The 57,671-nt window shown below is 40.9% G+C and carries 44 protein-coding genes and 1 tRNA gene (2 of these 45 running past the window's edge); 29 read left to right on the top strand and 16 right to left on the bottom strand.

Annotated features, from left to right (window positions below):
• From WAA15_RS06470 to WAA15_RS06450, 5 genes are all read left to right on the top strand, one after another.
• A protein-coding gene (locus WAA15_RS06470; protein WP_337041842.1) for a hypothetical protein crosses the window boundary here: on the top strand, window positions 1-1,046 show its 3' portion. The gene continues 472 nt to the left of window position 1, outside the view; only the last 1,046 of its 1,518 coding nucleotides appear in the window; its start codon lies off the left edge, out of view; its stop codon occupies window positions 1,044-1,046.
• Entirely contained in the window at window positions 1,021-1,995 is a 975-nt protein-coding gene (locus WAA15_RS06465; RefSeq protein WP_337041840.1) for a hypothetical protein, read from the top strand. The genes WAA15_RS06470 and WAA15_RS06465 overlap by 26 nt, the downstream gene beginning before the upstream one ends.
• Before the next feature lie 5 nt (window positions 1,996-2,000).
• Window positions 2,001-6,056 (top strand): hypothetical protein, encoded by a 4,056-nt coding sequence (locus WAA15_RS06460; protein WP_337041839.1) that lies wholly within the window; start codon window positions 2,001-2,003, stop codon window positions 6,054-6,056.
• 139 nt (window positions 6,057-6,195) lie between these two features.
• Window positions 6,196-7,398 carry a ComEC/Rec2 family competence protein gene (locus WAA15_RS06455; protein ID WP_337041838.1) on the top strand — a complete coding sequence of 401 codons (1,203 nt, stop codon included), beginning with the start codon at window positions 6,196-6,198 and terminating at the stop codon, window positions 7,396-7,398.
• Window positions 7,399-7,438: 40 nt separating this feature from the next.
• Window positions 7,439-12,088, top strand: coding sequence for a DUF6603 domain-containing protein (locus tag WAA15_RS06450; RefSeq protein WP_337041837.1), 4,650 nt, complete (start codon window positions 7,439-7,441; stop codon window positions 12,086-12,088).
• A 78-nt stretch (window positions 12,089-12,166) separates the two neighbouring features.
• On the opposite strand, the gene WAA15_RS06445 is transcribed toward WAA15_RS06450, so the two are convergent.
• Both WAA15_RS06445 and WAA15_RS06440 read right to left on the bottom strand, forming a co-directional pair.
• Window positions 12,167-13,831 (bottom strand): hypothetical protein, encoded by a 1,665-nt coding sequence (locus WAA15_RS06445; protein WP_337041835.1) that lies wholly within the window; start codon window positions 13,829-13,831, stop codon window positions 12,167-12,169.
• A 775-nt stretch (window positions 13,832-14,606) separates the two neighbouring features.
• Window positions 14,607-14,681: transfer RNA gene (locus WAA15_RS06440), tRNA-Val, on the bottom strand.
• 256 nt (window positions 14,682-14,937) lie between these two features.
• Between WAA15_RS06440 and uxuA the strand changes: the two genes are divergently transcribed.
• The 6 genes from uxuA (at window position 14,938) to WAA15_RS06410 (ending at window position 22,091) form a co-directional block, all read left to right on the top strand.
• A complete protein-coding gene (gene uxuA, locus WAA15_RS06435) occupies window positions 14,938-16,134 on the top strand; it encodes a mannonate dehydratase (protein ID WP_337041833.1) in 1,197 nt (398 codons plus the stop codon).
• 46 nt (window positions 16,135-16,180) lie between these two features.
• On the top strand, window positions 16,181-17,188 hold the full coding sequence (locus WAA15_RS06430) for a sugar kinase (protein ID WP_337041832.1): 1,008 nt from the start codon (window positions 16,181-16,183) through the stop codon (window positions 17,186-17,188).
• Between the two features lie 30 nt (window positions 17,189-17,218).
• Window positions 17,219-17,890 carry a bifunctional 4-hydroxy-2-oxoglutarate aldolase/2-dehydro-3-deoxy-phosphogluconate aldolase gene (locus WAA15_RS06425; RefSeq protein ID WP_337041830.1) on the top strand — a complete coding sequence of 224 codons (672 nt, stop codon included), beginning with the start codon at window positions 17,219-17,221 and terminating at the stop codon, window positions 17,888-17,890.
• A gap of 335 nt (window positions 17,891-18,225) precedes the next feature.
• Window positions 18,226-19,602, top strand: a complete 1,377-nt coding sequence (locus tag WAA15_RS06420) for an MATE family efflux transporter (protein WP_337041828.1) — start codon at window positions 18,226-18,228, stop codon at window positions 19,600-19,602.
• 199 nt (window positions 19,603-19,801) lie between these two features.
• Entirely contained in the window at window positions 19,802-21,625 is a 1,824-nt protein-coding gene (locus WAA15_RS06415; RefSeq protein WP_337041826.1) for an ABC transporter ATP-binding protein, read from the top strand.
• 4 nt (window positions 21,626-21,629) lie between these two features.
• Entirely contained in the window at window positions 21,630-22,091 is a 462-nt protein-coding gene (locus WAA15_RS06410) for a regulatory protein RecX (protein ID WP_337041825.1), read from the top strand.
• 59 nt (window positions 22,092-22,150) lie between these two features.
• Here the strand turns inward: WAA15_RS06410 and WAA15_RS06405 are convergent, their stop codons facing one another.
• Window positions 22,151-22,630 carry a lipocalin family protein gene (locus tag WAA15_RS06405; protein WP_337041823.1) on the bottom strand — a complete coding sequence of 160 codons (480 nt, stop codon included), beginning with the start codon at window positions 22,628-22,630 and terminating at the stop codon, window positions 22,151-22,153.
• 280 nt (window positions 22,631-22,910) lie between these two features.
• Here WAA15_RS06405 and WAA15_RS06400 point away from each other — a divergent pair, with 280 nt between their 5' ends.
• The 5 genes from WAA15_RS06400 to WAA15_RS06380 all read left to right on the top strand — a co-directional run bounded on the left by WAA15_RS06400 (window position 22,911) and on the right by WAA15_RS06380 (window position 27,922).
• Complete coding sequence (locus WAA15_RS06400; protein WP_337041822.1) at window positions 22,911-24,011, top strand: efflux RND transporter periplasmic adaptor subunit; 1,101 nt, start codon at window positions 22,911-22,913, stop codon at window positions 24,009-24,011.
• A gap of 28 nt (window positions 24,012-24,039) precedes the next feature.
• Complete coding sequence (locus WAA15_RS06395) at window positions 24,040-25,290, top strand: ABC transporter permease (RefSeq protein ID WP_337041820.1); 1,251 nt, start codon at window positions 24,040-24,042, stop codon at window positions 25,288-25,290.
• Between the two features lie 145 nt (window positions 25,291-25,435).
• Window positions 25,436-26,110: an ABC transporter ATP-binding protein gene (locus WAA15_RS06390; RefSeq protein ID WP_337041818.1), complete on the top strand. Its 675-nt coding sequence runs from the start codon at window positions 25,436-25,438 to the stop codon at window positions 26,108-26,110.
• On the top strand, window positions 26,110-27,135 hold the full coding sequence (locus WAA15_RS06385) for a sensor histidine kinase (RefSeq protein WP_337041816.1): 1,026 nt from the start codon (window positions 26,110-26,112) through the stop codon (window positions 27,133-27,135). Before WAA15_RS06390 ends, WAA15_RS06385 begins: the two co-directional genes overlap by 1 nt.
• Before the next feature lies 1 nt (window position 27,136).
• Window positions 27,137-27,922 (top strand): LytR/AlgR family response regulator transcription factor, encoded by a 786-nt coding sequence (locus tag WAA15_RS06380; protein WP_337041815.1) that lies wholly within the window; start codon window positions 27,137-27,139, stop codon window positions 27,920-27,922.
• A 77-nt stretch (window positions 27,923-27,999) separates the two neighbouring features.
• Here WAA15_RS06380 and nuoH read toward each other — a convergent pair whose 3' ends face one another.
• The 4 genes from nuoH to WAA15_RS06360 form a co-directional block, all read right to left on the bottom strand.
• A complete protein-coding gene (nuoH, locus tag WAA15_RS06375) occupies window positions 28,000-29,085 on the bottom strand; it encodes an NADH-quinone oxidoreductase subunit NuoH (RefSeq protein WP_337041813.1) in 1,086 nt (361 codons plus the stop codon).
• 12 nt (window positions 29,086-29,097) lie between these two features.
• Window positions 29,098-30,525 carry an asparagine--tRNA ligase gene (asnS, locus tag WAA15_RS06370; RefSeq protein ID WP_337041812.1) on the bottom strand — a complete coding sequence of 476 codons (1,428 nt, stop codon included), beginning with the start codon at window positions 30,523-30,525 and terminating at the stop codon, window positions 29,098-29,100.
• A 242-nt stretch (window positions 30,526-30,767) separates the two neighbouring features.
• On the bottom strand, window positions 30,768-30,932 hold the full coding sequence (locus tag WAA15_RS06365; RefSeq protein WP_337041810.1) for an Arc family DNA-binding protein: 165 nt from the start codon (window positions 30,930-30,932) through the stop codon (window positions 30,768-30,770).
• Window positions 30,932-31,783 carry an SPFH domain-containing protein gene (locus tag WAA15_RS06360; protein WP_337041808.1) on the bottom strand — a complete coding sequence of 284 codons (852 nt, stop codon included), beginning with the start codon at window positions 31,781-31,783 and terminating at the stop codon, window positions 30,932-30,934. Before WAA15_RS06360 ends, WAA15_RS06365 begins: the two co-directional genes overlap by 1 nt.
• A gap of 175 nt (window positions 31,784-31,958) precedes the next feature.
• Here WAA15_RS06360 and lysS point away from each other — a divergent pair, with 175 nt between their 5' ends.
• From lysS to WAA15_RS06345, 3 genes are all read left to right on the top strand, one after another.
• Window positions 31,959-33,671 (top strand): lysine--tRNA ligase, encoded by a 1,713-nt coding sequence (lysS, locus tag WAA15_RS06355; protein ID WP_337041807.1) that lies wholly within the window; start codon window positions 31,959-31,961, stop codon window positions 33,669-33,671.
• A 129-nt stretch (window positions 33,672-33,800) separates the two neighbouring features.
• A complete protein-coding gene (locus WAA15_RS06350) occupies window positions 33,801-35,435 on the top strand; it encodes a hypothetical protein (protein WP_337041805.1) in 1,635 nt (544 codons plus the stop codon).
• A 17-nt stretch (window positions 35,436-35,452) separates the two neighbouring features.
• Complete coding sequence (locus tag WAA15_RS06345; RefSeq protein WP_337041804.1) at window positions 35,453-36,976, top strand: zinc-binding dehydrogenase; 1,524 nt, start codon at window positions 35,453-35,455, stop codon at window positions 36,974-36,976.
• Between the two features lie 41 nt (window positions 36,977-37,017).
• Here WAA15_RS06345 and WAA15_RS06340 read toward each other — a convergent pair whose 3' ends face one another.
• Both WAA15_RS06340 and prmC read right to left on the bottom strand, forming a co-directional pair.
• A complete protein-coding gene (locus WAA15_RS06340; protein ID WP_337041802.1) occupies window positions 37,018-37,989 on the bottom strand; it encodes an AAA family ATPase in 972 nt (323 codons plus the stop codon).
• 157 nt (window positions 37,990-38,146) lie between these two features.
• Window positions 38,147-39,040 (bottom strand): peptide chain release factor N(5)-glutamine methyltransferase, encoded by an 894-nt coding sequence (gene prmC / locus WAA15_RS06335; RefSeq protein ID WP_337041801.1) that lies wholly within the window; start codon window positions 39,038-39,040, stop codon window positions 38,147-38,149.
• 59 nt (window positions 39,041-39,099) lie between these two features.
• Here prmC and ribD point away from each other — a divergent pair, with 59 nt between their 5' ends.
• From ribD to WAA15_RS06320, 3 genes are all read left to right on the top strand, one after another.
• Complete coding sequence (ribD, locus tag WAA15_RS06330; RefSeq protein WP_337041800.1) at window positions 39,100-40,149, top strand: bifunctional diaminohydroxyphosphoribosylaminopyrimidine deaminase/5-amino-6-(5-phosphoribosylamino)uracil reductase RibD; 1,050 nt, start codon at window positions 39,100-39,102, stop codon at window positions 40,147-40,149.
• 75 nt (window positions 40,150-40,224) lie between these two features.
• The gene (proC, locus tag WAA15_RS06325) at window positions 40,225-41,025 is read left to right on the top strand and encodes a pyrroline-5-carboxylate reductase (protein ID WP_337041798.1); all 801 of its coding nucleotides are present in this window, start codon (window positions 40,225-40,227) and stop codon (window positions 41,023-41,025) included.
• A 171-nt stretch (window positions 41,026-41,196) separates the two neighbouring features.
• Window positions 41,197-42,867 (top strand): S41 family peptidase, encoded by a 1,671-nt coding sequence (locus tag WAA15_RS06320; protein WP_337041797.1) that lies wholly within the window; start codon window positions 41,197-41,199, stop codon window positions 42,865-42,867.
• 43 nt (window positions 42,868-42,910) lie between these two features.
• Here the strand turns inward: WAA15_RS06320 and WAA15_RS06315 are convergent, their stop codons facing one another.
• Window positions 42,911-43,948 (bottom strand): M28 family peptidase, encoded by a 1,038-nt coding sequence (locus tag WAA15_RS06315; RefSeq protein WP_337041796.1) that lies wholly within the window; start codon window positions 43,946-43,948, stop codon window positions 42,911-42,913.
• 298 nt (window positions 43,949-44,246) lie between these two features.
• Between WAA15_RS06315 and WAA15_RS06310 the strand changes: the two genes are divergently transcribed.
• The 4 genes from WAA15_RS06310 to gltX all read left to right on the top strand — a co-directional run bounded on the left by WAA15_RS06310 (window position 44,247) and on the right by gltX (window position 47,758).
• Window positions 44,247-44,579, top strand: coding sequence for a nucleotide pyrophosphohydrolase (locus tag WAA15_RS06310; protein ID WP_337041794.1), 333 nt, complete (start codon window positions 44,247-44,249; stop codon window positions 44,577-44,579).
• A 1-nt stretch (window position 44,580) separates the two neighbouring features.
• Window positions 44,581-45,510 (top strand): hypothetical protein, encoded by a 930-nt coding sequence (locus tag WAA15_RS06305; protein ID WP_337041792.1) that lies wholly within the window; start codon window positions 44,581-44,583, stop codon window positions 45,508-45,510.
• An 82-nt stretch (window positions 45,511-45,592) separates the two neighbouring features.
• A complete protein-coding gene (locus WAA15_RS06300; RefSeq protein WP_337041791.1) occupies window positions 45,593-46,123 on the top strand; it encodes a DUF2480 family protein in 531 nt (176 codons plus the stop codon).
• Between the two features lie 129 nt (window positions 46,124-46,252).
• Window positions 46,253-47,758 (top strand): glutamate--tRNA ligase, encoded by a 1,506-nt coding sequence (gene gltX / locus WAA15_RS06295; RefSeq protein WP_337041789.1) that lies wholly within the window; start codon window positions 46,253-46,255, stop codon window positions 47,756-47,758.
• Here gltX and WAA15_RS06290 read toward each other — a convergent pair.
• Window positions 47,750-48,448, bottom strand: a complete 699-nt coding sequence (locus WAA15_RS06290; protein WP_337041788.1) for a hypothetical protein — start codon at window positions 48,446-48,448, stop codon at window positions 47,750-47,752. The genes gltX and WAA15_RS06290 overlap by 9 nt on opposite strands.
• A gap of 83 nt (window positions 48,449-48,531) precedes the next feature.
• Between WAA15_RS06290 and WAA15_RS06285 the strand changes: the two genes are divergently transcribed.
• Window positions 48,532-48,729 (top strand): hypothetical protein, encoded by a 198-nt coding sequence (locus WAA15_RS06285; protein ID WP_337041787.1) that lies wholly within the window; start codon window positions 48,532-48,534, stop codon window positions 48,727-48,729.
• 8 nt (window positions 48,730-48,737) lie between these two features.
• Here WAA15_RS06285 and WAA15_RS06280 read toward each other — a convergent pair whose 3' ends face one another.
• Both WAA15_RS06280 and WAA15_RS06275 read right to left on the bottom strand, forming a co-directional pair.
• A complete protein-coding gene (locus tag WAA15_RS06280) occupies window positions 48,738-49,451 on the bottom strand; it encodes a hypothetical protein (RefSeq protein ID WP_337041785.1) in 714 nt (237 codons plus the stop codon).
• A gap of 245 nt (window positions 49,452-49,696) precedes the next feature.
• On the bottom strand, window positions 49,697-49,927 hold the full coding sequence (locus WAA15_RS06275; protein WP_337041783.1) for a cysteine-rich CWC family protein: 231 nt from the start codon (window positions 49,925-49,927) through the stop codon (window positions 49,697-49,699).
• A gap of 244 nt (window positions 49,928-50,171) precedes the next feature.
• On the opposite strand from WAA15_RS06275, the gene WAA15_RS06270 reads away from it, so the two are divergent.
• Window positions 50,172-52,595: an endonuclease MutS2 gene (locus WAA15_RS06270; RefSeq protein ID WP_337041782.1), complete on the top strand. Its 2,424-nt coding sequence runs from the start codon at window positions 50,172-50,174 to the stop codon at window positions 52,593-52,595.
• Window positions 52,596-52,652: 57 nt separating this feature from the next.
• Here the strand turns inward: WAA15_RS06270 and WAA15_RS06265 are convergent, their stop codons facing one another.
• Together WAA15_RS06265 and WAA15_RS06260 are read right to left on the bottom strand one after the other, a co-directional pair.
• Entirely contained in the window at window positions 52,653-53,342 is a 690-nt protein-coding gene (locus WAA15_RS06265) for a 3-keto-disaccharide hydrolase (RefSeq protein WP_337041781.1), read from the bottom strand.
• Between the two features lie 77 nt (window positions 53,343-53,419).
• Window positions 53,420-55,564: a DPP IV N-terminal domain-containing protein gene (locus WAA15_RS06260; RefSeq protein WP_337041779.1), complete on the bottom strand. Its 2,145-nt coding sequence runs from the start codon at window positions 55,562-55,564 to the stop codon at window positions 53,420-53,422.
• 326 nt (window positions 55,565-55,890) lie between these two features.
• Between WAA15_RS06260 and WAA15_RS06255 the strand changes: the two genes are divergently transcribed.
• A complete protein-coding gene (locus WAA15_RS06255; protein WP_337041778.1) occupies window positions 55,891-57,402 on the top strand; it encodes a choice-of-anchor I family protein in 1,512 nt (503 codons plus the stop codon).
• A gap of 194 nt (window positions 57,403-57,596) precedes the next feature.
• On the opposite strand, the gene WAA15_RS06250 is transcribed toward WAA15_RS06255, so the two are convergent.
• On the bottom strand, window positions 57,597-57,671 hold the 3' portion of the coding sequence (locus WAA15_RS06250; RefSeq protein ID WP_337041776.1) for an acyltransferase family protein. It continues 1,092 nt past the right edge of the window; the window shows 75 of its 1,167 coding nt (coding positions 1,093-1,167); the start codon falls outside the window, past its right edge; it ends in the stop codon at window positions 57,597-57,599.

The raw sequence follows: 57,671 nt of genomic DNA, 5'->3' as shown, positions 1-57,671 counted from the left end.
CTAATGTAAATAAAAGCGGTACACTCCCGGCTGGTACATTCTTCCCTCCATTCGAACTCGAAGATGGCGAGCAGTACACCGATAGCTGCATGGTAATAGATATTCCTGTGGCTTTGTTTAATCAGGTAGCCCCTACATTAGCCGACCTGCCATGGCTAGCCCATGTGCGTGAAATTCAGCCTACTAATAAACAATCAGCCAAATACCTCGACAAACTAAAAACGCTTTCAAGCGAAACAGATAGCCCTAAGTTATCTACGGTAATTACCAATCGGCTGCCCATAACCGGAGCGCAAAATGTGGCCTGTCTGGTATCATTTGAAAACTATGCTAAATACCTGCCCGGCAACGACGGGAGCCAAAGCGCCGATATTCCGGCAGGTACCGAAACCGTCCGTATGATTCTGCTGAAGCAGTGGCAGTTTTTTGCAACAAAGCAAGACCAGACCTTCTCTGGTTACCTACTGAACCTTAATAAAAAAGACGGTCAGCCAACGGGAACAATGCTACAACTAAACCCTGATAATGGCACAAGTGAAGCCGATAAGGCTATCAACAACGCATTTAATATGGGTTATGTGCCACTTAACCACCATACCCGTCAGGGCGATAATACCGTATCGTGGTATAAGGGTCCATTCCTGCCGTTTGTTTCAGCCGGAACAATAGATATTCCGGTAAACGGGCCAGATACCTGCACTGCTTATAACCCCGACACAGGTATGTTCGATGTTTCGTTTGCTGCTGCGTGGCAACTAGGCCGTTTGCTGGCTTTACAGAACGGCAATTTTGCCACTGCTTTATACAACTGGAAACGTGCTAACACACAAGAGGCGATATCGGCTTTTGAAGAAGAAATGATTAAAAAGACTTTGAAAGAAATAGTTGACGAAGAAGCTGAACAAACTCAAACAGACGAAGCCAGAATTATTGGCCGTGATGCAGCACAGCTTGAACTGGCTCAACTAATGGCCCACAGCCTGAATAAGATACTTTCACAATTTATTAATAATAAGGACGGTGAAAACACAATTGAAATTAGATAGCAACAACCTGCTTAATACGCTAAGCAACCCCGCGGAATTGCGCCGGCTAAGGAATTTGAAACGGGCCGAAAATTTGTCAGGAGAGCCTTTATCTTCCGAAGAAAAAAATCTGGCCGATTGGTTAGGACGACTTAAACTATTGCATGGTGTACCATTTAATTACATTGTGCCTGATGTTTCGATGCTGCCTATGGAATCGATACGCTTTTTTTATGTCGATTCCTTGTGGCTAGACTACCTCACCGAGGGGGCATTAAGTATTGGCCGCTCAACGGCAGGCGATAGTGTCCACGATAAAGCCTTTCTTGGAGACCTACACGTGTTTTCAAGGTTTGGCGTAAAAGCACAGCGTAACAAAGTATTAGGCCATTTAAGTTTTCATTTGAATGCTGCCGAAAGAGACAGACTGGCTAATAGTGCCAGCCCCATAACCCCTACCGAAAAAATCACTGGATTTTTGTTACGTTCGGGTGTGGTGAGCGGCTGGGAGGGGTTGCAGGTAGAGGCATTTCTGGATGATGCCGCTACAAAACCCTGCCAGTTACTGCGTATGGACCACCTAAGCCCCAACGTATTGCTATGTATGTTTGAAGGTATGGTTAAAAAGGTAATCATCCATGAATATCCTGAAGTACTACATTTTGGTGTAGATGCCGATGCCGTGGGCGGAGAAACTGTATTTACAAAATCATTCCGGTATATCGTTGACCACGACGGGCATTCGGCAGGCGAGCAAGTACCTGTTACTGTGGCCCCGCCTGTGCAGATAGCCGATTTTGCACGTGCTGGCAGCACAGGTGTTGTGCGTATAAACGACCTCGCTAACGCCATGAAAAAAGAATTGGAAAATACAATTGCTTACAATGGAGCATTTACAGCCGCTGAGTTTGCTCTTGAAATGGTAGAAGGCGTGGAAGCGGTGAATTTTAAAATTGACATAAACCAATAGTTGAAATGAAAACTACTTTAGCAGCAGATGGTTTGGGCCTGATTGTTCCGATAAACGTTGAGGCGTTGTGCGTTCATAGCGATGCGGGCGCTATATTTACACCTTCTCCATATAATTTTAGTAAGCTCCCCGACTCGAAACAGACAGATGTGCCTAACCTGAGTGAAAAAATAATGACGGGTAGTGGTTTGGTATCAATAGGGGTGGGTGTGCACCTGCATTGGGCCCTGCCCGACGGCCTCACTAAAGGTACTAGCCCGCAAGACAACACAGGAGCAGTTGCTTTTCCTGAAACGCCCGACAGGTGGCTCATAACGCGGGTATATTCAGATATTTCTGACCCATCGAAGCCTGTAAACCGTGTAAAGTCTTGGGTAGTCGAAAGTAACTATGTTTCTGAAACACAACCAGACTATACGCGTCAGAGCATTGCCGTTCCTTTTAAAACCGATAAAAATCAGGGGCAACAATACCGGTTTATGGGGCGTGTGCAGGAATTTGAAACATGGGTAGCGCAGCAAGTACTTAAAAAAAATAATCCTGAAATAGCAGCACTCGAAGCGCAAAACTTTGTCGAAGGCTTAAGTGCTGTGGGTTATGGTACGCCTGAATTCTCGGCATCATATCAAAATTGTAAAAGTATATTCGGGTTTTATGATACCGAAGCCGAACTGGATAAACTCGGCGATAATATTCGGCTTTCGTATCATGTAGTAGGTTGGTATCATGAATTGATATCTGACCCGCTATCTCAGTTGCCGTTACAATTTGACCCCGATACTTTTAACGATATATTGGCTAAAGTTTCGGAATCCGACAAGGCAATTCTTGAAAGTGCTTATACCATCCGTCAGCAAGACGGCCCGTATGTGTTGGCTGCTAACCTGACCGCCGCTCAGAAGGTACAGCTAAACGGTATATTAACCAATGCTGGTTTTAGTTTCCTCAATTACGTACTGAACCAATGTGAATGGTCGCTTCCATCGGGTACTGCCGAAACCAACCCGAACGTAACGCATACCATTGTTACGGGCATGGTTGGTAATATTACTTGGGGTAAAAACCTGAACAGCTTCAAAGCAGTAAACGATAAGATAAACATAGCTATTGGTAATACTTCGTCGCAAGCACTGGCAGCATTAATTGCACAGGTTGGCGGTTTGCCTAATCCGCAAGATATTGAGTTGCTGCTCGATGCCTTGCAACTTGGTAAATTGAAAGGCGTAACAACCATTGATGAACTGAACCGCCTCGAAGACCTAGAAATAGCTCTACATACGAGTGCTTACACTTCTACGGAGGGTGGCAAAATATGGGAGATAACCAAAATTGACGATGATGGCACCAATATAGGTCTGCACGCATTGGCTGATAATTTGGGTGATGACCTGAACAAACTGAACGAATGGCAGTTGGCGTATGACCATAATTTGCAGGAAATAGAATCGATGCGCACACAGATTTTTATGGACTGGTATCGGTTTATGCTAGTGCTACGCCGTGGCAATAATGACCCCAGCCATGGCATGGATGCAAACAACATGGCCAAGATGATTACTAAGGAAATAGAGACACTAAATCAGAAAGTTATCGATACTAGAATCCAGCCTATTGAACAACTGGCACAGGAAATCAGAGCTAAACTACCTTCCGATTGTAAACTGTCTGATATTTCGGCCCCACGTTACTGGCAACCTGCCGAACCTGTAATTCTGTTTCAGGGGCAGGATATTAACCCGCCCCAGCGCTACGGTGGCGACGGGCGTTTTATGCCAGACAATACCCTGCTATGTCGTTTATCGTCACAGGTAGTTACCAGTGCAACTTTGCCTGCTAACCTTGTTGGCAATACTGCACAACTAACTTTCGACGCGCAAAATACCCCACAATTATCACAGGCTATCCCACTTGATTACAGCGACCAGATTCATGCCCTATTTACAGAAAGTTGCCTGCTGAACCAGACCGCCATGGCTGTGCTTTGTCAGGCTGCCGGAGCAACGATGAGCTTTGCTGATATTACCCGAATTATTAAAAACAACCGTGTTGGCTTTACTACTCCAACAGTCTTGCCGAATTTGCCAGTAACTACCGTAGAGCATATCAAGAGTATCATCAGTGCCGAAGATTTTACATTCTTTCTGACGCTCTATGTACTTCAGGGTGATAAATATGTGCTGCAAAAACCTGTGGTCGACATAAAAGCAACCGACCTGAAACGGCTGAATTATATTTTCGTTTCGTCGGCAGCAGACTGGTCGTCAAGAATTACATATTCGGGTCTGGCACCGTCGCTGGTATACTTTGTAGATTGGGACGGCAACCCGTGGCTGCCTTTTTCGCTTACTTGGAAAGTTACGTATTATCCGTTTGCCGATATTATGCCAGATGGCAATAGCAATGCCTCTTATTCAGAAGACTTTATGAGTAAGAATTTCAAATTGGGCGATGTGAGCTACGAATATAAAGGCCCGATAACTGTGCCGACACAATATCAGGCTTATAGCAACTCAATTTTTATGTCGCCTCATGCCGAAGAAAACTTTCAGGTACAGATACAGAAATTTCTTGATGCACAGCCACTAGACCCTCTCAACAAAGACCTGAAACAAATATTAGAGACGCTAAAGAATTTTCCGCCGGTGCTTTCGCAATCTATCAGTGGTATAAACGATGCAATGATTATGCGCAATAAGGTGCTTCAACTGGAAGTTAAAGACCCTGTTCCTAAACCAGATACTATTAATAAGTTCACTAACGTTACAGTAAAAGATGCCGTAGGGCCAATGACCGAAAGCGCGCCTAGCCCCGGTAATTTTTATAATCCGGTAAGAGCAGGTGTCATGTCTATTGCCTCATTAACTATCGTAGATGTTTTTGGCCGCAATATAAAAATAGATTCGCCTAGTAAACTTATAGTTGCCAATAATCTAAGTGCCGAGGGTTTAGGGGCTAATTATGTTTATTTATCGCCTACAATTGTACAACCATCCCGATTAATGTTCCGTTGGCTGGCAGCGGCTAATACTAATAAGGAAACAAATTCGCATCCGATAACTACACCTATCTGTGGTTGGATACTGGCCAATCATCTGGATTCAAGCCTTTGGTTTTATAATCATGAAGGAAACCCGCTAGGGTCGCTCATCTTAAGCGAAGATGCTAAACGTGTAGTATGGCAAGGTGTGCCGGGTAGTAATACCTTTGGTATGAATATAGAGCAATTTTTTAATTCAGAAATAGGGCTGCACGTAAACGAACAGCTAAAAAAGCTGGCTATTGCCTTATATAATGGTGGTAACGGAGCTTATCTGGATAGCTTTATGCGTGCCAATGACACTACTTACAGCCTTATTCAACCCCAAAGCTACAAACAGATGGGTAGTAATGCTGTGCTAATTGGTTCGCCCATTGCCGTAACGCAGGCCAGCCTGAGTCTGGAACTTGCAGGCCAACCAGCCACTAGCCTCGGCTGGTACGATATGGAGAAAGAAGTAAATAAAGGCGCACCAAAAAACGACGCCGGTTTTACGGAAATTAAGTTTCCTGTAAGATTAGGCAAAATGAAACAGGTAGATGACGGATTACTAGGCTACTTCAAAGATAATGACTATGGGCATTATTACGTCATGAAAACCAACAATCCGACCGATAAAGTCTCGGAGCCAACAGAAACCAACATTACTTTAACTACTAGCAATAAGTCTAACAAAATGACTGTTACCCTTTTGTTAGACCCCCGCGGCGGCGTGCATGCTACCACAGGCTTACTACCAGTTAAAATGATTGATATACCACCAAGCCATTTTGCCGATGCTCTTGAAAATCTTCAGGTAGCCTTTCTGACTACACCAGTACTCTATAATGCCAATACGCCTGCTTTTCCGGTTCCGGCCGAAGGGGGTGGAGAATGGGCGTGGCTCGAAAATGAGTTGTCGAAATGGTCATTGTCACAAAGTATCCAGCCGATTGATGATAGGGCAAATCTGGCCGATGACCCACAGGAAATAAAAGAGGGATGGCTAATTCGGAAAAAAACTGACAAAGAGTTGCAAAACTAATGTGTGCTTTTAATCCGAGAAAGCCGTAAAAACCCAACCAAACCTGAACGAGTGTATGCCTATTGCTTAAATACAATAAGCATCCGAGGTTATAAGTAACGTTTGAAATTTAAAATACAAGAAATTAAATATAGGACACATGAGCATCTTTAGAACTTACAGCGCCGACTCTCCAACACCCAAGATTACAAACGGAGAGGCAAATATAGGTGAGATGAATTTTGCTATTGTAGACATGGGGCAGGGAGACTGTACCATCATAAGTGACCCTAATAATAAAGTATATGTAATTGACTGCGGGAGTATTGACAGAATGCCTAAAAAATCAATGACTACCGCACAAGCCGTCCTGCGTAAGTGGGCTGCCGGAAACACCATTGAATTAATCATAACGCATCCCGACCGTGACCATTACAATAAATTCTGGGATTTACTGGTCGAAGCAGATCCTACTGTAAATGTTAAAAATATTTACTTTAGTCGGGCAAAATCCGATACTTCGCCTCTGGGTAACTATAGTGTGGGATTCTTTAGCTCAAATCTAAATCATTTTGGTAACCCCGATTTGATAGAGGTTACTTTAAATGAAACTAAAAACGAGCTTAAAATCTGGAGAGAAAGTACAGCATATACAGTACCCAAAACAGAGACTATTTTTTCGACTTTTGAATTGGCCAGAGGTGAAGTTAATGAAAAAGCTTGGAGTATCTCAATAATTGCAGGAAATGTAAAATCGAAATTAAGGTCTAGTAATGAACTAAATAACACCGCAAGTTTGGTAACGCTAGTACAATATGATGACTTGAAATTGTTATTAACCGGTGACTCTACTTCCGAGACATTCGCTTTTCTGGAGAAAAGTCATGCGGATATAATCAAAGACGTCGATATATTTCAGATTCCTCATCACGGTTCAGAAAGCAGTAGACCGAAAGCTTCATTTGTGAAATTAGTTAATCCAAAGACATTGATTGTTAGTGTAGGGTTAATGAATTCTTCTTTTTTCCTTCCGAAGAAATCAATTATTGATGCCTGGCTGAAGAGCAAAAACTTACGCAAGGAAAGTCTTGTAGTAGATTATTGGGTATTAGGAAATCAAGATTACGATAGTAGGAAAAAATTAAACGTTCTTCTTAAAGAAGTTTGGAAAAAATATCCAGTTTCTCATAATAAGAACAGTAGTTTTTGGTGGCTTGATAAACCTGACGATGCAAGAAAAAGTGGTACGGGTTTCTATGGATTTTCAAATAGAAATTACTTTTTGTATAGAATCACAAGTGATAAAGATATCTGGATAACGGGTGTAGAAGGCAGTCTATGGAATGAGACATGGGAAATGTAGCGGTATCAAAATTTATATAACACGATTGATATAACAAGACATGGATATAAACGAGTTGAAAAAAATAGTGGAAGATGGTTTAAAAGGTACCGATTTTTCACTGAATCTGGAAACCTTATCGTCGCCGGAGGTAACCAGTATCGCAAAAAATAATTTGCCGGCATCAAAGCTGACGCTCTCAGGGGCTAAAATTCTGGGTTCTGATGCCGACAGCATAACTATTTCAGGAACAGGTACTGATGGCCCCTTTAAAGGAATGGCCGCCGAGGCCAGATTTTATATCCTGACCCAACAAGCGGCTTTAACCTTAAAAGCAAGCGGCGATAGCAGCTACACATTGGTGGACTCTTTCCCGCAGCTTCAAGGCAGTATGGCCAAAGAGATAGTATTTAATAATTCGCCACAGCCACCGTCATTATATCTTTTGTCTGACCCTGATGAAAACCATATTGCCGGATTGTCTTTTACTGGTGAAATTGATTTTAAGAAGATAAGTTCGGGCATAAGCACGTTGCTTAATATTCAGACACAAACCATAACCGGACCAGTAGTTTTACAGAACGGAGCCGCAGATTTTGTTTCTTTCGACCTGACAGGGCCACAAATTACTGGTGTAAAATTATATGTGGCTAATAACGTTAGTATTGATTTTAAGGTAGGAAGTTTTAATTTGCCTAACCCGTTTTCAGAAAGTTCTTCGGCTCTCCCGTATATTGAACTGAGTACCGCTATTCCATTTTCGGCATCAAATAATCAGTATTCTATACCCGTAGCTGTAAAAATAATTAATCTGAAAACCTTTATCCGCTTTAGTGCAGATATAACTAGTTTAATTGAAGCCTCCCTCAATGCCCTGAGTTCGCTGGTTAATGGCGTGTCTCTTGAAGGCGTATTACCACCGAAATCACAATTCCCAATTGAAAACATCCTGAAATTCAATGACTTGTATTTTGATTTCGATGCAACAGGGCTAAGTGTAAAAACGGTGGGTTTACAGGTAAAAAGCACTTCTCCATGGACAATTTTTACGGTATCCAGTACTGGTAAAACTTTTCGTGCCGAAAACATGGTACTTGACTTTTTCGTGCTGACACCATTTTCGGGAGCAGAACCATACCTGAATCTTAAAGGAGAAATCACGCTTACAGATAAAGCCTCGCTGGCAATTATGGCCAGTTATCCTAATTTTGAAGTACAGGGCTTCCTGAAAGAAGATTCAGAACTTAGCATCAGAGAGTTTGTCGAGCAGTTTGTAGGTCAGGCAGCGGGTATACCAGAAGAGCTTTTTGTAGAACAACTAAGCTTTGACTTTAAGTCTGACGATTATTCGTTTGAGTTGGAAGTAGACGGCGTATGGAACATAAATGACGAACAAAACCTCGCGTTGATGATACACCAGTTGGGTTTTGCTGTTAACTATACTTCAAGCGTGCAAACAGCCAGTTTCTACGGAATACTATTTGTAGGTGAGGTAGAAGTAACCATGACCGCCGATTATGAAGGCTCACAGGATAAAAAAGGCTGGATATTTACCGGAAAAACGGGGCAAGGCCAAAGAATTCCAATCGATGTAGTTACTAACTATCTCGAAGAAACTTTTGGTGCGGGCAAAATACCAGACTGGGTAAAAGGTACTACTCTGCAAGACCTTTATATCATGCTTAATACGCTTGATAAGTCTTTTGATTTTTCAATTACAGGCAATATTCCTCTTGCAGCCAACAATGAATTAAAGATTATTGTTGGTTTTGCCATGAACGTGGATGAAACAGGAGGGTATAAAAAAGTATTGTCGGGCAAGTTGTTTGTAGGCAAGTCGGTATTTTCACTTGTTTCTGAAATCTCATCATCCGATACTAATATTGCTGCTAAATGGGTGGCCGAAAGCCCAGAGGGGTATCTTCAGTTTGCCGATATAGCGCACGCTTTTGGCTTTAATGAAGTGCCTGCTATACCATCGGGTTTAGACTTGGCACTGAAAGAAGCAACAATTTTTTATGACTTTACCACCGATGCGCAGTCGCTTGTTATTGCTGCCGCGTCAGCAAATTATGGTTCTGCTGTTTTTGTAGCCAAGAAAATAGAAGGTGAATGGACGTATGTATTTGGAATAGACATCAAGATTAACATCGGTCTTGGCGATTTACCGTTGGTAGGTTCAAACCTTGAGTCGGTTGCTGGTAAAATGGCCTTAGATGATTTTAAACTCATTGGTGCTACTAAACCTATTAAAGAAGAAAACGTCAAGGAATTTAATAAACTAATAAAAGAAAAAGCAGGTAGCGGCTATCTGCAATTGCCTGAAATGCCTGAAGGCATACAAAAAGGCTTATATTGTGCGTTGGTGCTGGAATTAGGGGCCGATAACAGATTCGAGGTTCCAATAAGTACCGCCAGCAAAAAAGCACCAGAAAATACCCTGATGCTTGCGGCCGACACTTCATCGAAAGATGATAATGCTTACTGGATTCAACTGCAAAAAACAATTGGCCCGGTATATTTCGACAGGGCAGGGGTAAGCTACAAAGATGGCCGAGTGTCTTTACTGCTAGATGCCTCACTGATATTTACTGCTCTCAAAATAGAGTTGATTAGTCTGGGTGTTAGCAACCCACTGAGCAAGCTCGACCCAGCCTTTGAGCTTTCAGGGCTAAACATTGCTTACCAGAGTGGTCCTGTACAAATTGCAGCAGGCTTTTTAAAACAAGTTGTAGATGGAGTAACCGAATACACCGGAACGGCAGTTATTGGAGTAAAAACCTTTAACCTTTCGGCATTAGGTTCTTATGCTTCGGTTGATGGGCATCCGTCCCTGTTTATATTTGCGTTACTTTCTGCACCACCGTTGGGTGGCCCGCCTGCCTTCTTCATTACTGGCGTGGCAGCCGGATTTGGTTACAATCGTGGGCTTAAATTACCTACTATTGATACCGTGTCGAAATTCCCGCTCACAATGGGTTTTGTACCTAATCAGCAAAGTCCGTTTAAGAGTTCAGACCCGGGTGCTGCGCTGGGGGTTCTTATCAAAGATAAAGTTGTACCGGTCGAAATTGGTCAGAACTGGCTGGCTGCTGGTATAAAATTTACTTCCTTTCAACTTGTAGAATCGTTTGCACTGCTCTCGTTTGCTTTCGGTACCAACCTTGAAATCGGCATTATTGGGATGTCGACAGTATCCGTGCCTCCGAAATCACCAACGGTAGTTGCTTATGCACAATTGGCATTACTGGTAAAACTATTGCCCGATAAAGGCGAGTTTTCCGTTGAAGCCAAGCTGACGCCGGCCTCGTATCTGTTGTCGTCAGCCTGTGTACTTACGGGTGGTTTCGCATTTTACCTCTGGACAGCACCTAACGAACACGAAGGCGACTTTGTGATAACACTAGGGGGGTATCATCCTAATTTTAAACCACCACTTTGGTACCCTAAAGTGCCACGGCTTGGCTTTAACTGGATAATAACCAGTCAGGTAACCATGAAAGGGGGTATGTATTTTGCTCTTACGCCAACCTGTATTATGGCGGGTGGGTCACTTGAGGCCATGTTTAGTACTGGTAACCTGAAGGCATGGTTTACTATGGGTGTCGACTTCCTGATTGCCTGGAAACCCTATCATTATGAAGCACATTTGTATGTAAGTTTCGGGGTTTCGTATACTTTCCGCCTTAACTTGCTGTTTACATCGGTTACCAAAACTATCTCGGTAAGCATCGGTGCCGATTTGGCCATCTGGGGGCCTGAATTTTCAGGAACAGCCTCAATTCATTTATGGATTATATCGTTCAATATTTCGTTTGGTGCATCAGGCAACAAGAAGTCTACTTCTATCAGTTGGAAAGAGTTCAAAGATTCTTTCCTTCCTCCGTCTGACAAAACCTCGCAACACGAAGAGCTGTACGGAATTGCTGGAACAATACCAACAGATACCTACTGCCTGAGCAAGGTAACTGCTGGCCTCATGGAAGACCTGACTAAAGATAAAACAAACGACGATGACCTCAGTTGGATTGTTAGCCGGAATGGTACTATACTTGAGACTTACAGCATTATTCCATCGAAAGAATATGAGATTATCATAACCGATAGAAATGGGGCAATTCCAGCAGAAAACCTCGTAATTATTAATCAGGCCGAACTCGATGCCCGAAACAAAGATTTTGGGGTAGGTATGGTAGAAGTGGCAAACGCCGACTTTAATTCTAAACATACCCTCAAGATTGAATTTGCAGGTATATTGGCCCCTAACATTAAGTATGATATTACGGCTATCATCCGTAATGTACCAAAGTCACTCTGGGAAAAACGTGAAGTAGGTTATACCGAAGATGCACTGGTAAAAAATGTACTGGTTGGTTTCAGAATTACGCCACGCGCCCCAATACCTGCCCAGTCAGTACCTATTAGTCTCGAAAATTTCAAATATAGGTTCAAAGATTATGCCTATCCGGTTATTCCTGCCAAGCCTGAGCAGGTTGCTGGCCCTGATAATGTAAACGGCATGGAAGTATTAATGAAAACCATTGATAACGAACCTGCAAAAACTGTCCGGAAAAATATTATTGACTCGCTGAGAAAACGTGGTATGCAGGTGAATCCTGAAGTAAACGTAGCGCAAATAGCCGCAAAGGCAGAAGATTATATTATGGCACCTCCGGTGTTAAGCTATACCTACTGGAAAAAATCGGCCTGATGTATAGCAGTAAATAATTGCTGATTTATTTTAAGCCATCCCGTGAAAACTATTTCGGGATGGCTTTTAAATGGATGTTTATGATGCCAAATCTGGGTCTATAATTACCCAACTGCCGTTGAGGTTACGCAATTCTACTGTCTTGGTTACTGGAGAAGGGTATTTCTCATTGATAGATAGCACAGAAAGAGTAAAGTTGCACCAACTGTGTAGTTTAGTGTTTACAGGTACATCAAGCGAAGTTTTGGTGAGTGGCACATCTATTGGGCCGTTGTTATTCCAAGTATAGTTAATGGTAGTTTTTTTGGCATATTTGACGTTCCAACTTAAACCGATACTAACATCACCAGAAGCAGTAAGTTCAGAAAGCATCATTTCACCTGCCGAAAAGTATACTATTTGTGCCTGAGGCAGTTCGGTTACTTTTAAAAAGATCTGTTTAGTATTCTGGCCGTTATTATCATAAGCAATAGCTGTGATAGTTGTATGTTCGGCCGTAGGGGGTTCTGGTAACCAAAAATTGTTTTCATTTAACTTAATATCTCCCTGATTGCTGTCGAGCCAAACACGTCTTCCGTCTTTCAAAAAGTATTCAATTGTTACCCGTTTTGCCAGTGAAGATTCCCAACTGATGTTGATATTCTCTGTAATGAAAATAGTGTACCTGTCGGCCTCAAGTTTTTTCATTTCAGCAACTGCAATTTGTTTTTCCATAATGAGCGTGTATGCGCCGTCGTTATACCCAGGAACATCGTTAAACTGAATGTACATAATAGTGATTTTTTCTGGCGGTACATTTAATGGGGTAATGAGTTTATGAATAGGGAACCTTACAGTTTCGTAGGCTTTCATAATCTCTTTACTTGTGGGTAAAAATTGCCAGTAAGAGCTACCACCCATGTGTTTAACGGGCATCCACGGCAAAGAGGCCGACACATCAATTTCTATATTACTATCAGCAATAAGCTGGGTAGTAAGGTCGTGGTCGTTAGTGCCAAAAAGAAACGATATATAGAGTGTCGGAGCGCGCGGAGCTTTTAGAGTATCGTTTTCTGTACTGGATGAAACCAGTGGGTCTTTCGAAGTATTGGTAAGTAAGTAAGTAAAACCATTTTCAATTATAGCACTCTGGTCATAGGTAATATAAATAGGAACGACCTCAGAAGCTACTCTTAAGTTATCTTCTAAATCTGAATCCTCCAGTACAAACTGCCCTTGAATAGGATGCACAACATTGGTGTAGGAGTCTTTCAGGGGCAGTGTTTTTTTATTAGAATCAGGAGGGTTGAGAACCGCAAGGTGTTTTTGAATTGGCATAAAAGGAGGAGTGTATCCCGGAACGTTTTTATAGTCTATCCAAAAGTTACCCGGATTCGTCTCTGTACAAGAAATGTTAGTGATTATGATACTGACGGAGTTATTGATGTCCAGTGTTATGTCTTGGTTTGGATAAACCGACCACGAGGCCGATTCAAATTCAGTAGCTTCTATAAATTTAGAATCCCAGTTTTCAGGAAGTGTTAATATAAGATTCTTCACTACTTCGTCTGTCAGCAACGACTCAAAATCAAAGGTGAATACCGACGGGTTCCCTGCTTGATTTCCGATGAGCGGCAAGGGCGCATTTGTAGCATTAATAATAGAAAAGGTAAGCTTGTTTATAGATGTGTCTTGTGTGCAATACAACATCTGTTGGCCGTTAATGTTAAAAATTGTAAAACAATCTGAACTGAGTTCTTGCATTTAATTGATGGTTTTAGGTGAATTACTATTGGTTTAGACAGTTGTTGGTATTCACTGTTTGAGCTTAAATTTTGGGTAACTCTTTTAATAGGTTTGTTTTGGCAGCAGTGAAAACTTCTTTGACTTAACCTCGTTATATTGTTCAGGTATTCTTTCCCTGAAAATCGAGCTATTGTCATAGTAGACTTCTTCAGGAATAGCGATTTGTAATGCTCCTTAAATTGGGTGCTTTAATAATAATAGTTCCTTATGGCGGTAAATAAAATGATGCAAAACACAGCCAAAAAACATCTGATAGTTTTTCATGAATAATGCAGAAATTTAGACACAGTAATTAATACATAAAGCTACAAAAAAGCAGCTTAGTAAAAAGTGAAATTTATTTTTTGGTCACTTTTTTTGATTGTTTTATACCCATCTGGCAGAAGTCATATTGTAGTGTATTTGCACTTGTTTTTGGAGAAGATATTTATTTATACCTGTAAGCGATTATTCGACTCAGAAGTTATTACGTTGATTGGGCTTGCCGTAGATAATAATTTATTGATTATTGGGCTACAAGAAAGCTTTATGGCTTCTAATGGGGAATTACTGAACGGTTTTTAATCAAACAACCCTTTTGATTAAAATCTTGTATCTGTTGTTTTTATAAAATGCAAATCTCGAAATTATGTACTGTTCTACAACTTTTGGTGTTGCTTCGTGTTAGGTAAATTGCTATAAAAATAAAAAAAGCACTTACAAGAAAAACCTCGTAAGTGCTTGATTATCAGTGTGGGAGTTGAGGGATTCGAACCCCCGGCCCTCTGCTTGTAAGGCAGATGCTCTGAACCAGCTGAGCTAAACTCCCGTCCGTTGTTGTCGTTTGGGACTGCAAAGATGCACGCTTGTTTTTTTTTATCCAAATTTTATCTGAAAAAAACTTAAATATTTTTAATTTTCTTTATTTTATTATATTATGTACTTAAATAGTTAAATATTTGGACAAAAATTTATCCTCCTACTGCCTCGCTCAGTCAAAAAAGTACTTATTTTTATCAAAATTATATTTGAAGACTTAATACTTAAAACATAATTTTGTAACTTACCATTTCAACCTTATACTTATGGCTCTTGAACAAACCTGGCGATGGTTTGGCCCTAATGACCCTGTGAGTTTAACAGATGTAAAACAGGCAGGCGCAACAGGCGTAGTATCGGCCCTGCATCATATTCCAAACGGGCAAGTCTGGACAAAATCTGAAATCGAAAACCGGAAAGCAGAAATTGAAAAACATGGCCTTACATGGTCGGTTGTCGAAAGTGTACCCGTTCATGAAGACATTAAAAAGGCTTCTGGCAATTATAAGCAATACATCGAAAATTATAAAGAGAGTCTGGTTAACCTGGCCGCTTGCGGTATTGATACCGTGTGTTATAACTTTATGCCTATTCTGGACTGGACACGCACAGATCTGGATTTTCAGATGCCTGATGGCTCAACAGCACTAAGGTTCGATATGACAGAGTTCTGCGCTTTTGAAATATATATCCTTAAGCGAACAAACGCTGAGGCGTCATATTCAGAAGCTCAGATTAGCAAAGCTAAAGAATGGATAAGTAAAGCCAGCGAAGCAGATATACACCGCCTTACCCGAAATATTATAGCAGGGTTGCCCGGTAGCGAAGAAAGCTTTACTATTGAGGCTTTCCGCGATACGCTTGATACCTACAAATATATTGGTGATAAAGAACTTCGCCAGAATCTCTATACCTTTATCAAAGAAATTACGCCAGTAGCGCAAGAAAACGGAGTACTGTTATCTATTCATCCCGACGACCCCCCGTATCCGATTTTGGGTTTGCCGCGTGTAGTAAGTACCGAGGCTGACGCAAAACTATTGCTCGAAGCAGCCGAAAGTAAAAATAACGGCTTATGTTTCTGTACAGGAAGCTATGGCGTTAGGGCCGATAATGATTTGGTAGGTATGGTAGAAAGGTTAGGCAATAGAATTAATTTTATTCATCTACGTGCTACCAAACGAGATGACGAAGGAAATTTCTTTGAAGCGGACCACCTAACTGGTGACGTTGATATGTACGGCGTAATGAAGGCTTTGTTAACCGAACAGCAACGCAGAGTAAACGAAGGCAGACAAGATATAAGATTGCCTTTCAGACCCGACCACGGCCATAAAATGCTTGACGACCTGAATGCAGGTAAAAGAACAAACCCGGGGTATACGGCTATCGGCCGTTTACGTGGGCTAGCCGAATTAAGAGGGCTTGAAATTGGAATTATCCGTTCAGGACAAATAAAATAAGTATGTTACTTACATCGATTATAGCATAAACATTCAATATAGCAAAATGCCTAAAATAGTAACCTTTGGTGAAATCCTGCTCCGTCTGGCAACACCCGGCTTTCAGAAAATAGAACAGGCACAATCTTTCAATGCCACCTTCGGGGGTACCGAAATGAATGTGGGGGCCTCGTTAGTGAAATTTGGTTTCGATGCTACCCATGTTACCTGTTTTCCTGATAACTTAATGGGGCAGAAAGCAAAGGCCTTCTTACGCTTTTTAGGTATTGATACCACGCATGTAAAACTTGAAGGCAACCGTATTGGGGTGTTTTTCTTGGAAACTGGCGCAGTAATGCGTGCAAGCCAGATTGTGTATGACCGCATGGATTCTGCCTTTGCTAACCTAGACCCCTCATGGTTTAACTGGGAGGAAATTCTGCAAGGGGCAGACTGGTTTCATTGGTGTGGTATAACCCCAGCCTTATCTGAAGGTGCGGCTAAGGCTTGTCTGGATGCCGTAAAAACAGCTAAAAAACTTGGTATTACGGTATCGTCAGATATTTATTATAGAAGTAACTTATGGAAATACGGCAAAACCCCACAAGAAATTTTACCAGAACTGGCAGCTTACTCTGACATTATTCTGGCTAGTAGAAAAAACATTGAGGAAATATTTTCATTAAAAATAACGGCTGAAAAAGGTAAATTTGTAGAAGCCTGCAAATTATTGATGCAGCAATACCCGAACATAAAAAAAGTAATAGATACTGACCGCGTACAGGTAAGTGCTTCACACAACCAGTACAATGCAAAAATGTGGAATGGCGAAGAAATTCTGGAAACCGAGTATCAGGATATTACACATATCGTAGACAGAATCGGCACGGGAGATGCTTTTCTGGGAGGGTTTATTTATGGGCAGGTAGTACTAAAAGATGACCTGAAATCTTTACAGTTTGGTGTAGCAGCAGGTGCCTTAAAACATACCATTGAAGGTGACCAGAATCTGGTAACGGTAGCGGAAGTAGAGTCAGTAATGAGCGGCGATAAATCGGGCCGTTTAAAACGTTAATCAATTGTAAAATCTAAATAATCCATAGCAATGGCACGATTCGATAAAAATACTACTTTAGCACAAGTAAGCTCAACAGGGCTGGTGCCTTTATTTACGCATAACGATTTAGACATCTGCCTAGAGGTGTTACGTGCCTGTTACAAAGCAGGTGTAAGGGTGTTTGAGTTCACGAATCGGACCGAAAATTCTTATATCAACTTTAAGGAGCTAATCAGCATAGCCGAAACCGAAATGCCCGAAATGATTCTGGGAATAGGTACTATTTATGATGCCAATACTGCACAAAAATACATCGATGCAGGCACAAACTTTATTGTAGCTCCTATCATGAATCCTGAAGTTGGGGCTGTTTGCCAGAAAGCAGGCATTCCGTGGATGCCAGGTGTTATGACGGTCACCGAAATTTATAATGCCCGAGTAGCCGGAGCCGAGTTTATCAAGATATTCCCTGGCGAAGTACTAGGCCCGGCTTTTGTCAAAGCCCTGAAAGCCCCTATGCCCGATGTACAGGTAATGGTTACAGGAGGTGTGTCTCCAACCAGCGAAAGCCTCAAAACATGGTTCGGGGCTGGTGCTACGGCTGTGGGTATAGGCTCACAATTAGTACCTAAAGAAGTATTAGCCAGCAAGAATTTTGCAGAAGTTACTAGTATAGTGGGTTATGCTTTGAAACTTATCAAAGATTTAAAGGCTCACTAATGATTGAATAAAATCAAACAAAAAGGTAAGAGGTCTACTGCAAAAGCACTCTTTGTTTGAAAAAACACCATATACGAAATTTATTTGTCAAACATTTTGCTTCACGAAAGCAAAAAACTATCTTTGCGGCAAGAAATTTAAAATACCCATGTATATGACCGCTTCGGTTCGCGTCCGTTAAAGACGGATCAGTTTCCTTCTCTTTACTTACTAAAGTTGCGCTGGCAGCTTTTAGTAACGTTACTTCTTATATCCTTATTAATTAGAACTATTATTTATAGCGTCCGATAGGCGGTATTGTGCCGTTTTGTATTGGTCGTAAAACATTTGATTCAATGCGAAAATTTTTTGACTTATTAATACAAGCCATTCGTGGCGAAGAACAAAACTATACAGAATTAAACATCAATCGAGCCATCTTTCTTTTATCAGTACCTATGATACTCGAAATGGTGGGGGAGTCGCTTTTTGCCATAGTTGATGCTTTTTTTGTGGCGCGTTATGTAGGCGTTGAAGGAGTGGCAACTGTGGGCCTTACAGAATCGGTTCTGACACTTATTTATTCTGTTGCCATTGGCCTGAGTACAGCCGCCACAGCCATTGTGTCGCGCCGTGTGGGCGAAGGCAATAAAAAAGAAGCCGGACAAGCAATGGCACAGGTAATACTTATTTCGTTAACCTTCGGGGTTATGGTAGGTATTCTGGGCTTTGTTTTTGCAGAAGATATCTTACGTTTAATGGGCGGAGACGACCATCTGATTGAGAAAGGGGCTAGTTTTACTCGTATCATTTTTGCCAGTAGCCCTTCTATTATTTTATTATATACCCTGAGTGGTGCTTTGCGTGGTGCTGGCGATGCTTCTACGGCCATGAGGTCGATTATTCTGGCCAATTTTATTAATATTGGTATGGACTTCATATTAATTCCGATTGCAGGCTTTGGAGTTGAAGGGGCCGCCATTGCTACCAGTATCGGGCGCACTATTGGCGTTATATACCAGTTATATGCCATACTCAGAGGCAACGGAAATATGCAGATTGATAAAAGCCAGTTTACGCCAGACAAGGAAGTAATCAAAAGCCTTATTAATGTTTCGGCAGGGGGGACCGGACAATTCCTGATTCAGTCAGCAAGCTGGATTTTCCTTACCCGTATCCTGTCAAGTTTTGGTAGCGATGTAGTAGCAGGTTATACAATTGCCATTCGGATTATCGTCTTCACCATCCTGCCTTCGTGGGGGATGTCAAACGCAGCTTCAACCTTAGTAGGGCAGAATCTGGGTGCGGGTAAGCCCGACAGAGCCGAAAAGTCAGTCTGGCGAACAGCTTTTTATAACATGATTTTCCTGCTGCTGGTTGGTATCATATTTTCAGTTTTTGCCCGTGATTTTATCGCTATTTTTAACGATAATCCTAAGGTGATTGACGTTGGTGTGGTATGTTTACAGATTATCTGTCTGGGCTACATTTTCTTTGGTTACGGAATGGTAATTGCGCAAGCACTTAATGGTGCTGGCGATACCAAAACACCTACTATCATGAACCTTGTTTGTTTCTGGGCCATCGAAATCCCGCTGGCATATATTTTCGCTATCGGGCTGGGTTGGGGGCCTCCGGGTGTGTTCTGGTCTATTGCTATCAGCGAGTCCCTGCTGGCCATTGTAGCCATTTTTGTGTTCAGAATGGGTAAATGGAAAACTAAACAAGTATAAAATTAAGGGCCTGCCATAAAGCAGGTCTTTAATTTTAAGGCAGGTGTTTTTGCCCGATACGGAGCTTTATTAATACATAAAAGTAGTATAATATGCTTTTTAAAACTTATTCTTAGCATTATCATAAGTTCTTTCCGAACTTTGCAACTTTTAAAATTGTAGTATTTAGAAACGCCGGAAAGCGTTATTGTGAGCCTAAATGAAGAATTATCTCAGATTACTTTCGTATGCCAGACCTCTGGGTAGTTTTATTGCCCCTTTTCTGATTACGTCTATACTAGCAAGTATTTTTGGTGTACTGAATTTTACCTTATTAATTCCGCTTTTAAAAGTTCTGTTTAATCAGGTCGATGCGCAGGAAATGAGCAAAATGCTGGTGCCAACCTCTGGTTTTGACCCTATTAAGGAATTTAACTATTATTTTGCTAAGTTCCTGAGCCAACATGGTAAACAGGGGGCTTTAATGTTTGTGTGTGCGGTGGTTGCCGTTACTATTATTTTATCAAACGTATTTAAATACATCAGCATCAGGCTTCTGGAGAACTTCAAGTCGAATATGGTGGCTAATTTACGTCAGGCAGTATTTGGCAAGGCAATTCATTTGCATCTGGGTTTCTTTAGTAACGAGCGCAAAGGCAACCTCATTTCCCGAATCGTGACAGACGTGCAGGAAGTAGAAAACTCCATTGCTAACACATTCTCGGCTGCTACAAAAGAATTCTTTCTTTTTCTGGCATATATTTATTCTCTTTTTGCTATTTCCTGGAACCTCACGCTTTTTGCTTTACTTGTTATTCCAATCTCTGGAATTTTCATTTCTACGCTTGTCAAGAAAATGAAACATAATGCAGGAGAAGGGCAACAACGCCTCAGTAATTTAATTAGCCTCATGGACGAAGTTTTTGGCGGGATGCGTGTAGTAAAGGGTTTTGTGGCAGAAAGTTTTGTGACCGAAAAATTCAGAGAAGAAAATCAGGGTTACCGAAAAGCCATTTTTAATCTGGCAGCCCGCCGTGAAATGGCCTCGCCGTTCTCTGAAATCATGGGCGTGTTTGTGGTTATTGGTATTTTACTTTATGGTGGGTCATTGATTCTTTCAAACGAGTCAACCCTTGAGGCATCAGAGTTTATTACTTACATCGCTATTTTTTCGCAGGTAATGCGCCCTGCTAAAGATATTTCAAACGCCTTTAGTTCTGCACAAAGAGGTTTGGCTTCTGGCGAACGAGTACTGGATTTAATAGATAGCCACTCGCTTATTAAGGACGCTACTCATGCCGTTGACCTGAAAAACTTTGAAAAAAGTGTTGAGTTTAAAGACGTAGACTTCTCTTACGATGGCAACATTCAGGTATTGAAAAACATTAGTTTTACACTGGCTAAAGGCAAAACGATTGCACTTGTAGGCTCGTCTGGAGGGGGTAAGTCAACGATTGCCGACCTTGTGCCGCGTTTCTATGACCCAACTGGGGGGGCTATTCTGATTGATGGCGTTGATTTAAAACAGGTGTCTCAGCAATCGCTGCGTCAGCTAATGGGTATTGTTACGCAGGAAGCCGTTTTGTTTAACGATACTATTTTTAACAATATCGCTTTCGGTAAAAATGTATCAGAAGAAGCTATTATTCAGGCGGCCAGAATAGCTAACGCACATGATTTTATTGTGCAACAGCCAGAAGGCTACCAGACAATAATTGGCGACAGAGGAACCAAACTTTCGGGTGGGCAACGCCAACGTTTATCTATTGCAAGAGCCATTTTGCAGAATCCGCCGGTGCTGATTCTGGACGAGGCCACCTCGGCACTAGATACGGAGTCTGAAAAACTAGTGCAGGATGCCCTCACCAATCTTATGAAGAACCGTACAACACTTGTCATTGCGCATCGTTTAAGTACTATTCAGAACGCCGATGAAATTCTGGTAGTGCATAAAGGGGAAATCATAGAAAGAGGAACCCACGAAGATTTACTCAGTATCCCTAACGGGTTTTATAAGAAACTAAGTTTGATGCAGACCCTGTAATATTATGCTTCGGAAAGATATTCTTGTAAAAGCTGCCAATTATTGCGCTTATCAGGAGCGCACACAGGCAGAAGTACGCGAAAAATTACAGAATTGGGGCGTATATGGAGACGACGCCGAAGAAATAATCGTGTACCTGATAGAAGAGAATTATCTGAACGAGGGCCGATTTGCCAGAATATTTGCCGGAAGCAAGTTTCGGGTAAAACGCTGGGGGCGGCAGAAAATCAGGCATGAACTAAAAGCCCGTCATTTGTCTGAACACGCTATCAGAGAGGCTATGCAGGAAATAGAAGATGATGATTACCTTGATACCCTCAGAACTTTATTAGAAAAGAAAAAACACGAACTACGCACAGAAAAACAGCCATTAATACTTAAACAGAAACTGGCCCGCTATGCCATCGGAAAAGGTTTTGAGAGTGAATTGGTCTGGGATGTACTCAGTAAACTCATAAGCCGCTAACAACAAAGCCAACCTTTCGGGGTTGGCTTTGTTGTTAAATCTTTTGGAGTAACTTTGTTTTATTGTTTTGTAAAAACAAGTCTCTCTGTTGTTGTCACACCGCCAGTAGTTGAAGTATCAATCCATGACATTTGTTTGCCACTGAACGATACCTTGATAACAGTTTGTACTTTGTTACTATCTGTGATAGTAAGTTGGTCACCCGCCACTGCATACTTAGCATTTTTAGTGTCACCTATCAGGCTCTCTATTACATCGGCACAGTCTGTCGTAATGTTATTACCTGTCAATGTACCATTGCTGTTGAAAGTCAAAGAGAGGTCTTTCACGCATGGTAAGAAAAGTAAGAACAACGCATATTGGTCAATTTCAGGGTCGTTTCCTTCTTTTACGAAATAGTTGGTCATTTTCCAAGTACCAACAATCTGACCTTCAGAGGTAGATGGATCATCTTTTTTTGAACAGTTCATTACCGCCAATGATAAAGATGATAAAGTAAGCAGCAATGTAAATTTGCGGATGGTTGAAGAAACTCTCATGAAAATTGTCTTTGGATTAAAAAAAGATTAAAACAGGCACGAATATACGATTAACAATCGGTATCTCAAGTTTTTACCTGTAAAACCCCGTTTAATATTTATTTAGCGGTTTGTGGGTTGCTGGGCAGCTTGTTTGCCTCGCTATTATTTTCTTCCGTTTCGTTCATTATTTCTTGAGGATTTTATAAATTACTTTTCTATTTGTAGCCAGAAATAACAAGTGCCACTTGTTCTGAAATTTATAGATAAGCCAAATAAATCGTCGTATTGACCTCAAAATATGAAGCAGACAATCATTTTCGTAGTCGTAATTTCTTCCTTATTAACGGCCTGTAACAAAGGTAACGACAAACCAACTACGCCCCAGTATAAAGCCTTAACCGAAGCGGTTTATGCATCCGGCAATATATACCCTAAAAACGAGTATAAACTCATTGCCAATGCCGATGGCTTTCTGGTACGGCAGACAGCCTTTGAAGGAGATTTGGTGGCAAAAAACCAGTTGATTTTCCAACTCGAAAGTATTTCTCAGGATGCCCGTCTGGAAGCGTCAGGGAATATCCTGCGTCAGGCAGAAACCAACTACGGCGACAACTCTCCGGTGCTGGCCGAGCTTACTTCCCAGTTACGTAGCGCGCGTACCAAACTTGCTAACGACTCAATCAATTTTAATCGTTACAAAGAGCTATACGACCGTAATGCTACTACCCGTATAGAGTACGAACGGGCCGAACTGACTTATCAGACATCCAGAAATGAAGTAACAGCCAGACAGAAAGCCTTGCAACGTACAAAAAGCCAGCTATATGTTGATTTACAGAATTCTCAGTCGAATTTCCGCGTAAATGCACGTGAGGGAGATAATTTCAGAATTAAAACCTTTGAGGCAGGCAGAGTCTATGACATCTACAAAAAACAGGGTGAGCTTGTCAGAAGAGGCGAACAAGTGGCCCTGATTGGCGATGCCAATGAAATTTATGCGCAACTAGCCATTGACGAAGGCGATTTCGCGAAAGTGAAAATAGGCCAAGAGGTACTTATAAAAATAGATGTGTATAAAGATAAAATGTTTAAGGCACGGGTAACCAAGCTGTATCCGAAACTAAACAAAGCCGACCAGACTTTCAGGGTAGATGCCGATTTTATTGACGAAAAACCCAATGCTTATTATGGCATGACCATCGAGGCAAATATCATTATTTCTCAGAATCCAAGAGTACTTACCATTCCGAAAAACTATCTGGTTGGTAGTGATTCTGTCTGGATTGAAGAAAACGGAGACAAAAAGAAAATCAGAATTACCAAAGGGGTAGAAAACCTTGATTTGGTTGAAATAAAAAGCGGAGTAAACGAGAAGTCGGTAATAGTTATCGGAAACTAGCAATAGCTGCTATTTAAAAAGCAAAATAATGAACTTAAAAATATCTCTGCAAATAGCACAAACGCATCTGCTTACCAAAAAACGGCAAACCTTAATTGCCATGCTTGGGGTAACATTTGGTATTGCTATGTTTATTGTAATGATTTCCTTTATTAAAGGAGTAAATAAGTTTCTGGAAGATTCGGCCCTTGATGCCACACCTCATGTCAGAATTTACAAGGAAATTACCAGTAATCATCCTAGTCTGATTGAAGAGGCCAACCCCAATGCCTTTAACGTTATCTATAATCAGCTGCCTAAAAACGAACTCGCCAATATCAAGAGCGGCTTACAGATTGTAGCCAATATTGAAAAAGACCCAGCCGTGTTGGGGGTGTCGCCGCAAATTAGTTCACAGGTATTTTTTAATAAAGGGCCTATTCCGGTGGCGGGGCAGATAGCAGGCGTCGATATTCTGAAAGAAAATAAGCTGTATAATATCAAGAGACGTATAAAATCGGGTAGTATGGAAGCCTTGCTTTCAAACCCCAACAGTATACTGATGGGTACTATTCTGGCGAGAAACCTGAACGTAAAGGTAGGCGATAAACTTACTATAACCACGCCAAGCGGAAACCTGAAACTGGTAAAAGTAGTAGGAATTTATGGCTTTGGAATTCAGACCGTAGACGGCGTCAGGTGCTATGCCAATATGTCGATGGTACAAGAAATATTGCAGAAAGATAAAAGCTATGTGACAGACATACACATTAAAATGAAAGACTCGCAAGCGGCCATTGATTATGCAAAAGTGCTGAAAAACCAGTATGGTTATGAAACTCAGGACTGGGCCGAAGCCAACTCGGCTTTCATGACCGGCGATAAAATAAGAAACGCCATGGTAATTATTGTTTCTATTACCTTGTTGGTGGTAGCGGGGTTTGGTATTTATAATATCATGAATATGAATGTTATCAATAAAATGAAAGACATTGCTATTTTGAAAGCAACAGGCTTCGGAGGGAAAGACATCGTGGCAATTTTCCTCATACAATCTATCATCATTGGGGTATTAGGGGCATTGCTGGGGCTTTTAATAGGGTTTTCGCTGAGTTATTTGTTATCAATTACCCCCTTCGATGCCGGCGACTTCCTGGACGTAAAGACCTTCCCTGTTATTTTCAATACTAAGTATTATTTAATGGGTTTGGCTTTTGGGGTTATTACTACTATTCTGGCTGGTTATATGCCTGCCCGAAAAGCATCAAAAATTGACCCCGTAGCTATTTTAAGAGGGTAAAATATGCCATAGTTTTTGCTATTATTTGCATGAATACTCGGGTCTTTCTGAGAAAAAAATTATAAGTCGAATCATTGTTTCACCAATTGCCTGCCGAAACAGGGCAAATTGAAACTCTCAATAAAATGAGAGGAAATACATACCAATGAAAGTTCTATCAGCTAATCATATTAATAAATATTTTTACGAACCTGAAAAATTTCAGGTGCTGAAAAATATATCTTTCGATGCACAAAAAGGAGAGTTCTTGTCTTTAATCGGGAAATCGGGGTGTGGGAAGTCCACGCTTTTGTATATTCTTTCAACGATGGATACAGACTACGAAGGAGAACTGGAAATGAACGGCGAACGCCTTACCGGAAAAACACAAGACCAACTGGCGGCTTTTCGTAACGAGCATCTGGGTTTTGTGTTTCAGTTCCACTTTTTACTGCCCGAGTTCACAGTATTGCAAAATGTAATGCTTCCGGCCTTGAAACTAGGTAAATATTCGTCGAAAGAAGTAGAAGAACGCGCCTATCAGAAATTAAAACTTGTTGATATGCAAGCGCATGCACTTAAGCAATCGTCAAAACTTTCTGGGGGGCAGCAACAAAGGGTAGCTATTGCAAGGGCTTTAATTAACGACCCAACCATTGTGATGGGAGATGAGCCAACCGGAAATCTGGACAAGAAAAACTCGGAGGTGGTTTTCAATATTTTCCAACAGATTGCACACGAAAACCACCAGACCATTATCACAGTAACGCATGACCCCGACTTTGCCAAAGGAAGCGATAGAATTATTGAGATGTCGGACGGGCAGATAATCAGAAGTTAATGAAAAATAAAAATAAAATAGCCGTTGTAAGTATACTTGTTTTAGTAAGTATCTCGACATTCATCCGGTGGTATGTGTTCGAGGTTGATACCCAAACAAATTTTACGCTGTCTCTCGTATCTATTTTTGTACTAAGTAGCACCATTCTGTTTTTTCGTAAATTATATGCTTACTTTGATAAAGTTTTACCTTACGACAAAGGCATTACCAAGCGGCTTATTTTACAGATTCTTATCACTTTTATTTTTATTAATGCCGTTACTCAGTTTGTGCTCTATTCGGCTACACATTTCTTTAAAATTGCCAAGTTCGATTACATGGTGCGTAACGAGTTTACTCAATTAACCCGTGTGGCAGGGCATGTAGCGCAATTGTTGTTAGTAACGTTATTGAATGTAGCTCATTTTACTTATTATTCTTTACAGAAATGGCGTGAGAACGCCCTTAGGGCTTCTAACCTCGAAAAAGAGAAGTCACAGGTATTGTTCGATAATCTGAAAAATCAGCTTAATCCGCATTTTTTGTTCAACAGCCTTACCTCGTTGGATTCGCTCATTCAGGAAAACCCGCCTTTAGCCAGAGATTTCCTCCAACAACTCTCAAAAGTGTTTCGGTATGTTCTGAAAAGCAAAGAAAAAGGGTTGGTAAACCTTGAAACCGAATTAGGATTTATTAAAAATTACATTGGTTTACTGAAAACCCGTTTTGGCGAGGCATTGCATATTAATTTTGATATTGCCGAAGAAGCCCTCGATTTACAGATAACCCCCGTAACGCTGCAAATACTTATCGAAAACGCCATTAAACATAATGTTGTTAATGATAGCAACCCTCTGACAATCAATATCAGAAGTATAGAAGAGGCTTTATTGATAGAAAACAATATTCAGAAAAAAAAACAGGTGGAGACTTCGAATGGGCAGGGGTTAATAAACCTGAAAACACTTTATGGCTTCCTGACTACCCGTGAAATAATTATTAGTGAAGAAGAAAATACTTTTTCAGTAAAAATACCATTGCTTTAACATGAAAATATTAATTATAGAAGATGAACCACTAGTAGCCAAGAATCTTGAAAAACTTGTTCAGGAATTAGAGCCTACGGCTCATATACTGGCTGTAATTGGCAGTGTAAGAGAAGCATCTTCGTGGTTTAAAACTCATCCTGAACCTGATGTGATACTATCGGATATTCAGCTTTCGGATGGCGTAAGTTTTGATATTTTTCAGGAAATAAGCCCGAATTGCCCTATTATTTTTACTACCGCTTATGACGAATACGCTATTCGTGCTTTTAAACTTAATAGTATTGATTACCTGCTGAAACCTATCGATAAAGAAGAATTGACTTGTGCTTTTGCCAAATTCAGAAAAAACCTGCACACTTCTAAATCAGATGTGTATCAGGAACAACTGGAAAGCCTGTTAACTGACTTAAAAAACCACGCAACAGGGCATAAATATAAAACCCGCTTTACGGCGCATCATCAGCGCAGTATTGTGGCTATACCGGATAACCGCGTTGCGTGTTTTTACAGAGATGAGGTAATCTGGCTACAAACCTTTGCAGACACTAATTCACAACGCCTGATAACTGATTATAACTCGCTTGATGAAGTAGAAGAATTGTTAAATCCTGAGCATTTCTTTAGAGCTAACCGCCAGTTTATTATCAATAAAACAGCTATTGAAAGTTACAGAACACATTTTACGGGTAAAATAGAAGTAAAGTTACTGGTAGCAACCAAAGAAGAAATAATTATCAGTAAAGAAAAAGCCCACCAGTTTAGAGGTTGGTTTGAATTGGGTTGATGCGTACCCGATACGGAAGGGTTACGTAAAATATAATCTTACGGTCTGGAAATTTTATGCTTACTTGTTTAGGCTGTTTAAATCATTAACAGACGCCAGATTCCTGAAATTAGCAACAAAACCAGACAGAACGGCGTAAGGACTTTCCAAGAAAGGTGCATCAGTTGGTCAACACGTAAGCGTGGGAGTGTCCAACGAACCCACATCTGGATAAAAATTAACAGGTAAGACTTTGATAATAACCAGAAAGCTCCCCACAGGTTTCCCGACCATTGCCCAACTTCTCCGCTCGTCCAGTTAGCCAGTTGTGCAGGGCCAATATTTGGTAGAGGGGTATTCCAGCCACCTAAAAATAAAACCACACCCAGTATTGATACCAGTAGCATCATGGCATATTCAGAGAGCATAATAATAGCCCACCTAAAACCCGAATACTCGGTATGAAACCCTGCTATCAGTTCCGATTCTGCCTCGGGTAAATCAAAAGGGGCGCGATTACTTTCAGCAAGGGCAGCAATAAAGTAGATAACAAAGCCAATAAGCAAAAAAGGATTTCTGAAAATATTCCAAGTCAGAAAGCCACCTATTTCGCTTACATCTACCCCTAATGCTTTAATGCCGAAAAGGTAGTTTTTTTCATTCCAGAAAATACCTTGTTGAAAGCTGATTTCCTGCAAGTCGAGTGTCTGGGTAATGAGTATCACACACAAAACCGATAAGCCCAACGGCACTTCATAAGAAATAATTTGTGCCACCGAGCGCATGGATCCTAATAAAGAGTATTTATTGTTAGAGGCCCATCCGGCCATCATAATAGCCAGAATATCTAAAGAAACCACAGCCAGTAGCAGAAAAACACCTGTTTGCGTGCCCGAACCCGGCAAGCCCGACGAAAGCGGAAAAACCGCAAAGCCTGCAAAAACAACCATGAATAACATGATAGGAGCAAACTTAAACAACGAGCGGTCGGCATTGGCAGGAATGATGTCTTCTTTCTGAATCAGTTTCAGTAAGTCGGCAACCAACTGTAAAAGGCCCCAGTGGCCTACTTCCATAGGGCCGAGGCGGTCTTGTATAAAAGCAGATATCTTACGCTCGAGATAAACCCCGACCACCACATTGGCAAAAGCAATAGCAAGAAATATAGCGAGCGTAAGTAGCATTTAGTTCTATAATTAAAATTCAGCACTTTTTGGTGTTCTCGGGAAGGCAATTACGTCACGGATGTTAGTCATACCTGTTACGAATAGTACCAGACGTTCGAAACCTAAACCAAAACCAGCGTGTGGTGCTGAACCAAACTTACGGGTTTCAAGATACCACCAGATGTTTTCAGGGTCAATGCCTACTTCTTTTACGCGGCTTAAAAGCTTTTCGTAGTCATCTTCACGTTGTGAGCCCCCAATGATTTCGCCAATACCCGGAAACAACACATCCATTGCTCTTACTGTTTTTCCGTCGGCATCCTGTTTCATGTAGAATGCCTTAATCTCACGCGGATAGTTTGTAAGAATCACCGGTTTTTTGAAATGCTTTTCTACCAGATAACGTTCGTGCTCTGATTGTAAGTCGATGCCCCACTCAACAGGATACTGGAATTTTTTCTCCTTATGTGGTTTCGATTTTAATAAAATTTCGATGGCTTCGGTATAAGTCAGACGTTCAAATTTGTTATCTACCACAAAACGTAGTTTTTCAATCAGCGACATATCACTACGTTCGTTCTGAGGTTTGTTTTTCTCTTCATCTAACAAGCGTTTTTCCAGAAAAGCCAAGTCGTCGGCACAGTTTTCGAGTGCGTATTTTATTACATACTGCACAAAATCTTCTGCCAATGTCATGTTATCTTCCAATTCGTAGAAAGCTACTTCCGGTTCAATCATCCAGAACTCTGCTAGGTGGCGGGTTGTATTTGAGTTTTCAGCGCGGAAAGTTGGCCCGAAAGTATAAATCTTTGATAACGCCAACGCACCTAGTTCTCCCTCTAACTGCCCCGATACCGTTAGGCTTGTTTCGCGGCCAAAGAAATCCTCTTTGTAGTCGATGTCGCCGGTTTCAGTTTTTGGAGGATTTTTTATGTCCAGCGTAGTTACATGAAACATTTCTCCGGCACCTTCGGCATCAGAAGCCGTAATGATAGGCGTATGCAGGTAAAAGAATCCGTTATCGTTGAAATACTTATGAATAGCAAATGCCAAAGCATGACGTATACGGAAAATGGCTCCAAAAGTATTTGTACGGAAACGAAGGTGGGCTTTTTCGCGTAGGAACTCCATCGAGTGGCGTTTAGGCTGCATCGGGAAGGTCTCATCGGCCGTGCCATATACTTCTACTTTCTCGGCTTTTACTTCAACTGCCTGGCCTGAACCCACAGAAGCAATCAGTTTTCCGGTTACCGCAACACAAGAGCCTGTTGTAACCAATTTCAAAGTATCTTCATTGATATTATTACCCTCTACTACTGCCTGAATATTATGAATGGTCGAGCCATCGTTAATTGCAATGAATGTTACGGCTGCTTGTCCTCTTTTTGTACGTACCCAGCCCTTTACTGTTACTTCTTGTTGTACAGGTGTCAGTGTAAGAATTTCCTTGATTTGCATAAACTATAAAATCTGATAATGAGCCGCAAAAATAGCGAAAATTAGCTACTTATACGTGTCTTTATCAGAAATAAAACAATGGAATTTTAAGGAAATCGGAAGAGATTTTAAAGAATCTATGAAATAAAAAGCAGATAGCTCATACAGGCATAGCAATAGAAGTATAAAAACTACTCAAAAATATATTCATCATTGCATAGAAAATTACAACCGGAGGTATTTTAATGTACCTCCGGTTAGGTTTATTCTTCGCTTTTTTTGCTCTTTTTTCTTTTTTTAAGCGCATCGCTTAAAATGTATTCTATTTGTCCGTTCAGACTTCTGAACTCTTCGGCCGACCACTTTTCAAGCTCTTTCAGCATTTCTGGACTGACCCTTAAGACAAATGCTTTTTTTTCACTTGCCATTAGTTATATAAGGTTCCGGTATTTACCACGGGGCTTACAGATTTTTCACCACACAAAACTACCAATAAATTGCTTACCATAGCAGCTTTTCGTTCTTCGTCAAGATGAACAATTTCTTTTTCTGACAAACGCGCCAAAGCCATTTCAACCATACCCACGGCTCCTTCAACAATTTGTTTACGGGCAGCCACCACAGCAGTTGCTTGTTGGCGTTGCAGCATTGCGCCTGCAATTTCGGGTGCATAAGATAAGTGGCTGATACGGGCTTCTATCACCTCAACACCTGCTTGTGCAATACGCTCGTTCAGTTCTTTTTCAAGCATTTCGTTAATTTTACCTGAACCGTCTCTTAACGTAATTGTTGCTTGTTCGTCTTCAATGTTATCATAAGCATACGAGCTTGCAAGGTGGCGCACAGCCGCTTCCGACTGAATATCCACAAATTTCTGATAATCATCTACTTCAAAAACTGCTTTGGCGGTATCGCTCACACGCCAAACCACAACGGCTGCAATTTCGATAGGGTTGCCTAGTTTGTCATTTACTTTTAGTTTCTGGCCATTCAGGTTTCTGGCACGAAGGCTGATTTTCTTGCGGCGGTACAAAGGGTTTACCCAACGTAAACCATTTTGTTTCATGGTGCCCATGTAATCGCCAAAGAAAGTAGCAACTGCTGCTTCATTAGGGTTAATAACTGTTAGCCCGATAATAAGGATAAAACCGGCTATGTCGAGTATAACGGCTAAAACCGGAGCAATTTGCATTAAGGTTAACGAAGGTACAATTATTAACAAAAGTCCGGCTATAAACAAGATATAACCCGATTGTGAAGATAATTCTTTTTCTTTCATGAGGTTTAGATGTTTGATATTAAATTGATATCACAAAGATATTGTTATGAACAATATTTCCAAAACAAAAAATGATGGAAGCGGTTTTTTGTAGATGAGTGGTAATAAATAATAATCCGACATTTTTTTCTAACTTTGCGCTTCATATTTATATTGAAAATAAAAAGATAAAACGATGGTTCTTAGCGAACAAGAAATTTTACGCCGTCAGAAAAGGCAAGAGTTAATGGCAATGGGGATTGACCCATATCCTGCCGAATTATTTGAGGTAAATGTTACATGTGCCGATATTCATAAGAATTACGAAAACAATAAGCTAGATTATAAGAATGTTTCTATTGCCGGGCGCCTCATGAACTTCCGTATTATGGGAAGTGCCTCATTTGCCGAACTGCAAGATTCAACGGGTAGAATCCAGCTATATTTTCGTCGTGATGATTTATGCCCTGACGAAGACAAAACCTTATATAATACTGTTTTTAAGAAATTGTTAGATATTGGTGATATTATCGGTGTAAAAGGTTTTGTATTTACTACCCAAACCAACGAAATATCAATTCATGTAACCGAATTCAAGATTCTGAACAAATCATTGCGCCCGCTTCCGGTAGTAAAAGAGGTAGACGGCAAAGTATATGATGCGTTTTCTGACCCTGAACAACGTTATCGCCAACGCTATGTCGATTTAATCGTAAATCCGCATATCAAAGATATTTTTATTAAAAGAGCCAGAATTATTACTACCATGCGCCAGATGTTCGACGAGCGCGGCTGGCTGGAAGTAGAAACGCCTATCTTGCAACCTATTCATGGCGGAGCAGCGGCACGCCCGTTTAAAACTCACCATAATACGCTTGATATGCCTTTGTATATGCGTATAGCCAATGAGTTATACCTCAAACGCCTCATTGTGGGTGGCTTTGATGGCGTATATGAATTTGGCAAGATGTTCCGTAATGAAGGGATGGACAGAACCCACAATCCTGAGTTTACTTCTTTGGAGTTCTATATAGCTTACAAAGATTATGAATGGATGATGAACATCACCGAAGAAATATTTGAAAGAGTAGCACTTGCTGTGCATGGAACTACGAAATTCAAATCGGGCGACCATGAACTGGACTTTGCAGGCCCATTTGCACGGTTGAGTATTCTGGAGGCCATCGAAAAATATACAGGGGTTAATGTTGGAGAGTTGTCAGAAGAAGAAACCCTTCAATACTGCCGCCAATGGGGTATCGAAGTAGATAACACCATGGGTAAAGCAAAGTTGATTGATGAAATTTTTGGCGAAAAAGTAGAATCAAATCTGATTCAACCAACTTTTATTATCGATTATCCGGTTGAGATGTCGCCGCTAACAAAAAAGCATCGTAGCAAACCCGGTCTGGTAGAGCGTTTTGAACTATTTGTTAATGGTAAGGAAGTAGCCAATGCCTATTCAGAATTAAACGACCCTATTGACCAACGTGAACGCTTTGAAGAACAATTGAAACTAGCTGAGCGTGGCGACGAAGAAGCAATGGCAATGGATGAAGACTTTATTCGTTCGTTAGAGTATGGTATGCCGCCAACCGCAGGTATTGGAATTGGTATTGACCGTTTAACAATGATGCTGACAGACAATGCCAGTATTCAGGAAGTGCTGTTTTTCCCTCAGATGCGCCCTGAGAAAAAACAAGAGGTATCGACCAATGCCGATTACGAAGCAATTGGGGTTCCAACGGTCTGGATTCCGGCTTTACAGAAAATGGGCTTCGTGATGGTTGAGCAATTAAAAGGTGCAAACCCCAACAAAATTTTCAATGATTTGGGCGGTGTAAGAAAAAAACTGAAAATCGAAGATAAAATGCCTACCCTCGATGAAGTAAAGGCTTGGGTTGGGTAAAAAACATCATTTCATTCATGAAAAGCAGCATTTCAACCGATAATGCTGCTTTTTTTATTGGGCGGTTAAAAGGGTAAAATTTTATCTCCTTAATTTTACCCGTCAATCATCATATTACATAATCATCCCATGAAAAACTGCATCAGATATTTCCTGATTTTATTGCCATTTCTGGCAAATGCACAAGGCAATCTTAAAGCCTCACTCGACAAAGCCAAAAACTACGTAAAAGAAGTAAAGTTGGATAAGTCTACTGTTAGTCAGCAATTAAGTTATGATAACGCTGCGCCGTATAATCTTAAACTGGCAATTACCACCACCGACGCGAAAGGTAAAAGCACCGAAGAAACCTATGAATTTAATCTGGCCTTGATAAGCGACATAAAAAGAAGCACTTCAAGCAAAGAAATGAAGGTTGAATTAAGTACCCAGAAAAACCTCAAGGTAATCAGGTATACAAAAGGGGGCGAAATGCAGAATTATGCAAACGAACTTGAGCTACTTTCTGAAAACATAGACGACTCGCGCGAGTTGGAAAAACACCTGAAAGATGCCATGGCAGCTGCCAAACCTGCTTGGGAAGCTTCAATAAAACTACCTAAAGACGATTTACTGGCTTTACAAAACTATTTTGAGCAAAACATAAAAGAGGTTTCGTTTGATAAGACATCGGCTAAACAGAATTTTAAGAAATCAACTACCTATAAAGACCGTGCCACACTGGTTGTACAAGAAAATGACGGCAAGAAAACCACCGACCTACAATCTGATTTCAGTTGGGGAGATTTCAACGAGAATGGTGCTGAACTTAAAATTAGTGGTAAAGAGGTGTCTGTAATAGTGAAAGCGAAAAATGACTATATTAAAACTCAGCAGGGCAATACAGTAAAAGGCTATGACGACGAAATAAAAATACTGACTGCCACGCCTAACGAAGGTGCTATTTTGCTAATGGCAATTCAGAAAATAATTCCGCTAGCTAAAAAAGAACTACAAGCCAGAGTACCTAAAGTAAGTACTAAAGACGAAGCCTTTAAAGTGCTAAAAAATCGTTTAAAGGATTTTAAAGTAAATGAATCGGCTTATACCCAGCAGATAGACCCCTTCTGCCTCACGACCTATCGGCTTAAATCAGAGGTAAAAGGCAAAACGATTGAAGAAACCTTCGCTTTTAATTTCGGCGACCTGACAGACTACAAAATAGCTGTTTCAAAAGAAATAGTCAGAATCTCGGCAAAAGTTGTAGATAATAAAAAATACATTCAATATACCAAAGATGGGCTTTTACAGAACTACGAAAATAGCCTTGATTTTCTGGTAGCCGACATCGAAGACGCTCGCTATTTGCTAGAGGCATTAAGCGTACTTTCAAATACCTGTAAAGGCAACATAAGCGTGGGTGATTTTAATTGGCTTGTTAATACCCTAAAAGTGGTAGAAAATCCGAAACAAACGCTAACTTTACAGGAAGGCGATAAATGCAAATGGAAGTTAAGCAATAGTCTGGCAGAATCGAAAAAAACAGTTGAGCTGGTTTCAGAATGGAATTTATATGATATTGACCCTAAAAAAATTGAGGTCGATGTATCGGGTAAAACCGTTAGTATAACCGGTTATACATTAAATAAAGAAAAGTTTATTAAGCAAACCAAAGATACTAAACCGGGTTTTGCCAACGAAATTAACTTAATGGTTAATACCATAGCAGAAGCCCAAAAAGGTGTGGCTACCTTTAAAAGCCTTGTGGAAGCATGTAAAAAATAATCGAAACAGAACCACCTATGAAAGCACTCTTATGTAAGGAATTCGGCCTACCCGATACGCTGGTTTTAGAAGAACTTGAACCCCTCAGAGCCGAAGCAGGAAAAGTAGTTGTAACTATCAAGGCATGTAGTGCCAATTTCCCTGATACGCTTATCATCCGAAATCTCTATCAGTTCAAGCCGGCATTGCCCTTTTCGCCCGGAGGCGAAATTGCAGGTGTAGTCAAAGAAGTAGGAGAAGGGGTAAAGCACCTGAAAGCAGGCGACAAGGTTTTTGCCATGACCGGCTGGGGTGGTATGGCCGAAGAAGTGCTGGTGGATGCCCGACGTGTTTTTCCGATGCTGCCTTCGATGGACTTTGTAACAGCAGCCTCGGTAATGTATAACTATGGTACTTCTTTCCATGCTTTAAAAGACCGCGCCGAATTAAAAGCAGGCGAAACCCTATTGGTATTGGGTGCTGCCGGAGGTGTGGGCCTTGCAGCCGTTGAGCTCGGTAAATTAATGGGAGCTAAAGTAATAGCAGCGGCTTCAAGTCAGGAAAAACTGGCTATTTGTCAGGAGAAAGGAGCCGATTACGCCATTAATTACACGCACGAAGATTTAAGAGAAAAAATAAAAACAATTACAGACGGCAAAGGTGTTGATGTTATTTATGATGCCGTAGGAGACAAGTATGCCGAGCCAGCTTTGCGCTCTATGGCTTGGAAAGGCCGTTATCTGGTTGTTGGTTTTGCGGCTGGCGAAATTCCGAAAATTCCGCTGAATCTGGCTTTATTAAAAGGATGTTCTATTGTTGGGGTATTCTGGGGCCAGTTTGCAGAAAAAGAATCAGCTAAAAATATGCAGAATATACAGGAGCTTGCCGGATACTTCATGAAAGGGAAACTTCGCCCGCATATTCATCAATTATATCCACTCGAAAAAGCATCAGAGGCTTTAAACGATTTAATGAACAGGAAAGTAATCGGTAAGGCCGTAGTAGTAATGGCAGATGACGTAACGATGCCTGTTTACAAAGAGACCAAAGCAAGTGTTGAGGTAAGGGAAGAGAAACCCGTTGAAACCAAAAAAGAAGGAGAAAAACTTGTTTTCAAAGATATTGCCGCTTTAAAAGCCTTTAAAGGGCAAGAGTTAGGCATTTCAAGCTGGCAGACGCTTTCGCAGGAAATGATTAATGATTTTGCCAGTGCTACTTTTGATGACCAGTGGATTCATGTCAATGAGGAAATGGCCAAACAGTTTTCGCCATTTGGCAAAACCATTGCACATGGCTTTTTGTCTTTGTCGCTCTCGCCCAAATTCATGTATGAAATGTTCAAGGTTGAGTCAGCCAGAATGGGCCTGAATTACGGAACCAACAAAGTTCGCTTTATTACCCCAGTTCCTTCGGGCAGTCGGGTGCGGATGAAAGCCGTGCTGAAAGACGTAGAAGATATGCAACCTAACGGAGTTAAGTTAATTATTGAAGCTGTTTTTGAGTTAGAAGGGGCCGAAAAGCCCGCCTGCGTAGCAGAATTACTAAGTGTTATTTATGAATAAAATTCAAGGGGCTTGCAAAAGCCCCTTTGTTTATAAAGGTTTTATCGGCCAATGGCAACACGTTTCAGTAGGGTATCAATTACTTGGCGGGTAGTTATACCGTCAGCTTCTGCTTCATAATTCAGAATAATTCTGTGGTTAAATACATCATGCACCAGTGCTTTAATATCTTCCGGTAAAACGTAATCTCTTTCATCGAAATAAGCCAATGCTTTAGCAGCATTATAGAGCGACAAGCCCGCACGTGGCGACACCCCGAACTGAATATATCGGGCTTCATCTTTCAGGCCGTATTCGGCTGGGCGGCGGGTCGAAAAAACCAGTTCAATAATATATCGCTCCAGCATCTCCGAAATGGTAATCCGGTTAATTTCCTGTTTGATAGCGGCAATTTCTTCTGTGTCCAGAATCGGTTTTGGAACATAATTAAAGTTCAGATTCGCCATCTTACGAACCATTTCCAATTCTGAGTTTTTATCAAGATAATCCACAAAAACCTTCATCATAAAACGGTCAACCTGTGCTTCGGGCAGCGGGTAGGTTCCTTCTTGTTCAACAGGGTTTTGGGTTGCCATCACCAGAAAAGGGCGGTCAAGTAAATGCGTTTCATCGCCAATGGTTACCTGTTTTTCGGCCATTGCTTCCAGCAAAGCCGATTGCACTTTGGCAGGGGCGCGGTTCACTTCGTCGGCCAGAATCAGGTTTGAAAATATAGGTCCTTTTTTTACCTCAAAGTCGCCTGATTTCTGGTTATAAATCATCGTTCCGACAAGGTCAGACGGCAACAGGTCGGGGGTAAATTGTATACGATTAAAGCCTAAGTCAAGTACTTTGGCCAGAGTATTAATAGTTTTGGTTTTGGCAAGCCCCGGAACACCCTCAAGCAAAATATGCCCACCTGTAAAAAGCCCTATCAGTAGCCGGTTAATTAACCGCTCCTGTCCTATAACCACTTTGCTTGTTTCTGAAAAAACCTCTCTTATTTTCTTATGTAAAAGTCTCGAACCTTCCATGGTTTTGTAATAACGATTAAGAGCAATTGCTGGATTAACAAATAAATAAGATACCTTGATTTTCTAAAAAAGTTACCTTTTGAAATCAAATAAATCGTTTGTTTTTAGGAATTCTGCCGTAATAAAGTGTGAAGATAGGAAAAACCCGTAAAAACCCTTAATCCTTTTTCATCTTTTTACTAAACGTGGCTTTCACAAATCTGTTTTTCTTATGAATATCCTGAACAATTATTGTTTCTGAAAATCCGGCGTTCTGAAAAACTTCTGCTGTTTCTGGCCCAAGATTTTCGTTGATTTCTACTACCAATAACCCCTCTTGATTTAGTGTCTGGTTGGCAAAACGGGCAATAGCTTCATAAAATACAAGAGGGGCCGTGTCGTCTACAAAAAGAGCCAGATGAGGTTCAAAATTCAGTACGTTTTTCCGCATTTCGTTGGCTTCTTGTCGGGTAACATAAGGTGGATTACTGACGATGATGTCGAAACGTTTTCCGGTAATTGCCACCTGACTAGCTGCTTCCAGAATATCTACTTTTTCAAACTGTACCTGTGCATGATTGAGGGCTGCATTTTTTTGCGCAGTAGCCAATGCAAGTGCTGAAATGTCATAGGCAGAAACCTCTGCGTTCGATAACTCCTTTGCCAGCGAAATGGCTATGCAGCCGCTACCGGTGCCTATGTCAAGCACTGTTTTAGGTTTCGTGGGGTGTTGCTGTTGTTTTTCCCATTGGCTTACTAATGCAATGAGTTCTTCTGTTTCAGGGCGTGGAATCAATACCGAATCATCGACAAGAAATTTTCTTCCATAAAAAAATGTTTCTCCTAAAATATACTGAATAGGCTCATGGTTGTTCAACCGCTCAACAATATTGCTCCAGTCAATAGTCTGGTGTGTATCGATTATTTTATTACTCAGAATATCAATTTTTTTAAGATTTAGCTTGTGTTCAAGCAACCAGAAAACAATTTCTTTTGCTTCCTGCGTATCATACACCGTAATTTGGTGCAGTAAATCTTCAAATAGTTGTTTGCTTGCTAATGAGGTGTTCAAAATATATGAGTTAATTGGACATAAAATTATTGACTAATTCACAAATTCACCAATCAGTAATGGAAGAAAAATACATGCTCAGGGCTTTACAGCTAGCCGAAAAGGGTCGAGGACACGTAAGCCCGAACCCCATGGTGGGTTGTGTTATTGTACATAACGACCAGATAATAGGCGAGGGCTGGCATCAACAATATGGCAGTTGGCACGCCGAAGTAAATGCGGTAAACGATGTAAAAGACCCCTCGAAACTTTCGGAGGCAGTAGTGTACGTAACGCTTGAACCTTGTTCTCATTTCGGTAAAACCCCTCCATGTGCCGATTTACTGGTGAAGCATCACGTAAAAAAAGTAATTATCTGTAACGACGACCCCTTCCCTCTAGTGGCTGGCAAAGGTATTGAAAAACTACAACAGGCAGGCATTGAAGTAGAAAAAGGCTTACTGGCCGAGCAGGGGCGTAGGTTAAACGAGCGTTTTTTTACTTATGTCGAGCAAAAACGCCCTTACATTATTCTGAAATGGGCTCAAACTGCCGATGCCTACATTGCCGGCGAGGGGTATCAGCCCCTGAAAATCAGTAATGAATTATCGCACAAGGTAGCACATAAATGGCGTAGCGAAGAAGATGCCATTATGGTAGGCACCAATACGGCTCTTTATGATAACCCCAAATTAAATGTCCGCCAGTGGGAGGCCGACAAGCAACCTGTCAGAATAGTAATTGACCGTAAACTGCACTTGCCAGCGTCGTTAATCCCTTTACATTTACTTGATAACACACAGGATACCCTCATTATTAATGAGTTAGTTAATAAAACTAATGGCAGAAACACCTACCTTGCTGTCGATTTCGGGGCAGATTTTATCCCGAATCTGCTAGAGGTTTTGTACCAGCGTAAAATTCAGTCGGTTTATGTAGAAGGTGGCACCACCCTGTTACAGAGTTTTATTGAAGCTAATCTATTCGATGAAATCAGGGTTTTTCGTAGCCCGCAATTGCTATACAAAGGTATTGCGGCCCCTGTTTTGCCTGCAAACCTCAGGGTAACTGACAAGCAAAACTTATTAGGCGATGAACTAACTATTTATAAATCAGCACTATATTTGTAGTTTTACTGCCTTTATTTTTGAAAGGATATTTATTTTTAACTAACACTCCGGCGTAAGGATACAGAATTAACACTCATGAAAGTAGCTATTATAGGTTGCGGAAATATGGGAATGGCTTTTGCCCGTTCGTTTTTGCAATATGACCTCGTTAAAAAAGAAGATTTATTACTGATTGAAAAAAGTCAGGAAAGAAGCGAAACCCTGAAAAGTGCCAAAGAGGGAGTAGTGGTGAGTACTATTAATGCACAACTTGCCGACTACGAATTGATTATACTTTCGGTAAAACCACAAGATTTTACTTCTCTTCAAGAAGAACTACGTGCCGTAATTCAGCCACAACAGGTAATTTTATCAATTATGGCGGGTATTCCTATGACCCGCATTCAGGAGGTACTCAACCATAAGCTGGTAGTAAGAGCTATGCCTAATACACCCGCTATGCTAGGCATGGGCATTACAGGTTTTACGGCCGCACCAGAGGTTGATGCCCCCAAACTACGTAAAGTAGAAAACCTGATTAATGCCACGGGGCGGTCGGTGTATCTGGAAGACGAAAGCATGATTGACGCCGTAACTGCGCTGAGCGGAAGCGGGCCGGCATATTTTTATTATCTGGTAAAACACATGATAGAAGCAGGCAAGCAAATGGGCTTCGATGAAGGCATGGCAAGCCTGCTGGTAAAACAAACCATGTTGGGGTCATATCATCTCATTAATAATGCCGAAAAAAGCCTCGATGATTTAATTAAAGCCGTGGCATCAAAGGGAGGCACTACCGAAGCCGCCTTACGTACGTTTGAAGAAAGCCGTTTGCCTGATGGCCTCGTAAGTGGGATTCTGGCCGCCGAAAAAAGAGCCAAAGAGTTGTCTAAGTAAGTACTGTTAAAAATAGGCTTCTGTAAAATTTATTTGAGGGATTTTCTGTTAATAGTGTAGTTCAATAAAAACCCAAATCTGAATTTTAATGGCAAATAAGCAGCGTTTTTATCGGTAAATACCTATATTTATCTGAACATAAGAGCATTAATGATAAATAACTGATTGAAAGTGGAAGAAAAAAAAATAGAAAATAACAAAACCACCGTACGAACCCCCATTATTGTAGGTACTACACTTGCTTTAGGTATTTTAATAGGAGCAACATTTTTCGGAGGTCGTCGCCCAGCAACGGGCGATGTGTCTCGTAGCACAAGTAAGTTCAGAGAGATTCTGACTTATATTAACAGAAGCTACGTAGATACCGTCAATACCGATAGTCTGGTCGATTACTCCATTACAAAAATGCTCGAAAAGCTCGACCCTCATACCTATTATTTTCCACCGCAGGAAGCCCAATTGGCGAGGTCACAACTGGAAAGTGGTTTTGATGGCATCGGTATAGAGTTCAATGTATTTAACGATACCGTCTATGTTGTTACGCCGCTGGCGGGTGGGCCTTCAGAAGCCGTGGGGATTCAGAGTGGCGATGCCATTGTAAAAGCCAATAATAACAGCCTGACAGGTAAAGATGCCAACAGCACCAATATATTTGCTAACCTGCGCGGCAAGCGGGGGTCAGAAGCAAAACTGGAAATCAAGCGCAAAGGCTTTAAAGATTTTCTGAAATTTACGGTAATACGTGATAAAATTCCGCAATACTCAATTGATGCGGCGTATATCATGGACGATAAAAAAACGGGGTATATCAAGATTAACCGTTTCACTGAAACCACTTACGATGAGTTTAAGGAGCATCTGGGTGCTTTGCAAAAACAGGGCATGAAACAACTGCTGCTTGATTTAAGAGGAAACCCCGGCGGCTACATGGATAGAGCAACCGACATAGTAGATGAACTGGTGGCAGGAAATGGAGTTATTGTGTATACCGATGGAAAAGATGCCAGAAATAACCGCAGAACCAACGCACACATTAACGGAATGTTTGAGAAGGGCCCTGTGGTGGTATTGGTTGATGAAGGAAGTGCCTCGGCCTCTGAAATTGTTTCGGGCTCATTGCAAGACTATGACCGAGCGTTGATAGTAGGCCGCAGAACCTTTGGCAAAGGCTTGGTACAACAACCTATTCAGCTTTCTGATGGGTCTGAACTCCGCCTGACAATTTCACGGTATTATATTCCAAGTGGCAGAAGTATTCAGAAGCCTTATGTAAAAGGTAGCCTTGATACCTACGAGCACGAATTAGAAGACAGAGGTAAATCAGGAGAATATTTTGTGGCTGATAGTATCAAGAATAACCCTAAAATGCGTTTCAAAACGGTGGGTGGCCGTACGGTATACGGCGGTGGCGGTGTAACGCCTGACATCTTCGTGCCGCGTGATACAAGCCATATTACCAAATACCTGATGGACTTGTATGGCAGGAATATCATCCGCGAATATGCTATGGGGTATGCTAACGAAAACCGTAAAACACTTTCAAAGCAATCGTTCGAAAGTTACCTGAAAGGTTTCGTAGTTACTGAAGCCATGCTTACCGACATGAACAAACTGGGGGCTAGCTTGGGGGTAAAATATACACCTAAAGAGTTTGCCGACTCAAAAGATTTCATCAAGTCTCAGCTAAAAGCAGCCATTGCACGTCATATCTGGCAGCGAAGTGTTAAAAATGGACTCAACAACGAGTATTACCAGATTGTTTATAGCGACGACCCAATGATTATGACAGCCATGAAGAGCTTTGCAAAAGCCGAAAAATTGGAGAAAGACAAAAAACTGTAAATACCAATAAACAAGAAAGGGAGCCTGAACTCCCTTTCTGTCTTTATAGCATTTCGCTGTTACTCTCATATAAAACCTGTATAACTGTTTGCCCGACGGCTTTCAGGGTGTTTTTATCAATTACCCCCATGTTGTCGTGATGCGTATGATGGTATGCCCCAAAAGTGCGGCTGCTATTCAACTCCTGATGCAGAATATCAATCATCGGTATTCTGGCTAAATTGTTTACATACACGTGGTCGTCGGTAATACCTGCACCTTCTTCCTCAATAAAATACTGGCCATAACCTAGCGTTCTGGCTATGTTCCACACCTGATTATTGATACTACTCGCGTACTGCATCGACATCCCCTCTTTCGGGAAAACAGCCCCCTTGGCTCCGACCATGTCGAGCAAGATACCAAAATAAGCCGAATACCCGGGTTTATGCAGGTTTTGGGCCCAGTATTGTGACCCTAAACACCAATATACTTTGTCTTGCGCGGGCTGCATATCTTCTTTTTCGCCCCAGTCTTCTGCGTCAAAGAAAATAATGTCAATCCCAATTTCAGGTTTTTTAGCCGATGTATGAATCGTACGTGCAATTTCAAGTAACACACCTACACCACTTGCGCCATCGTTTGCACCATCAATGGGCTGTTCTTTTCTGGTCGAATCTTTATCGGCAAAGGGGCGTGAGTCCCAATGAGCAGCCAATAAAATTCTTTTGGCAGCCGCAGGATTATAACTACCTATAATATTGCGTGCATTTAATGTTTTGCCGTCAAACGTAACCGGTTTAAATGGCTGCTCGGTTACTTCAAACCCATATTCTTTTAATTTTTTTATCATCCAGTCTCCGGCCTTTACATGAGCGGGAGTATTCGGAACCCGCGGCCCGAATTTTACCTGATTTTCAATAAAAGCATAAGCCGAGTCGGCATTAAATGCTGGCGCATTTACCAGTTTTACTGTTGTTTCTTCGCTTTGGGTAGTTGAGCCCGAGTTTTGTCTACATCCGGCAATGTTTATTAACAATAATAATAACAGGCTATAACCCGAAATTTTTTTTAGATTGGCAGTTCTCTTTAATTTGTGCATAAAATTTACGTAATCTTCTGAGGTTTTAGGTTTCTGATAAAGCTGAAAAAAAGCCTTTCTGCAACAATTTATAATTGCTCACAAAGGTATTCATTTTAAACACAGCTATTAAAATAAAATTAATTAATGGCTCAGCAGAAATAAACAATAGCTTTGTAAGTTATTGACTATAAATGCCTTAAATTTGTTCAAAAGCTCTTTTTCTCTCAATTGCTTCTAAAACAACGTTGCTGTATAGAATGTATTTCGGAAAGTGCTTTTTTTGTTTAGTTTTGCACCTCAAATAATTGTTCGGCGTATGACTATTGCAGAAGCACAATCGGAAGTAGATAACTGGATTAAAACTATTGGTGTGAGGTACTTTAACGAGCTAACCAATACCGCTATGCTGATGGAAGAAGTAGGTGAGGTGGCACGCATTATGGCCCGCCGCTATGGCGAGCAGTCGGAGAAAGAATCAGATAAAAATAAAGACCTCGGCGACGAAATGGCCGATGTACTGTTTGTACTGATTTGTCTGGCTAATCAAACCAATATAGACCTCACAGAAGCATTTACAAAAAACCTTGAAAAGAAAACAAAAAGAGACAAACTAAGACACCTTAATAACGAAAAACTAACCAATATGTAATATGTTTACCATACTCTCCCAAGCATTTAACCGAACTGCCCAAAACTGGAAAATGGTTTTAACAGTTTTTTTTATAAATATTGCCATTGGTTTAATTCTGGCAGTGCCTGTTTATAATACTCTACAATCAGAAGCGCAGGGGTCGTTAGAGTTCAACAAACTTATTACAGAATTTAACCTGACAGTCATTATTGATTTTTTAGGTAAAAGCAAAAAAGCACTTAAGCCTTTCTGGGCATTGGGTTTTAGTTTATCATTTATTTATCTGATACTTAATGTATTCTTTGCCGGAGGTATCCTTAATCAGTTTGCTACCAGAGGCACTTTTACATTAACTAATTTTTTCAGACAATCAGCACAATGTTTTGGTAGATTCCTGTTGGTATTTTTAATTGAAGCCGTGGCCTTGTTAGGGGTTTTGGTGGTTTCTGTTATATGTATAGGGGTCTCTATAATAGCGGGCGACGGCAGCACAGAGCCTATTCAGATGGCGTGGCTTGCACCCTCATTCTTGGTATCGGCCTTTTTACTAACAATAGCCCTTAATATTGGCAATTATGCAAAAGTAATTTTATTTAAAAATCTTTCGCTTAGCGTTTGGGTAGGATTCTGGAAAGCTACTAATTATATCTTCCAGAATTTTAAAACCATGCGTATTTATTGGGCTATTCTGGCAGTGGCACTTTTGCTGGTTTTGGTTTACTTGTTTCTTGAGTCGGCCATTGGTATGACCTCCGCCGTTAAAATTTTCATCATGTTTGTAATTCAGCAACTGTTTGTTTTCGGGCGTGTCTTTCTCAAAATGTGGACCCTCAGCGGAGCTTTCGAATACCTTTCCCTAAAACCCATCCCCTTAGCCATAGCTACGCCTAAACCCGTGGTAAGAGCTACTGACGCTCTGGGAGACTCAGAAAGCAAACTTTCTGAATAAAGAAAATGTTATTAAAGTAAGTTAATCGTTGTGCCATTTAATAGCATCGGTGCTGTAAATGGTGCAATTTTATTTTACTACTATGGAAGAAGAACTAATCGTAAACAGGGTAAGCAAGAGTGGCTTGGTTTCGCTCGACCTGGAAGATTTTTATCATAACGGCGACAGAATTGTCTATGACTTAAAAGATAACCTCTATATGGGGTTAATCCTGAGAGAGAAAGACTTTCGGGAGTTTCTTAAAACACACGACTGGGCTTATTATACCAACAAGAATGTGGCCATTACCTGTACCGAGGAGGCCATCATTCCTACATGGGCTTATATGCTTCTGGCGGCGCACCTTGAGCCTTATGCCAATATGGTAGTTTTTGGCTCGCTTCAGGATTTGGAAACAAAACTTTATGATGAGGCCATTGCAAAGATTGACGTGAAAGATTACGTAGGAGCCAAAGTAGTGGTAAAAGGATGCAGTAAAGTAGAGGTTCCAACCTCGGCCTATGTCGAAATTACACGTCGGCTAAAACCCTACGTACAAAGCCTTATGTTTGGTGAGCCTTGTAGCACCGTACCTTTATACAAGAAACCGAAAAGCCCTGCTGTTACGTCATAAGATTGGCTAATTTTGAAAGATTCGCTAATCGGCCTACAAATTTTTTGTAAATTGCGCCCCGTTTTCATATTAAGGGTTTAAATAGTGCTATTCTAGATTTTGACGATTTCGAAAATTGTCGCATAAATTATGTCTGTTCGTGTAAGATTCGCGCCGAGTCCAACAGGGCCGCTCCATATCGGGGGTGTTCGTACGGCTTTATATAACTATTTATTTGCCCGCAAAATGGGTGGAAAAATGCTGCTTCGTATAGAAGACACAGACCAGAACCGTTTTGTGCCTGGCGCAGAAGAGTATATTCTTGAAGCCCTGAACTGGATTGGTATTAAAATAGATGAAGGGCAAGGAGTAGGGGGGCCTGATGTGCCTTATCGGCAGTCGGAAAGAAAAGAAATATATCGTCAGTATTCAGAGCAACTCATTCAGGAAGGCAAAGCCTATTATGCTTTTGATACTGCCGAAGAATTGGAAGAAATGCGTAAACGCCTTGAAGATGCTAAGGTCGATAATATCTCTTACAATGCGGTTACGCGTATGCAAATGAAAAACTCACTTACACTCTCAAAAGAAGAAGTAGCCAGCAGAATCGCTAGTGGTGAGCCATACGTTATCCGCCTGAAAGTACCACTTAAAGAAGAAATCCGGTTTAAAGATATTATCCGTGAATGGGTAGTGGTGCATTCATCAACCATTGATGATAAAATACTCTTAAAGTCAGACGGAATGCCTACGTACCATCTGGCAAATATTGTTGATGACCACCTGATGGGCATTACACACGTAATTCGTGGCGAAGAGTGGTTGCCATCGGCTCCTTTACACATTTTGCTTTATCGGGCTTTTGGCTGGCAGGCACCTGAGTTTGCCCACCTGCCTTTATTGTTAAAACCCGAAGGCAACGGTAAGTTGAGCAAGCGGGATGGTTTGCTTGGAAATTTTCCGGTGTTTCCTTTACAATGGACAGACCCCTTCAGTGGTGAAGTAGCAAGAGGGTTCCGCGAAGATGGGTACTTCCCTGAAGCAATGGTGAATTTCCTTGCGTTTTTAGGATGGAACCCAGGTACAGAACAGGAAATCTTTTCGATGGACGAGCTGATAGAATCGTTTAGTCTGGAGAAAATACACAAGGCTGGTGCCAGATTCATGATTGATAAAGCCAAGTGGTTTAACCAGCATTACCTGAAAGAAAAAACAGAAGAAGAACTGGTGCAGTTAATACAACTACCAACAGGTGCTTCGGCTGACATAGCTCCGAAGTTGGTTCGCCTGATGAGAGACCGTGTGATTTTCCCTCAGGAGATAGTAAACGAAGTGCCATTCATCTTTGAAAGCCCAGCGGTATACGATGAGGACATCGTAAAATCAAAATGGAACGATGATGCCCGCAAGGCCATCGGTATAATCAAAGAGGCTATTCAGGGTATAAGCGATGAGCAGTTTCAGGCTCAGTTTATTCATGATACGATTTTTCCGGCACTTGAGGCCGCAGCTATAAAACCCGGTAAGGTTATGCAGGCGTTTCGTCTGGCTATTACAGGCTTAGGCAAAGGACCCGACCTGATGCTTACACTGGAGATTCTGGGTAAACAGGAGGTAATTGCCAGAATAGAAAAAGCACTGGTAACATTAGCGTAAATAAGTAGCGTATTTTTCGGGTATTTCGCGGTGTAGCAAGCCTACTAACAGAAATACCCGAAAAACGGTACTGGTAATCCTGACAACTGCGAAATCCCACTCATAATGTGCTACATAAATACGCAACGCATTTGCTCCGCTCGAAAACACCAGTAAGCCCATTGCCAAAGATATATACCATTTGCTCTTTTCGGGAAACGGCACAAAAGCCGACAACGTAGTAATGTATATTAGCTGTACTACATAAATACTACATAATACAATAGGAAGAAACTGAAAAGTAGGAACAACTACAAACAGAAAAAATAGTATCGGAATTAAGATATAAGGAACTAATATTTTAAGAAAAAGATTTTCCCTTTTTGAGAAGTTTATTCTGGCTCCTTGGTGTATCCAGATATGCGCCACCAGATGCTGGCTTATCATTAACAAAACCATCTCTGAAACTTTTCCCGGAACCGAATCCCAGATAAAACCAGGAATAGGCGAAACCATAATTAACAGGCAAGAAATAATATACAGTTTCTCGGTCAGGGTAATGCCGTATTTTGGTTTACTTTCGGTATAGCACCAGTAAATAAGGTAAGAATATAACAAAACTCTGGCAGGATAAGCCGCAATTCGATTAAATTTGTAATGTAGTATTAACTCAAAGCAAAGTAAAATTAAAGTAATTAAAATTCTTGTCATAATAGGTAGTAACTTAGGGTACAGGCAAAGGTTGCTGGTACGTTATTAGTAAATATTTTCGGGTACAAATAAATTTTAAAACTATGGCAAAAAAGAAAACAGAAGATAAATCTAATGCAGATAATCCTCGTGTTCATAAAGACCTGAAAGGCTTTGATATTAAGATAAACTCCTTTGGTGAAATTCAGATGAGTTTTGAAATAGATAAAATAAATGGCTTTCTGAACAACACCGTTGATGATAAAAAACTTCGTAATCGTAAGAAAGATAACGAAAAATAAGCCTTAGGTTAAGCTGATTTTGAAATTAGCCCTTCCTGATTTATACGGTTTAGTAAACCAGCAATGATGAGTATCCGCCCAAGTACAGCCGCTATTCTGACAAAACCATAGTCGAAAAAATAAGGCACTACATAAACTCTGTGGACACTTGCACCACTGGCAAATAGAATAAAAAACATACCCAGCGAGATAAGTAACTTACTTTTTTCTGGAAAAGGTAAATAGGCCGACAATAAAGCCATATACATTATCTGCACCAGATAAATAAATGTAACGATAAATACATCGGGTTTTGTGAGTGGAAAAACTACCAGAAAAAAATAAGTGAGAGGTAAGCAAACGTAAGGAATAACGGCTCTAAAAAACGTATTTAACTGTTTTTTACCTGTAATTCTGATTCTTGCTCCTTCCAGAAAATAAATTCTGATTAGTAACTGGTAACTCACTAATAGCAATGCAACTTCTAGAAGGGTGCCCCATGTAAACCCGAAAATATAAATCGGGATTGGTGTAATGGCAGGAATTAAACATGAAACCAAAAAAAGTTTATCTATCTGGTTTAGTATGGCTTTTCTTTCGGAATAATACCAGTAGGCCATCATTAAATGAATAAGCCCCCGAAAAGGATAAGCCAGAGCTATGTTTACTCCATAAAATATAATTAACTCAAGTGTCAGCAGTAAGGCGATTACACCAATTTTTACCATGGTAAGCAGGGACAAAGAATTAAGCTAAATTTTTCATAAAAAACGCTTAAACTTATTTTCGTAAAAGTTACATTGTTTATACTTAACCACGTATTTAACAATGCATTTTAACTTCAAAATTGAGAAATTTATAGTGAAAAAGAAAGAGAAAATCTAAATAAATAACGTATTTTAACAAATATGTGTATAATTTTCCCCAGTTAGCAAGCCTTAAAATAAAATAAAGCCGTGTTGATGATTAAAAAAGCCATAAAAGATATTCAACCACGAGTTTGTTCATATTCGTGTTGAAGTATTTGCAGGCACGCAGCACACAGGCACGTAGTATATTGTTGATTAATATACTCAGACTGAGGTTTAGTAAGGCAAACATTTCTGCACTGGCACTGGCTTATATCGCTGGCCTGACACATAAATATCTGCTGGCAGCGTGGGCAAACTTCTTGCACATTTGCTTTTGGTTGTTCAGCGGCAGATTGTTCTTTTTTCATCAGATTATTCGTTAATATCAGCATTGGTTCTGGCTACATAGCCTGATACCTGATTTTTAATAACTCATAAGAACAAAGTTACAAACTTTATCTTTCATGCACATTCAGATAGGCTAAACGGGTTATTTACAAATCCCAAATAACACTTTTGAGGTGCTACAACGAATATTGCCAAAGCCTGTTGATGGCCTTAAAAAGACAGGAATTTTTAGTAAATTTGTACCCGCTTTTAAATAAAAAATACATGCTTTACCCGCAAAACATAGAACAGAAAATAGGGTTTGATAAAATTCGTGAATTAATAGCCGAACAATGTGTTAGTTCGCTTGGGAGGGCTTTTGTTGAAAAAATACGTTTCTCTGACGACTACAAAATTATAGATAGATTGATTCGGCAGGTAGCCGAATTTAAGTTAATCTTACAGGTAGAGGCTGGTTTTCCAGAACAAAACTATATTGATGTAAGTGACTCGCTAACACGTGCTTCGCTTGAAGGGGCATTTGTAGCAGAAGAACAATTTTTTGAAATTAAACTTTCCCTCCGCACAATTCAGCAAATAATTCACTTCTTCAAAACAAAAGAAGAAACTATTTACCCTGAATTGAAGGCTCTTACAGCTAACTCATTGCCTGCAACAAACGATGAAGGCTGGAGTGGCGTAATTACACAGATAGATAAAATTATCGACGAAAGAGGCAAGGTAAGAGATTCGGCATCGCCCGAGCTGGCCGACATCCGTCGCAGACTAATAACCGAACAAAGCGATTTAAGAAAAACGCTCGAACGTATTTTACGAACCGCACGTAATAGTGGCTGGATTGGCGAAGAAATGTCGTTAACCATCCGTGACGGACGGATGGTTATCCCGATTTTATCAGAACACAAGCGCAAATTAAAGGGTTTTGTACATGACGAGTCGGCTACGGGGCAAATGGCTTTCGTAGAACCTGCCGAAGTATTGGAAGCCAACAACGAAATAAGAGAATTAGAGGCAAAGGAACGCCGCGAAATTGTGAAGATATTAGAAAAACTTACGGCTTTTCTGCGTCCGCATATTCCGGCCTTACGTAAAGCCTACCAGTTTTTAGGTCTGGTCGATTTTATCAAAGCTAAGGCAAAGTTTGCTTTAACTATCAACGCTACTGCACCTTTACTGGTTGAAGGCCAAGCACTTGAATGGCATAAGGCTACACATCCGTTGTTATTTCTGGCACACCAGAAACAAAACAAAGCCATTGTGCCTCTCAATATCAAGCTCGACCACGAGAACCGTATCGTGCTGGTATCGGGGCCTAATGCCGGTGGTAAGTCGGTTATGCTTAAAACTATTGGTCTGGTACAGTATATGGCACAGTGCGGCCTGTTGGTTCCAACCTCGCCCGACTCAAAAGTAGGTATATTCAAAAATATTTTTATTGATATTGGCGACGAACAAAGTATCGAAAACGATTTAAGTACGTATAGCTCGCACCTCACAAACATGAGGCACTTTGTCAATTTCTCGAATAAGCATACTTTATTTCTGATTGATGAATTTGGTACAGGTACAGAGCCTAGCTTGGGCGGAGCCATAGCCGAGTCGATACTCGAGCAGTTGCTGCGTTCAAAAGCCTATGGTGTAATTAATACACACTATACCAACCTGAAAGTGTTTGCCAATAAAAATAGCGGAACCATTAATGGAGCTATGAAATTTGATGCCGAACACCTTGAGCCACTCTATGAGCTTGAAATCGGGAAACCCGGTAGCTCTTTTGCTTTGGAAGTAGCACAAAAAATAGGCTTGCCCAAACAGGTGGTCGATAACGCCAAACGTAAATTAGGAACCCAACAAATTGACTTTGAAAAGTTAATTAAGGAACTGGAAATTGAAAGAAAAGTTTTTGCAGACCGTAACAAAGAATTTATCGAGAAAAACCAGCAATTAAAAAATACGCTTCAACAGTACAACAGCCTGAAAGATTTTCTGGAAACTGAAAAGAAGAAAATTCTGAACGATGCAAAAGCTCAGGCAAAAGAATTACTGAAAGAGACTAACCGCAAGATAGAAATTGCCATTAAAGAGATAAAAGAAGGTAAGGCCGATAAAGACCTGACGAAACTTATCAGGCAGGAACTGCAAACCTTTGAAACACAGGAGCTTAAGCCCGAGAAAGTAGAAGAAACAAAAGCTGTTTCGGAAGAATGGGAACTGGAAAAAGGTGATATTACTGCCGGAAGCTACGTAAGAATCAAAGGGCAGAGTACCATCGGAGAGGTTCTTTCACTTAAAGGGAAAGATGCTGAAATTGCCATTGGCGAGCTTAAGACCAACGTAAAACTTAACCGATTAGAAAAAATGAGCCGCAAGGAGTTCAAGGAGGCGGTGAAGGAGAGTATCAAGCCTAAAATGACGGGCATTGATTTGAATGAAAAAATGATGAATTTCAGCTTTAATCTCGACCTGAGAGGCAAGCGTGGAGAGGAAGCATTAGGGGCAGTAGATACTTTAATGAACGATGCCATTATGCTAGGGTATCCTGAATTAAGAATCATACATGGCAAAGGGGATGGTATTTTACGGAATCTGGTACGCCAGCATTTACGCACCTATAAACAAGTGGCAGGCATGGCCGACGAACACGCCGACCGCGGAGGGCAAGGAGTAACTATTGTCAGAATGAAATAAGAAAAAAAGCTCTCGTCAGGAGAGCTTTTTTCTTTATACAAAAGTAGATTATTTGTTTTATTCAGATAAAACCCTGATAGGCGTAAATGCTACTTTTCTGAACTCAACCTCCGAACCCTCGGCTTGCAGCGCAATCTGGCCTTTACTGGCCGTACAATTAAAGCCATTATTTACGAGGTCGCCGTTTACCCATACTTTTATGGCGTTACCCACACATTCAACGCGCATGGTATTCCATTCGCCCACAGGTTTTTCAGAGTGGTTGGTAAGGTTTACTATGCGGCGTTCTTTACCTTCGGTGGTTCCCCAGTCTTTTTTCGGACCTCTCCTTTTTTCCATGTCCGGCACGCTGATGTCTTCTCCGATACACCAGAAATCTCCGGCATTTTTGTGCATCAGTTGCGCTTCAATGGCTTTCGGAAACATCTGATAAAGCACACGTGGGGTAGATACATGCACCAATACACCACAGTTGCCGGGTTTTCCGGCAAAGCGGTATTCTACTTCGAGCCGATAATTTTCATAAACCGAATCTGTAATAATGTGTCCTTGTGGGTCGGCAAGGCTTACTAGCAAGCCATTTCTGAGAATGAACGGGCTTTTGGCCGCAGGGTTATTATCCATGGCAGGTACATCAATGTGCCAGCCATCAAAATTTCTGAAGTTAAACAGGCTTCGGGTTTGGGCTTTGCCAGAATTAATAAAAGAAAAAACCAGCAATGCACACACAAAAAAGGCATTTTTCATAAAAAAACAGAAGTATCAGGTTTGAAAAGGCATAAAAATAGCCAATAGTATGTTAATTGCTATTGGCTATTAATGTTTTATTTCAGAAGCCCTTCAGGAACTGGTTTTTCTAGCAAATATCGGTAAATGAATTTTGTTTTCAGGTTATCGAAATGTAACCCTTTATTGCCTCCCCAGCCATGTCTTCCACCCGGATATAACATAAACTCAAAATCCTTTTTACTATCTTCTAATTTATTAATTAGCTGTATACTGTTTTGCATGTGTACGTTATCGTCCATAGTGCCGTGTACTATCTGTAACATACCCTTATATTTATCTACGTGAGTCATGACACTACTGTTTTTATAGCCCTCAGGGTTTTCGGCAGGGGTATCCATAAAACGCTCGGTATAGGCACTGTCATACAATTGCCAGTCGGTTACACTACCACCGGCCATTCCGTGGGTAAATACGTCGCTACCATAAGTAAGGGCATAACAACTCATATAGCCACCATAGCTAAAACCAGTAATACATATTTTGGTAGGGTCGGCTATACCTTTATCAATCAGCGATTTTACCAGCGTAGTATAATCTTTCATTTCCCAGTAGCCCAAATTGCGGTGCATATAAGCAACACCTTCTTTGCCAAAATGCCCACTGGCGCGGTGGTCGAGCGATACCTGAATTAAACCTTCCTGCGCATACCATTGGCTACGCGGTGTCCAGGTCCATTGGTCAAATACAGTTCCGGCATCGGGGCCACCATAAATGCTTATCAATACCGGATATTTTTTGCCCGCTACCATATTTTGTGGATACGTAATTACCATAGGAAGGTCAAAGAGTCCATCATCACTTTTAACCCTTAACAACTCTGTTTTAGCCATGTTATAATTATCCATGTCGTTGCCTTTAATAGAGCCTAACTCTTTAATAATTTTGCCCTCGTTGTCTACTACGGCCATTGATGTAGGCGTTGTAATACTTGAGTAAGTAGTAATAAAATACTTGTAGTCGGGCGAGAGCTGAATCAGACGGTGGTTATAATCGCCAAAGGTAAGGCGTTTTAAACCTTTGCCGTCGAAACCAACTTTGTAGAAATCGAAGCGGGCGGAGTTTTCTTTGCCACGGGCGTGGAAATAAATTACCCTGTTTTTCTGGTCTATACCTTCTACTGATTTAATCGTGAATTTCCCTTCGGTAATATTGTTTTTGAATTTCCCGTCGATACCATACAAATACAGTTGTTTCCAGCCACTTTTATCGCTCAAAATAATCATTTCTTTGCCACCATCCAGTAGTGTAAGGCGGTTGTCGGCATCGTCAATATCAATCCATGATTTTTGTGTTTCGGCGTATAGTTCCTTTTTGCTACCGTTAGCAGGCGACACATTGTAAAGTTTCAGATTATCGTTACCGCGGTTTATCCACTGCACCATCAGGCCACTGCCATCGGCTAACCACTCAGGCCAGCCAAAATATTGTTCTTCTTTTTCGTTAAAGTCGGCCCATGTGGTTTTTCCTCCTTCTGGCGACACAAAGCCAATTTTAACCTCAGGGTTAGGGTCACCGCTTTTGGGGTATCTTGTTTCTTCTATAAACCCATGTTGCCCTTCGCTGTTGTATAACGGAAACATCTGTATTTTGCTTTCGTCGAAACGCATATAAGCCAGTTTTTTGCTGTCGGGGCTCCACCAGAAAGCTCTGAAACGGGTAGGGCGGCCAAAAATTTCTTCCCAGTAAACCCATGTTGCATACCCGTTTAAAGTGGTTTTTGTGCCATCAGTAGTAAGCTGAACCTCCTTGTTGGTTTTCAGGTTAAAGGTATATAAGTTGTTTTCTTTGGTGTAAGCAATAAAGCTACTATCCGGCGAAAACATCGGGTTTTTTTCTTCGGCCTTATCGTTAGTTAGTTGTCTTTCTTCACTTCCATCTTTTAGAAAAACATCACCATTTTTTACAAATGCCGATTTTTTCGGTTGAGGTATTTTTGATGAGATGCTGGCTTTACCTTCTGTCATGTTTCCGGTAGTAAGGTCCAGAACATAGCTTTTGCTTTCGCCACCCTGACGTTGCACTACCGAGAGCTTATTGCCGTCGGCCCATTGTACGGTAGGTAGAAGTTGGGTAAAGTTCTGTGGCGGACGCCCAGCTTTTAAATCTTTGTCGTCGAAGTTTTTTTTCTGAGCAAATACACAAGCACTGCTAAATAGTAAAAGTACCAAGACTTTTTTCATGATTTGTGAAGTGTTTAGTTTAATGATTGATTACGGTCAAAATAACAAAATACCCAAAGCCTGTTCGGGCGTCGTAATGATGTCTTAAAATTAGATAAATTTTATTTCTCCTGTAAAAGATTGCAGCAAGAATTGGCTAATAATAGATAACAATCGTAAAAAAGTAGATGCTTTTAAACAGAAATAAGAAAGAATCTGTCTGGAATAATACGCTTTCAGGCTTAGAAAAACGATTTTTGGTACCCTACATTCATGATTTCTTGATTTTTCATTAACATTAAGATAATGTACGGATTCTACTTTTGCGCCCAAACCAATGAACTTTTATGAAAAAAATTATTCTATTAGCTTCTGCTATTACATTAGCGGTATTAGGGTGTAATAAAGAAGATGTGCCTGCACTTGAATTTACAGTAAATGAAGATGTAGCCAGTTATCAGCAAATTGCTTCGATTAACCTGGGAGGTTTAGGGGCTGCTGAAATTACTACTTTCGACCCCACCACCAAGCGTTTATTTGCAGTAAATAATGGCTCAACCAATAAAATTGATGTCATTGATTTTGCTGACCCTGCCAACATTAAAGTTATTCACTCTATTAGTATGGCTCCTTATGGCGGATACGTCAATAGCGTAGCTGCTTATGAAGGTAAAGTGGCAGCAGCCATAGAATCGACCGATAAACAGGCTGCCGGAAAAATTGTGGTGTTTAATGCAAGCACTTATGCCGAAGAAAAAGTAATAACCGTAGGCGCCTTGCCTGATATGGTAACGTATAGCCCTGACGGCAGATATATTCTGAGTGCTAACGAAGGCGAACCCAACGCCAGTTATACCAACGACCCCGAAGGTTCGGTATCAATAATTGATGTAAAAAATAACTACTCTGTAAAAACGCTTAATTTTTCGGCGTTTGCCAGCCAATTGGCCGACCTTACCTCAAAAGGTTTCAGAGTTTTTGGGCCAAATAAGGATTTTGTTAAAGATATTGAGCCAGAATATATTACAGTTTCGGACGACTCAAAAACAGCTTGGGTTACATTACAGGAAAATAACGCTATTGCTGAAATCAGTCTGACAAGCGGTACTATCACTAAAATAAATCCGCTAGGCTTTAAAGATTATAACGCCGCCGGAAATATGGTAGACGTGAGTGATAAAGACAATGCCATAAACTTTGCTAACTGGAAAGTATTTGGCACTTATATGCCCGATGCCATCGCATTTGTGCGCTACAATAACGTGCCGTATCTTTTTACTGCCAATGAAGGTGATGCCCGCGAATATGATGCTTTTGCAGAAGTTAAACGCGTAAAAGATTTGAAACTTGATGCTGCGGCTTTTCCGAATGGAGCTACGCTGAAAGCCGACGCACAATTAGGACGGCTAAATGTTACCAGTACTTTAGGTGATACCGACAACGATGGTGATTACGATGCACTTTATAGCTTTGGCGCACGTTCGTTTTCGATCTGGAACGCACAAACAGGCCAACAGGTTTATGACAGCAAAAACGAACTCGATGTAAAAGCAAAAGAAGCAAATGTTTATGACGATACCAGAAGCGACGATAAATCGGTAGAGCCAGAAGCTGTTACTATTGGCAGGGTAGGGAACAAGTTAATTGCTTATGTAGGTCTCGAAAGAGCCGATGCCGTAGCTATTTATGACATAACGAATCCGTTAGCACCGGTATTTATAAAAATGTTACCTACGGGAGATGCACCAGAAGGGGTATTGTTTATTCCTGCCTCAAAAAGCCCTATCCAACAAAGTTTATTAGTCGTAAGCAGCGAAAACGATGGGATGGTGAAAGTTTATAAGGCTAATAAATTATAAGCCTGTGTTGGGGTAATACAATGAATGATAGCAAAAGTAGCTAGTCGGGCATTATCGTTATTTCATCAAGATAAAAAACAAGAAATCCTGAGTGTTATTAATAATATTCAGGATTTCTTGTTTGCTTAATTACCTGAGCCACGTTCGGCTTTTGCAGGCATTAAAGCCTGCCATGAGCTTGGTCGGGTAATTTATTATTTTGTTTTTACCCCAAAAAGCAGTCGCATAATACTGAAAGGACGAATAAGGAAATGATAAATAAATAGACT

The sequence above is a fragment of the Emticicia sp. 17c genome (assembly GCF_037153985.1).
Taxonomy (GTDB): Bacteria; Bacteroidota; Bacteroidia; order Cytophagales; family Spirosomataceae; genus Emticicia.
The sequence above is the reverse complement of the archived record's forward strand: the minus strand, read 5'-3'. Positions and strand labels throughout refer to the sequence as shown.

Excerpts from the sequence above, each read along its gene's own strand:
- WAA15_RS06300 (WP_337041791.1), top strand. The coding sequence starts at position 45,593 with ATGGAAGAAGAACTAATCGTAAACAGGGTAAGCAAGAGTGGCTTGGTT.
- WAA15_RS06460 (WP_337041839.1), top strand. The coding sequence starts at position 2,001 with ATGAAAACTACTTTAGCAGCAGATGGTTTGGGCCTGATTGTTCCGATA.
- WAA15_RS06405 (WP_337041823.1), bottom strand. The coding sequence starts at position 22,630 with ATGAGAGTTTCTTCAACCATCCGCAAATTTACATTGCTGCTTACTTTA.
- WAA15_RS06360 (WP_337041808.1), bottom strand. The coding sequence starts at position 31,783 with ATGAAAGAAAAAGAATTATCTTCACAATCGGGTTATATCTTGTTTATA.
- WAA15_RS06255 (WP_337041778.1), top strand. The coding sequence starts at position 55,891 with ATGAAAAAAATTATTCTATTAGCTTCTGCTATTACATTAGCGGTATTA.
- WAA15_RS06380 (WP_337041815.1), top strand. The coding sequence starts at position 27,137 with ATGAAAATATTAATTATAGAAGATGAACCACTAGTAGCCAAGAATCTT.
- WAA15_RS06260 (WP_337041779.1), bottom strand. The coding sequence starts at position 55,564 with ATGAAAAAAGTCTTGGTACTTTTACTATTTAGCAGTGCTTGTGTATTT.
- WAA15_RS06410 (WP_337041825.1), top strand. The coding sequence starts at position 21,630 with ATGCTTCGGAAAGATATTCTTGTAAAAGCTGCCAATTATTGCGCTTAT.
- WAA15_RS06390 (WP_337041818.1), top strand. The coding sequence starts at position 25,436 with ATGAAAGTTCTATCAGCTAATCATATTAATAAATATTTTTACGAACCT.
- WAA15_RS06350 (WP_337041805.1), top strand. The coding sequence starts at position 33,801 with ATGAAAAACTGCATCAGATATTTCCTGATTTTATTGCCATTTCTGGCA.
- lysS (WP_337041807.1), top strand. The coding sequence starts at position 31,959 with ATGGTTCTTAGCGAACAAGAAATTTTACGCCGTCAGAAAAGGCAAGAG.
- WAA15_RS06340 (WP_337041802.1), bottom strand. The coding sequence starts at position 37,989 with ATGGAAGGTTCGAGACTTTTACATAAGAAAATAAGAGAGGTTTTTTCA.
- WAA15_RS06345 (WP_337041804.1), top strand. The coding sequence starts at position 35,453 with ATGAAAGCACTCTTATGTAAGGAATTCGGCCTACCCGATACGCTGGTT.
- WAA15_RS06305 (WP_337041792.1), top strand. The coding sequence starts at position 44,581 with ATGTTTACCATACTCTCCCAAGCATTTAACCGAACTGCCCAAAACTGG.
- WAA15_RS06415 (WP_337041826.1), top strand. The coding sequence starts at position 19,802 with ATGAAGAATTATCTCAGATTACTTTCGTATGCCAGACCTCTGGGTAGT.
- asnS (WP_337041812.1), bottom strand. The coding sequence starts at position 30,525 with ATGCAAATCAAGGAAATTCTTACACTGACACCTGTACAACAAGAAGTA.
- WAA15_RS06400 (WP_337041822.1), top strand. The coding sequence starts at position 22,911 with ATGAAGCAGACAATCATTTTCGTAGTCGTAATTTCTTCCTTATTAACG.
- WAA15_RS06395 (WP_337041820.1), top strand. The coding sequence starts at position 24,040 with ATGAACTTAAAAATATCTCTGCAAATAGCACAAACGCATCTGCTTACC.
- proC (WP_337041798.1), top strand. The coding sequence starts at position 40,225 with ATGAAAGTAGCTATTATAGGTTGCGGAAATATGGGAATGGCTTTTGCC.
- WAA15_RS06425 (WP_337041830.1), top strand. The coding sequence starts at position 17,219 with ATGGCACGATTCGATAAAAATACTACTTTAGCACAAGTAAGCTCAACA.
- WAA15_RS06310 (WP_337041794.1), top strand. The coding sequence starts at position 44,247 with ATGACTATTGCAGAAGCACAATCGGAAGTAGATAACTGGATTAAAACT.
- WAA15_RS06290 (WP_337041788.1), bottom strand. The coding sequence starts at position 48,448 with ATGACAAGAATTTTAATTACTTTAATTTTACTTTGCTTTGAGTTAATA.
- ribD (WP_337041800.1), top strand. The coding sequence starts at position 39,100 with ATGGAAGAAAAATACATGCTCAGGGCTTTACAGCTAGCCGAAAAGGGT.
- gltX (WP_337041789.1), top strand. The coding sequence starts at position 46,253 with ATGTCTGTTCGTGTAAGATTCGCGCCGAGTCCAACAGGGCCGCTCCAT.
- WAA15_RS06265 (WP_337041781.1), bottom strand. The coding sequence starts at position 53,342 with ATGAAAAATGCCTTTTTTGTGTGTGCATTGCTGGTTTTTTCTTTTATT.
- WAA15_RS06445 (WP_337041835.1), bottom strand. The coding sequence starts at position 13,831 with ATGCAAGAACTCAGTTCAGATTGTTTTACAATTTTTAACATTAACGGC.
- WAA15_RS06315 (WP_337041796.1), bottom strand. The coding sequence starts at position 43,948 with ATGCACAAATTAAAGAGAACTGCCAATCTAAAAAAAATTTCGGGTTAT.
- WAA15_RS06420 (WP_337041828.1), top strand. The coding sequence starts at position 18,226 with ATGCGAAAATTTTTTGACTTATTAATACAAGCCATTCGTGGCGAAGAA.
- WAA15_RS06455 (WP_337041838.1), top strand. The coding sequence starts at position 6,196 with ATGAGCATCTTTAGAACTTACAGCGCCGACTCTCCAACACCCAAGATT.
- WAA15_RS06430 (WP_337041832.1), top strand. The coding sequence starts at position 16,181 with ATGCCTAAAATAGTAACCTTTGGTGAAATCCTGCTCCGTCTGGCAACA.
- nuoH (WP_337041813.1), bottom strand. The coding sequence starts at position 29,085 with ATGCTACTTACGCTCGCTATATTTCTTGCTATTGCTTTTGCCAATGTG.
- WAA15_RS06270 (WP_337041782.1), top strand. The coding sequence starts at position 50,172 with ATGCTTTACCCGCAAAACATAGAACAGAAAATAGGGTTTGATAAAATT.
- WAA15_RS06285 (WP_337041787.1), top strand. The coding sequence starts at position 48,532 with ATGGCAAAAAAGAAAACAGAAGATAAATCTAATGCAGATAATCCTCGT.
- WAA15_RS06275 (WP_337041783.1), bottom strand. The coding sequence starts at position 49,927 with ATGAAAAAAGAACAATCTGCCGCTGAACAACCAAAAGCAAATGTGCAA.
- WAA15_RS06450 (WP_337041837.1), top strand. The coding sequence starts at position 7,439 with ATGGATATAAACGAGTTGAAAAAAATAGTGGAAGATGGTTTAAAAGGT.
- WAA15_RS06385 (WP_337041816.1), top strand. The coding sequence starts at position 26,110 with ATGAAAAATAAAAATAAAATAGCCGTTGTAAGTATACTTGTTTTAGTA.
- WAA15_RS06365 (WP_337041810.1), bottom strand. The coding sequence starts at position 30,932 with ATGGCAAGTGAAAAAAAAGCATTTGTCTTAAGGGTCAGTCCAGAAATG.
- uxuA (WP_337041833.1), top strand. The coding sequence starts at position 14,938 with ATGGCTCTTGAACAAACCTGGCGATGGTTTGGCCCTAATGACCCTGTG.